Raw genomic sequence first — 57,671 nt, 5'->3', positions numbered from 1 at the left:
CAAAAAACTGTGTTGGCACGGGGGTTGAATAGTATAGGGTCGAACAGGAAAACAAACCCTTTGAACCGTTTGCTTGAGAAAGGGAAGCAATGACACCCTTTGCCACACCACTGCCTGGACTTTCAGGTCCCGGAGCTGCTCCACAGATCAAACAGCCGGAAGTTTCCGAGGCGGATGGGTCGCCGTCGGACTTCCAAAAAATGCTCGATGAGGCGGTCACTTCCGCCAAACCGGTCAGCACTGAAAACAAACCGGAAACCTCTTCGGAAACCGCCCGCGCTGCCAACGAAGAGAGCCGCAGCAACGAGACCCCTGAAGAGGATGTCCAAGGGGGAGTTGCCGCTGAGGCGGAAGGTCAAACCCGTCGCACGGTTACCCGTCGCCATCGGGAAACAAGCTCACGCCATGCCAAAACAGAAGCCCGCTTGAGTTCCGGGACGTTTTTTGCCGGTCAGGCTGAAGGTGGGGGGGAGGGTGCCGTTGAATTGAACGGGGCACCCATGAGCGAAGCCGAGGCCAAGGCTGCGGCCCAAATGGCTGGCAAACAGGCCCAGGGATTTGCCCTGCCTGCCTCTCCCAATGCCACGGCCCAGCAGGCGTCCAAGGGGCCGGTGAATTTTTCCGAACTCATGTCCGCCTCCATCGGTGAGGATGTGGACAACAATCTTCTTTCGGGGTTGCGTCAGGCTTCTACGGGAGCGGCTGCGGCCAAGAGTGGCGTCACCATGAAGGGGGCCCTCTCTGCGGCTTCCCCCTCATTCGGTGAAGAGCTGGCCCAGCGGGTGGGGCGTCCCATTTTGATCAGCCGCCCCGGCGCCCCGGACCAGATGCGCCTCACCCTGGATCCAAAAGATCTGGGTACCCTCAATCTGAAATTTCAGATGGATGAAGAGGGTCGCCTCAACCTGATGATCAATACCGATAATGAAAATGCCAAGGATCTGCTGAACCGCCATATGAATCAGCTGCGGGAGGCCCTGGCCAAGCAAAATATCGCGTTTGGTGATGTGCAGGTCCAGGTGGATGATGGCAGCGGTCAGCCGGAGTGGGAGTGGGCCGGTGGGGAAGGGGGGGACTCTGAGGAGGGCTCCCCGGGGGGAGGTCACGCCAAGAGCGGTTTGGATGAGGTGACCGAGCAGGTGCTGGGGGGGATCCCCCATGTGGTGGATGACGGCTCGGCACTGAATGTTTTTGCCTGACCCCCATCAGGCAACCTTTGCAGGGGGGCAATAGTTGCCACCCTCTGAGGCAAAGAGTTCCGGGTCCTGAAGTGGAAAAAGGGTCCGTTTGACCGGTTTGTGTCCAAAAAGGTCAAAAAAAGCCTGAAAAATGCCCATTTTTTCAGTTTGTAGATGTGGCACGGATGTTGGAATAGAGATAAGCGAACAACAAGCTGACGAAGATGGCAGGGCATGATGGCAGGTGAGGGGATCGTCCCGTTACCAGCAGCCCGGGCCAGCCGGAGAGAATCAATGGACGTATCCCTTTTAGACAGCACCGTTCCTCTGTATGGCACCGACGAGGATCTCTTTTCCACCAGCTCCACCGAGGCTGCAGATCTGCAACTGGACTTTCTCAACATGCTGACCACCCAGCTGCAATATCAGGATCCTCTGGAGCCCATGGAAAACACCGAGTTTACCGCTCAGCTCGCTACCTTCACCGGCTTGGGTGAGCAGCAGACCACCAATGAACTGCTGACGGAACTGCTTTCGACTCTGGGTGTGGATCAGCTGAATCAGGCGGTCTCCTATATCGGTCGGGATGTGGTGGTGGAAGGCAACGTGATGACGGTTGAGGATGGTCATGGCGAAGTGGCCTTCGAGCTGTCGGAAGCGGGATCGGTGACGGTGGGAATATATGATTCCTACGGCAACCTGGCGATGGAGCTGGCCCCTGAAGAGTATGGTGTCGGCGAGTGGACCCTGGCCATCGATGACCCGCTGCTTTCGGACGGCAGCTACACCTTTGCCGCCTGGATGGAAAATGGGGATACCAGCAAGATCACAACACTGCAATCCGGACGGGTGACGGGGGTCATCAATGACGACTCCGGTCCGGTTCTGGATATTGATGGATACGCAGTCGCTTTTGAAGACATTCGCCGGGTAGAAGAGGCAGACGGCTAGATAGAAAAGACGGACGACTGAACCCGGGAAACGGGCGGTCGACTTTTTGGGAGAGCATAAATGTCCATTTTGCAAGCAATGTACGCTGGATCAAGCGCTTTGACGAACCTGAGCGAAGCGATGACCGTCATCGGTAACAACCTGGCCAACGCCAACACCACGGCCTTCAAGGGAAGTCGGACCACCTTTGAGGATGTCTTGATCCAGACCGTGGGTAGATCCGGCGCCAATTCCGCCAACCAGGTGGGAACCGGAGTGGCGCTTGCCGCCGTGGATCAGGATATGACCCAGGGTTCTTTCAGTTCCACCACCAGCGCGACCGATCTGGCCATCGACGGCCAGGGCTTTTTCATGGTCCGGGACGATGCCAGCTCTTCCACTGGATCGGATGGCTATTATTACACCCGGGCTGGTGATTTCATGCTGGACCTGAACGGCAATCTGGTGACCAACAGCGGCATGATTCTCCAGGGCTGGGCTCTGGATGAGAGCGGCTTGGCCACCGGTGGCACCACCGATATCGATCTTTCCGCCTATCAGACCGCCGAACCCCGGCAGACCAACCTGGTAGAGTTGGAATTGAATCTCGATTCCACGGCAGAAATTATTTCCGACACCACCTATCCTTATGATCCCAACGATCCGGAGAGCTACAACTTCCAGACCTCGGTGCCGGTTTATGATGCCCAGGGGGAGCGCCATACCCTGTTGGTTCATTTCCGCAAAATCGACGACAACGAGTGGGAGTGGCACCTGGTTGCCCCCACCGAAGAGCTGGAAGGAGCCACCGGCACCGGTGATTATACCGAAATCGCCCAGCCCACCACGGCAGACGCCACCAGCGCCACCTACACCCCCGGTACCCTGACCTTCGATACGTCCGGTTATCTGCTGACAGAAGGTTCCGTACCCCTCTCCATCACTTTTGATGGATCAGAAGCCCAGGACATTCTCTTTGACTTCGGAGATGCTTTGGACAGCTACGGTGACTCCACCAACGACTATATGAAGGCCGATGTCACCGACATGAGCTTTACGCTGACATCCACCACCGGTAGCGTTGACGATAACACCGGTCGCCTGGGCACCGTGCAGTATGCCACCGATTCCACCACCCTGAGCCTCGACCCGGACGGCTATCCCACGGGTTTCCTGGATTCCATCTCCGTCAATTCGGATGGCTCCATCGTCGGTGTTTACACCAACGGTGAGTCCAAATCCCTTTATCAGATCTCCCTGGTGGACTTTGATAATGAGATGAACCTGGATCAGGTGGGTTCCAATCTTTTTGGCGAAACCAACACTTCCGGGGTTCCCCGGGTGAGCGAGCCTGAGAGTGGTCGTCTGGGGAGCATCATCTCCTATGCCCTGGAGCAATCCAACGTGGACATGGCCGGTGAATTTGTCCAGATGATTGCCACTCAACGGGGCTTCCAGGCCAACTCCCGCATCGTGACCGTCTCCGACGGCATGCTGGAAGAGTTGTTGGCCCTCAAGCGGTAACCCCTGATTTTTTCCCTCCATATCCCTAGCCAGATAGCCGCCCCCGGGTATTATCGAAGGGGGCGTGCACCCGGCTGGTCGGTTTTTCGGTGAATTGAGCCTGAAATCCCTGGCTTGGTGGGGAACGTTGTGAAATGCTGTTTTTTCTTATAACTTGATAAGTTCCAACACTCGCGGTTTATTCCCTAAAGGTGCGTCATGGCGGAAGACGAAGGTCAGGAAGAAGAATCAGAAGGTGGTGGCGGTGGCATGGGCAAGATCATCTTGCCGGTGGTAGCCCTCTTGATCGGAGCGGGGGGTGGTTGGTTCCTTGGCAATTCGACGGCCACCCAAGAGGCTGTCGAGACTGAGGAGGTGGACCCCCAGGAACAGGCGGAGCCCAAGGATCCCGTGGAGCTGGTCGGGGAGATGTTTAAACTCGACCCCTTCGTGGTCAATCTGAACGAATCCCGGGGCAACCGTTATCTGAAAACCACCATCCAGCTGGAGATGGACAACGAAGCTCTGAGGCCGGAGTTGGAACGGCGGCAGCCCCAGTTGCAGGATATCATTCTGGCGCTGCTTACCTCCAAAAACTCCAAGGAGTTGCAGGCCCTGGAAGGCAAATTCCGTCTGCGTGAGGAGCTGTTGTCGAGAATTAACGCCCTTCTGGTGAACGGCACCGTCAAACGGGTCTATTTCACCGAATTCGTTATTCAGTAGCGTGTGAAGGCTGTCGGGTAAAGGCGGTAATCAACCATGTCTCAGATTCTCTCTACCGAAGAGATCGATGCCCTGATGACAGGGCTCGAAGAGGGCTCCATCGACCTGGAAGGGGTCGATGAGGATATGCCAGCTCCCAGCGAGGAGAAGCAGGTTACCTCTTTTTACTTCGGCCAGAAGACCGCCATCCGGGTGGGTGCTCTGCCGGGCTTGGATCTCATCAACGAACATCTGGCCTCTCAGCTCTCCTTTAAACTGAGCCAAAAGGTGGGCCGGGAAGTACATGTTCAGCCCAAGGCCACCATCAATCAAATTTTCGGTCGTTTTCTCCACGGCCTTGATCCGCCGATCTTTATCGATATTCTCCGGGTGGAGCCTTCCCAGTCCATGGCGCTGATTTCCATCGACGGGGAGGTGATGTATCATATTCTCGAAGGTTTTTTCGGTGGCAGCGGCGATTCAGAGCGGCCTTTCCGTAATTTTTCTCCCTTCGAAATGAAGGTGATCGACCGAATCATGGATGTCACCCGGGAGCAGATCGAACTCTCCTGGAAAAAGCTCGATCCCGCTTTTCGGCTGGTTTTGACCCGTTGGGAAAATCAGCCTCAATTCGCGGCGGTGATGCCCCTGGATGAGACGGTCTTTCTGATCACCTTTTCTGTGGAGATCGGAGAGTTTGAAGGGACGTTGACGGTCTGCTTCCCATCGGTAATCCTGGAGCTGTTCAAGCAGCAGCTGAAGGTGGGTTTCCAGCAGCGGGATGCCGTGGAAGGTTCCTCCGCCTGGATGGCCGCCTTGGTGGATGAACTCAACCACGTGGCGGTTAAGCTTTCACCAGTGGTTTCCCGGGCGACGATGACGGTAGGGGATATGTTTAATTTGAAAGTCGGAGATGTGGTGGAGTTTAACAACGACATGTCCGAAGAGATGCCCATCGAAGTAGAGGGCAAGACCAAATTCAAGGGGCTGGCCGGCGTTGTGAACGGGAAGCGGGCGGTACGGGTTACCCAGATCATTACCGATTCCGAGTGAATCGTTAATCCGGGGAGTGCATGGTATGGCGGAAGATCTCGGCGAAGAGATGGATATGGAAGAGGAAGGCTTTGAGGAGGCGGCGAGCCCAATCTCGGCGATGGACCTCAATGGCTTGGACGAAGATGAAGAGGGGGGGGGGATCCCCAAAAACCTCGAACTCCTCATGGATGTCCCCCTGGATGTCTCGGTGCGGTTGGGGCATGTCCGAATGCAGATCAAGGATCTCCTGAAACTCAACAAGGGATCCCTGGTGGAGCTGGAAAAGGAGGCTGACGATCCTTTGGAAATCCACGTCAACAATCGGCTTTTGGCCTTTGGTGAGGTGGTGATGATCAAAGACAAGTTGGGGGTGCGCATCACCGATATCGTCTCCTTGTCTGAACGTCTGGAGAATCTGCGCTGATGGGTTGGGGGCGGGCCATGGGGGTGGTCGGGCTGCTTTGCTTCGGGATGTGGCTGCCTGCCTTGGCATTTGCCGCCGGAGAGGGATCACCCGTGGTGATCGACTATCTGGGGCAGGGGGTTCGGGTTGCCGGCTTCTTGATGCTATTGATTGTGGTGGCGGCCTTGGTGGTTCGCTTTGGTAAACGATTTCAACCGGGGTTGGGTGGCGGCGGTCCCATCCAGGTGATGGATGGCCGAAATCTGGCCCCCGGTGTCGGGGTGCGCCTGGTCAAGGTTGGAGAACAGGCCTGGCTGATCGGCGTCACGCGGGATCGGATATCGATGTTGGCGGAAGTGTCCGGCAAAGAGCTTGCTCCGCCGGAGGAGGTCACCCGGTGAGGCGTTTGACAGCAAGAGTTCCCGTTGTCACGGCAGGGGTGGCGATTGTCGCCATTCTGGCTGTTTTGTTTGGGGCTCCCGTTGTCGCCTGGGCCGCTGAGGTCAATCTCCCGCAACTGAGCTTTAATACCGGCAGTGTCACCGGTCAGGCTGATCCTGAGCAGGTCGGTATCGGCCTGCAGATTCTGGCCCTGCTCACCCTCTTTTCCCTGGCCCCCGGCCTGCTGGTCATGGTCACCTCGTTTACCCGGGTGATTGTGGTGATGTCTTTTGTGCGTCAGGCTTTGGGACTCCAAGGCCAACCCCCCAACCAGGTACTGATTGCCCTGGCTCTTTTCATCACCTTTTTTGTGATGGGGCCGGTATTTGATCGGGTCAACAACGACGCCATTCAGCCCTATCTGGATAAGCAGATCAACGAAGAGACCGCTTGGGATCGGGCTGTGGTGCCGATTCGCTCCTTTATGATGCGCCAGACCCGGGAGAAGGATCTGGAGCTTTTCATGCGGCTTTCCGGCGTGGAAAAGGCGCAAAATCCAGCGGATGTGCCCCTGCGGCTGGTGATTCCCGCCTTCATGATTTCAGAGCTGAAGACCGCCTTTCAGATCGGCTTCATGGTCTATCTCCCCTTTTTGATCATCGATATGGTGGTGGCCAGTGTGGTCATGTCCATGGGTATGATGATGTTGCCACCGTTGGTGATTTCCATGCCGGTCAAGCTGATTTTGTTTGTGTTGGTGGATGGCTGGGCGTTGGTGGTGGGTTCTCTGGTGCAATCCTTCAAATAGTTCGACCCTTCCTTTTTGAACTTTTCCCCGGACTCTTTTTTCTCTCTTTTTATCTTTTTCTACTCAGTTTTCTCTTTTTTTCAGTTTTTCCTCGTCAGATGCTGGAGGGTCGGTTGGTCTGGTCGTTCCAATTGAGAATGGCGCACCGACTTTCCCTCGACCTTTTTTTTACCCCTATCAGCAAAACGATACGTGTCTCCAGTGGATTTCAGGAGCGCCTTTTCCCAATGGAACGACGATAACAGACTGATGCCAATTCCGGTTTAACAGGTGAGTCGAATAAAAAAAACGTTCAGCCACAGAGGAGACAGAGAACACAGAGAAAACCAAAATCGAGCCAAGCTCGTGTCCGGTAGTCGTCGGAAAAATCAGCTGTTTTTCACGCTTTTCCTCTGTGACCTCTGTGTTCTCTGTGGCAGGTTTTTCGGTTTTGAACCAGAATTTGTATGACAGGGTGAAGGTTGAAAAAAATCAAGCAGGGGCAGGGGATTTGGAGCAGAATTTGTTTCTGACAGGAGCAGGGGGGAACTGGGGGCTGGCAGGGTCGGGTCGTAGAGGGGGGGGTGACCTTTGCCTGCCAGCCTAGTGGCGGAGCGGGGAAACTAAAAGTATCCATACCCCACCAAACCGGAACAATTGTTCCGATCTCTATTGTGTGACGAACTGTAACTTTTGTTAGAGGAGGGTGCAACCTATTTTGTCTAAAAATGGGGGTCATTTATTGATATGGGGGGCTTTATATTCAGGCAGTGTAACAGATTACAGCGGAGAAAAGTAGGCGATATCCAGTTGCCTCACCGCCATTAGATCCCGAGCCAGTTGACTTTTCGAAGAAAAATGGCTGGATCCGGGTTTGATATATCGCAATCCCTGGTAATTCAGGTATCATTGTATTTTAATGATAAATGACTGACATTTCGCTGTATTGGGGTTGGAGCTTGTGTTGCAGTTGGAGCATGGATGCGTAAAGATCTTGCCAAATTTGACCTGAACCTGCTGGTCGCCTTCGATACCCTCATGACCGAACGGGGGGTGACCCGGGCTGGGCGTGCCTTGGGCATCACCCAGGCGGCGATGAGCAATACCCTGCGGCGGCTTCGGGAAATTTTTGGAGATCCGCTGTTTGTTAAATCAGGGCACCGTATGGAGCCCACGGCCCGGGCGCTGGAATTGGCTGGGCCGGTTTCCAGGGCTTTGGTTCAGGTGCGTCAGGCTCTGGAGCAGGAGACCTTCGAGCCAGCCCAATCCGAGCATTTTTTTCGGCTGGGCATGGTGGATTATGCCGCTACGGTTCTTCTGCCCCAACTCCTGGAAAGATTGGCCCAGGTCGCACCAGGGGTCACCATCGAACTGGTGGATGTGGGGGGGGATGACGAAGTCTCCATTCTGGAAAATGGCGGGGCGGATCTGGTGTTCAGCCGTTTCCAGTGGGTGCCGACCACGGTTTTGTTGCGGCGTCTTTTTCAGATGCACTATGTCTGCCTCCATCGTCCGGACCACCCTCTCCTCAAGGACGGTTTCAACCTGGAAGGGTTTTTGGCCGCTCGGCATGTCCACTACTATCCCCGGGGGATGAGTTCCACAGTGGTGGACGAGGCCCTGACCCAGATGGGCCGAGAACGGCGTATCGTTGCCCGGACCTACTCCTTGAGTCTGGTGCCTTTCATGGTGGCCGAGAGCGACCTGATCTGCATCGTTCCCGATGGCACGGCCCACTATCTGGCCAAGCCTCTGGGGCTGACTGTTTCGCCCCTGCCATTCAAAACCTCTCCCCTGCGCCTGGCTTTGGCTTGGCACCCCCGTACGGACAAAAGCGCCCCCAACATCTGGCTCCGTGAAGAGGTCACCCGGTTGCTGGCGACCAACATGGATTCGTAGCCCAAAAAAACCTGCCCCCTCGATCACCCTGCCGACTTGCCATCTACACCCGGTTTTTTCTGGGAGCCGCCGCCTGTTTATCGAACAGGAGTCAGTGGTTCTTTAAAAAAAGCCTGGGAATACCGATGTTTTTCTTGAAAATGGCGCGCTCGAAAATTCACTGGAGGCGTGTATTGTCGTTCCAAATTAAAGTGGAATGACACTCTTGATCGATGCGGTTTGTGCGGCTCACCACATTCTACGCGTGGGTTTTCCTGAAGATGGCACCTTTGAAATCAGAGAACGCTTGGTGTTTTTTGGGTCGAAACACATTGATATCGAGATATTTGCACGGGTGACTGCTGGATTTCCACTGGTGCGGGAATGGCGAAGTAGGCGCGTTGCTTGTGCCATTTTTGGATAAAGTGACGATACAAAGTGATGCACGGTATCGAATAAGGCGGGTGATAAAGGGCGAGCAGGGTGGCGAAAAACGGTTAAAATATGGGGGGAGTTAAGCGGGGCCGATAAGGTTGAGGCTCAGAGGGGGGGGAGGCCTTTCCCCCTATCGGCCCTCAGGCAGTTGGAAAACCCTGGGAGGCTTTCCAACGCCTATTCAACAAGAAAAAAAAATCCGTCAGAAAATCTCCTTATATGTATAGTTGGAAAAATCAATATCGACAAATTTTAAATGGAAATTCCGGGTATTTATTTGATGGATGTCAAACCATGGGTCCGATATCTAAAATACGGCTGGAGGTGAAAGCAGAATGGTATTTGGGGGACGAGGAGGGTGGGTCGCTTAGGTGCGGAGTGGGTAGGCCTGTCCCTGTTTGCTGGCTGTCAAGTAACAGCCGGGCTGGGTGGCGAATTGGAAGTTGTTTATATTTCAGGTGGTTGGGTCGCTGAACAGGCGTTCCAACCCTTCCAGGAGGGATTTGGGTTTGATAGGCTTGACGAAGTAGGCATCTGCGCCGAAACGAAAGGCCTGCTCCCGGTCGAATTTATAGGATTTGGCCGAGACCATGACCACCTTGACCTTGGCGAGGCGGGGGGTGGCGCGGATTTTACCGCAGAGCTGGAGCCCGTCCAAGTCAGGCATCATGATATCCAGCAGGACACAATCGGGCTGCTCCTTGAGAATACGGGAGAGGGCTTGGCGGCTGTCGGTTTCTGATGCCACCTCATAACCCGCCTTGGAGAGGATGGTGGCGGCGAGTCTAATGGCATCCACATCGTCATCGACGATAAAGGCTTTGATTGTTTTCATCTTTTGGTTCCTTCCCGGCTGCGGAAGGGGCGCGCCATGATTGGTTATGATTGACAGTGGTCTTTATCGGTCCACAGTGGCTGTTTTCCTTGCCAGGGAATCATACCCTCTTCATTGAGACCGAATGAGGGAAGGCAAAATTTGGTGTTTTTGGAAATGCGACTGATTGTTGTCACTATTATAACGAATACCATCAAACAAGTTAGCAGATTGCCGACAATGTCGCCAAGGGCCTCCCTTTGGGAGGTGCTTCCAGGCCTCCTCCAAGTGGTGAATCCAAGGCTGTTGGTTGTCCAGCCAGGCTTTTCTCATGGCGGCCTTTGGGATTCCGGCGGTATTCCTTTGGGTAAGGGTGAAAGAGAGTAGGGGATGTTTGTAGCGGGGTGCGGTTTTCTTTATGATATCTCAAGGCTGACAGCTCCTTGGAATCTGTCGCAATATGTCAGCTCTTAATCGCCTGACAGGGTGGCCTGAATGGCCGGGAAGGGAATGTTTGATGACCGAAGTGCAGCAAAAGGGGGGTGTTTCCCCATCGGGCCGACCGATCCTGTTCGGCGAAGTATTGTTTGATCAATTTGAGGATGGCATCGAAGTCTTGGGGGGAGCCCCCTTCAATGTGGCCTGGCATCTGGCCGGTTTTGGCCTGGACCCCCTTTTTATCAGTCGGGTGGGGCAGGATTCTCTGGGAGATCGGGTGCTGGAACAGATGGCCCGCCAGGGGATGACCACCGTCGGCATGCAGCAGGATGGCGCCCACCCCACCGGACGGGTAGAGGTGGCTTTGGCCGAGGCACAGCCCTGTTTTTCGATTCTGCCGGAGCAGGCGTATGATTTTATCGATTGGTCGCCACTGGAATCTCTTCTGAAAGAGGAGGGGGCAGGGGGGGGGAGTGGCCTGTTTTATCACGGCTCCCTGATCGCCCGTTCGCCCCTCTCCCGGGAGACTCTGATCAAGGCCCGTGGGGCGGTGGCAGGGCCGGTAATGATGGATCTCAACCTGCGTCCGCCCTGGTGGGATGAGCAGCAGCTTTTGGGGCTTTTGCGTGGTGTGGATGTGGTCAAGATGAATGCCGGAGAGCTGGATACCCTCACCGGCCAGATGGGCAAGAGCCAGGGGGAGCGGGTCTCCCGGGATCGACTGGAGGCTTTGACGGGCCGCTTGTCGGTGGATTTCGGTGCCCAAATGATCACGGTGACCATGGGGGAGCACGGGGCTTTTCTGGCCCAGGGGGATGTGGTGCTGCAGAGTGATGAAAATGGGGGGGGGAAGGGGGCGGATGAAACCCCCTTGATCGATACCGTGGGAGCGGGAGATGCCTTCAGTGCGGTGTTGATTTTGGGGCTCTACCGGGGCTGGCCTCTGCCCCAACTCCTGGAGCGGGCCAACGGCTTTGCCCGGGCGATATGCAGTGTGCGCGGTGCCACCCCGGCAGATCCCACCCTTTATGAAGGATTTATGGCCCAATGGCAGACGTAGACCCAAGCACGCCCCAGCCTTTTTATATTGCACTGATCTCCATTCATGGCCTCATCCGGGGGCGGGAACCGGAGCTGGGCAAGGATGCCGATACCGGGGGGCAGATCACCTACGTCTTGGAGCTGGCCCGGGCTTTGGCCCAACATCCCAAGGTGGGGCGGGTGGATCTTCTCACCCGGCAGGTGTTTGATGCCCGGATCTCTCCGGACTATGCCGCACCTGAGGAGGAGCTTGGTCCCAATTGCCGGATTATTCGCCTCCCCTGTGGCCCCCGGCGCTATCTGCGCAAGGAGAGCCTCTGGCCCCACCTGGATGGCTATGCCGATAACGTCTTGCGCCATTTTCGCGCCATTGGCAGGCTCCCTGACGTGGTACACAGCCACTATGCCGATGCGGGCCTGGTGGGAACCCGGCTTTCTCGTCTGCTGGGGGTGATGCATGCGCATACCGGCCACTCCCTGGGGCGGGTCAAGCGGGAGCGCCTTCTGGAAAAGGGTTTGAGTGAGGAGGTCATCGAATCCCGCTATAACATCAGCCAGCGCATCGAGGCCGAAGAGATCGCCATCGGCAACGCCGCTTTCGTGGTAACCTCCACCCACCAGGAGGTGGATGAGCAGTATGCCGCCTATGATGATTACCAGCCCCGGCGCATGGTGGTGATTCCTCCGGGGGTGGATCTCAGTCGCTTTCATCCTCCGGGCCGCATGGCTTTTCACCCCCCTATCCGGGAAAAATTGAGGCGTTTTTTGCGGGAGCCCAACCGCCCCATGATCCTGGCCCTGGCCCGGGCGGATGAGCGAAAAAATTTGGCCACTCTGGTGCGGGCTTTTGGGGAGAGCCCCCGGCTGCGGGCGTTGGCCAACCTGGTGATTGTGGCCGGGCAGCGGGTGGATATTCAATCCATGGATCGGGGCACCCGGGAGGTGCTCACCCGGTTGCTTCTGCTGATGGACCGCTATGATCTTTATGGCAAGCTGGCCCTGCCCAAGGAGCATGAAGCCGATGATGTGCCGGATCTCTATCAGCTGGCTGCCAAAAGTCGGGGGGTGTTCGTCAACCCCGCTTTGACCGAACCTTTTGGGTTGACCCTGATCGAAGCCGCTGCCAGTGGGGTGCCCCTGGTAGCCACCAACGACGGCGGCCCCAACGAGATTATCGCCAACTGCAAAAATGGCTTGCTCATCGACCCCCTGGATGTGGCGGGCATGCAATCGGCGCTGGTGGATGCCTTGAGCCATCGTCTTCAGTGGCGGCGTTGGTCTCGGAGTGGCGTGCAGGGAGCCCACAAGCACTACTCTTGGCAGGGACATGTGGAAAAATATCTGCGGGTGATGGAGCAGGCCCTGAAACGGGAAGAGAGCCGCAAGTTTCCCTCGCAGATTACCCGTAAATACAGCCTTCCCACCGCTGACAGGCTACTGGTTTGCGATATCGACAACACCCTGATCGGGGATCGCAAGGGGTTGTGTGCCTTGCTCAATATCCTGGTGGAGGGGGGGGATAAGGTGGGGTTTGGAGTAGCCACCGGGCGTAACCTCAAAGGGACTCTGGCGGTTCTCAAAGAGTGGAACGTGCCGGTCCCGGATTTTATGATCACCTCTGTGGGCAGTGTCATTCACTATCGTCAGGGGATGGTCGAGGATACCGGTTGGGCCAAGCATATCGACTATCGTTGGGACCGGGAGGGGGTGCTGGAGGCGATGGCAGAGCTGCCCGGTCTGCGCCCCCAGCCCAAAGAGGAGCAGGGCCCCCACAAAATCAGCTATTTTGTCGATTCGGAGAAAGTCCCCACCAAAAAGAAAATTTTACAATATTTGCGCAAGCGGGATCTCCACGCCCGGGTGATTTTTTCCCACCAGGAATTTTTGGATTTGCTCCCCCTGCGTGCTTCCAAGGGGTTGGCCATCACCCATCTGGCTATCAAATGGGGGCTGCCCCTGGAGCGCATTTTGGTGGCGGGGGATTCGGGGAATGACGAGGAAATGCTCAAGGAAAACATGCTGGGGCTGGTGGTGGGCAACCACCATTCAGAGCTGGATCATCTGCAAGGCCAACCCCGCATCTATTTTGCCGAGGAGCCCCACGCCTGGGGCATCCTGGAAGGGATCAACCACTACCATTTTTTGGGGAACATCCGGATTCCGGAGGAGGAACAGGGACGTGACGACTGAACCCATTTTCGAGCTGATGAAACAGCTCGGTCATCATGATAAGACGGTATTGCTCAGGGATGAACTATTGGCGTGGCAGGAAACCTATCGCAGCAGCCACCAGGAGGTCTCCCCGGATGTCCTCTGTATGGATACCGCTTTTGGTCAGGTGCAGGAGGCTTTGATTCATCCGGAATGGATCGCCTTATCGACCCGTCCCGAGGTGGCCCGGTGGCGTTTTTTCCGCTACGACCTGGGTCGTGGCGGGAGGGAGGAGATTTCGACCCTCGCTTATCTGGAAATCAAGGAAGGTCAGGTGCCGGGTAGCCGGGGAGACGGGGAAGAAGAGATTCTGGAACTCGATTTTTCCCCCTTTACCCGTTTCTATCCCCCTGGTGAGGGACCGGCTGGCATCGGCAACGGTGTGGAGGCGATGGGGCGGATTTTGGCCAATCGGTTTGCGGAAGATCCACACATCTGTGGCCAGGCGCTGTTGGAATTTATCAGCCGCCGCACCGCTACGGGTCATCTACCGATGATCGATCCCAAACTCATCCCGGATCTGGCCACCTTGCAGGAGGCTTTGGCCAAGGCCGAGGCGATCCTGGAAAAGAGTACAGCTGAGGGGGGGGCACCTGGCTTTAACAGCTCTTTGGGCAAGTTTGGTTTTGGGGCCGGTTGGGGGGCGGACACCGCCCGGGTGCGGGAGACCATGGGGCTTCTCTCCCGGTTATTGCGTCAACCTGATGCTGAAACACTACAGACCTTTTTGGAGCGGGCCGTCCCCATCTCCACCATCGTGGTTTTCACCCCCCACGGCTATTTTGGTCAGGATGATGTGCTGGGTTTGCCCGATACCGGAGGGCAGGTGGTCTATATCCTGGATCAGGTCCGGGGTCTGGAAATGGAGATGAAACGCCGCCTTGTGGCCCAGGGACGCAAGGAGGAGCCACGGATTTTGGTGATCACCCGGCTGATTCCCGATGCCCAGGGGACCGGTTGCGATCGGCCCATGGAGACCGTCAGGGGTACGGAGCGGGCGGTGATTTTGCGGATTCCCTTCCGCTATCCTTCCGGCGAGGCGGTGCCCCACTGGATCTCCCGCTTTGATCTGTGGCCCTTTATGGAGCGCTTTGCGAGGGATTCGGAAAAGGAAATTTTGGAGCGCCTGGGGGGGGCTGATCTCATCATCGGCAACTATTCCGACGGCAACCTCACCGCAGCGCTGGTCGCCCGGAGGCTGGGTGCCACCCTCACCACCATCGCCCACGCCTTGGAGAAGACCAAATATTTCAATTCCGCCCTCTATTGGCAGGATCAGGACGACCACTACCACTTTTCATCCCAGTTCAGCGTTGATCTCATCGGCATGAACTCCGCTGACTTTATCATCGCCAGCACCTATCAGGAGATCGCCGGGGATGAGCAGCGGGTGGGGCAGTATGAGAGCCACATGGCGTTCACCATGCCTGGGCTCCAGCGGGTGGTTTCCGGTATCGATGTCCACAATCCCAAGTTCAACATCGTCTCCCCCGGGGTCAACCCGGAGCTGTTTTTCCCCTATGACAACACCGAAGGCCGACTGGGGGAGTTTAGCGACACCATCGAGGATATGATCTACGGCAGCGAGCCCCACCATGGCCGCCGGGGGGTGCTCAAGGATCGCAACAAACCCCTGCTTTTTACCATGGCCCGGTTGGACAAGATTAAAAACCTGACGGGACTGCTGGAGTGGTATGGGGGGAATCCCCGGTTGCAGAAGTTGGCCAATCTGGTGGTGATCGGCGGCTTTGTGGATGTGGAGGCTTCCAGTGATCGGGAGGAGCGGGAGCAGATTTTGACCATGCACCGGCTGATGGATCAGTACGGTCTGGATGATTCGGTGCGCTGGCTCAAGGCCAGCACCGACCGGCGCTTGAATGGGGAGATCTATCGGGTGGTGGCCGATAGCCGGGGGGCTTTCATTCAGCCTGCCTGGTATGAGGCCTTTGGCCTGACGGTGGTGGAAGCGATGAGCACGGGTCTGCCCACTTTTGCCACCTGCAACGGTGGTCCCAAGGAGGTGATTGTAGCCGGGGAGTCGGGCTATCATGTGGATCCGGCTGACGGGGCCGCTTCAGCAGATCTGATCGCTGACTTTTTGGAACGCTGCCAGGGGGATCCATCGGAGTGGCAGCGGATTTCCCAAGGGGCCTTGGAGCGGGTGCAGAGCCGCTACACCTGGGAAATCTATGCCAGCAAGACCTTGACCCTGACCGCCCTGCACGGTTTTGGCAAATGGCTCTATCGATCCGAGCGGGAGGGGCTTGAGCGCTATCTGGAGATGTACCTGCGTCTCCAATATCGCCCCCTGGCTGCCCGGGTTCCCACCTGAATGAGCGACACTTCCTCCCAGGGAAAGTGCGGCGCCTCGGGGGGTGAAACAGCAGATGCCCAGAGCAAAGAGACCGCTTCCCCGGAGAGTGGGGAGCGGGCTTTTTGCGTTCGGGAGGCGGTGTTGGCGGATGGGGAGGCCATTTTGGCCATTCTCCGCCAGGTCGGCTGGTTTGAGCACATGGAGAGCTGGCCTGGGGAAAAAGTTCTCAACCGCTTGCAGACTCATCTGGCCCACGCCATCAGTGGGGAGGACCATACGGTTTGGGTGGCTGAGGGGGATGGGGGGGAGGTGCTTGGCTATCTATCAGTCCATTGGCTCCCCTATCTTTTTTTGGCCGGGTTGGAGGGGTATCTCTCTGAGCTGTTTGTCCGTTCCGACTGCCGGGGGCAGGGGGTGGGCAAGGGGTTGTTGGAAGCGGTTCAAAGAGAGGCGCTTAAGCGGGGAGCGGTGCGTTTGCAGCTGGTCAACGGCAAAGAGTGGGAATCCTTCAAGCGGGGTTTTTATCGCAAGTCCGGCTGGACCGAGCGCACGGGTACGGCCAATTTTATGCGTTGGCTTGAAAATGAGTGACGGATTTTTTTCCCTCAGGTGGGTTCCCGGCAGGAGTTCCTCTCCGCAGGTTGATTCCCATTGTGGTGATGAAACGAAAGCCGCCATCCGGTTACCCAGTTAAAATAGATCCTGGCGGGTCAGGGGGGGGCGTGGAAATCTTTTTACCTCACCACTTTTTTGCGGGCATGGGTTTTTTTAAGCCAATGGGGTTTGTGTCATCCGGTGGTCAAATAATCAAAGAACAGGTCAAGATGATCAGGTGTCTCCGTAGGCTGTTGGAATCGGGTTGGTCATGAATCATCCCGTGACCATTTCTGGATGGATGGGGCGGTTGGCTCTTCTGTTTTGGCTCTCTCTTTCTTTCCAGAATGAAGCCTTGGCCTGGGTCGGAATAGATCTTCGAAGCGGTGTTTATGTGGAGTTGGAGGCGGATGTTTACGTTAAGCCGGGGGATCGGGTTGAATATTACGACTATCGCCTACAGGATTATCGTCTGGGTGAGGTGATTCGGGTGGAATGGCGTCAGGTCGTTGAGGAGGGTCGGCTTGGGGAGCGGGCCTTTATACGGGTCATGGAAGAGTCGGTGGAACGGGTTTTCGAAATGGAGTAGGAAAAAAGCTGTCGGGGAGATCTTCGCTGGGAGAAGGGGATGGGCTTTTTTGGACGGGGGTATCTCTGTTGAGGGTGCCTCGGATTTCATGGCATAACGGTTTTTGGGTGCAACGGTTTCGGGTTTGGAAGCAAGGCACAACGGTTCAAGGGGGGAAGTATGCTGTTTCAGGAGCGACAGCCTGAGTTTTTGGGCAAGGTCTATGAAAACGGCGCAGTGATTCTCCGGCAAGGGGAGGCGGGGGGGGATCTTTTTTTTATTCTCGAAGGTCAGGTGGAGGTGATTACCGGGGCTCAAGGGGAGCCCTCTTCCCGTCTGGCGGTATTGGAAAAGGGGGGGGATGATCTTTTTGGTGAGATGGCCTGTTTTGATGATCTACCCCGTTCAGCCACGGTTCGGGCATTGGGGCGGGCAAGGGTGCTGACCATGGATCGTGAGATTTTTCTGGAGCGGATCGCCCAGGATCCCTCTCTGGCGCTGAAAATTTTGACCTCCATGTCCCAACGGCTCTGGGCGCTCAATCTGGAGGTTATTCAGCTTCGCCGGGACCTGGATGAGAGGTCCCGGCAAGCGTCCTGACGGATTGGTGTTAAAACCCGAAGAGGGAACCAAAGCGCCATTTTCGAGAAACCCGACCGGAGGGGGTGGCCAACTCCATCGGGAAAAATTTTTCAAAATAGTAGTCAACGACAAATTGGAAGCGTGCCAGTTGGTTGCCTTGCAGACTGCCCACATCCGTCATTTTTCCAACGTTGAATTGTGCCAGGATCGTGTCATAGACGTTGGGCAGTGTTTTGAGTTTTTCCAGCTTTTTCAAGGCTGGTTGGGTGTCGTTCTTCATGGGAGACTCCTTCATGGATGAGCAGATCAAGGGTGCTGTTGGAAGAAGCAATAATTATACCAACGCTTTGAAGGGGGACACTGCACCAGGGGCTGGCACCACTCCTTCGATGAGAGAGCGGCCCGCAGCTTTTCTGGATCGGGATGGGGTGCTCAATGTCGATACCGGCTATCTCCACGATCCCCGGGATTTTCGCTGGATCGAAGGGGCCAGGGAGGGGGTGCGGTCATTGAACGAGGCCGGTTTTTGGGTCTTTGTGGTGACCAATCAATCCGGAGTGGCCAGAGGCTATTATGATGAAGCAGCGGTGGAGAGGCTCCATGGCTGGATGAACCGGGAGCTGGCCGGGGAGGGGGCTCGGGTAGATGGTTTTTACTACTGCCCCCATCACCCCACGGCAGGGGAGGGAAAATATCGTCGGTCATGTGATTGCCGTAAACCAGCTCCCGGCATGCTTTTAAGGGCGATCCAGGAGTGGCCGGTCAATCTGGCAGACAGCTTCATGGTGGGGGATAAACCTTCTGACATGCAGGCTGCAGCAGCGGCTGGGGTGGTGGGGCATCTTTTTTCCGGCGGAAACCTGCTGACACGTTTGAGGGGAATCATCGGGCGTTGACCATCGGCTGTTGGGGGCGAGTGGTGGTTGGTTGTCGAGGGGCTGCGCGAGGGAGTGATCTCCCGCTGTTTTGGAGTTGTGTTGTCCATGGGGCGATTTTTTCGTTGGGGCGGCCTTTTTTTTCGTGGGGTCCGGCATTTATGGCCAGGCCGTTGGTTTCGTTGGGGGCGTTATTCCTGGCGGGGACATTTTATCAGGATCGGGAGTTTGTTCGTGACTCTTTTTTGGTTGGTTGGCATCGTGATCAATGTGGTTTTAACCGGGCTTGGAATCTGGTGGCTGGTGCGGATGGTAAAGCCCAAAGAGGAGAAAAAAATCCCCCCTCCATCCTGATGGGAAGGTCGTATGGCGGGGAAAAAACGTTCCGAAGGCCGGAAAAGGGGGTTGATGGCTGAAAAAAAAGCCTCGGAGGGAGAAAATAAAGCCGATTTTGTTTAAATGTGATGTTTTCGTCATAAAATCGTTATAGTTGGCGATTAAGATAGAGTCCCAATGATCAGAGGGAGCCGAATCAGGTTGATCCATTTCGGGGGAGGTCTGTCCAAATCGCTGGAGTGGGTAGGGGCTGAATCATAGAGATCAGCTGTCCCCCTCAACGACGGAAAAAAACAGAAAGGAGATCCAACATGTTTGACTGAACACAACCGCTGGACAAAGCCCCATTTTGGGCTTTGGCAACAGATTCATTTATTTATTTAAAATCAGATCAATTTTTTAAGGGGGATTTTCCCAAAAGAGGAAACCTGCCAGGGCCGTCCTCTTCACTTGTCCATCGGAAATTCCCCCACCAAACATTCCCTCTGGGATCGTTGAGCCTGTCGGGAAGAATCCTTCGATAAACTCCCTTCGGGTTGATAAGCTCGACCTGCCTGTCCCTCAAAGCCACTCCCCTTCTATGGCCTTCCATTAGTATGTGCTGTTCCTCTTTGGCCACCATTCCCACGAAGGCGGGGATCCAGGGAGTGATGATTGTCCTCAAGGAAAAACCAAATCTCACCTTTGGCATTTTCCAGCGACCACCACCTTGGATTTTTTCTTCCCTCTGTTTGTAACGGTTTGTTTCAAAATGGATTATTTGCTTTCGGATCTCTCAGGTGATGGAGGATGTGAATAAGTTTCACATGGTTTGAAACGGTCAAAAAACCATCCAAAATGTTCTTGATTCTCAAAAAGTCCATTCCCTGTCTCAAGTTGCAGAGATTTTCCCCACAACACCCATCCAACTCGACCCCTCGTTTGGCTTCCGGTGTGAACAACATTTCAATATCGATTGTTGACCCTGGAATTTTAGTATGGAGACAAAGGGAAAACACCCAACTTGGAGGAGCCATCCACCCATTTCAGGATGAGCTGACAGGTGACAAAATGTCTATTGAACTCACGGAACGAGACGACAAGGCCATTATTACCATCAACGGTGTCTTCGGATACCAGGACCTCACTTCTTTTAAAAAAATTCATGATCGGGTAAAAAACCACGCCTACGTGGAAATCGATATCAGTGCCTGCAAATCGATTGATCCTTGTGGCCTGGGAATTCTCTATCGGTTGAAAGAGGATGGTAACAAAAAGAGGTTAAAAATCGTCAACAGCCCCACCAGAAGCTGTTCCCATGAAACCATGGCTGTTTTAGGGGTAGTGACGGAGTTGGCAGAAGAGCTTAATGACAACAGAGATAGCTGGGACAGGTGGCAGGTGCTCTCTCAGCTGTTCGAAAAATATCCCCACCTGAGGGATAAGTTTCCTGCAGATCGAGCCCACTGTTCCGCGAGCCCCAAAGGGTGTGCGACATTTTCCAAATATCAACAGGCACGGGGGTCGATCCTGGAGGTGATCTCCGGGAGTGAATTTCATCAAAAATCCCGCAGATCGAGCTGAAGATTGATGGAACTGTTTTTTTAAACTGAAATCCAGTCGTTCAAGCTAGACCTGGCAGTTGGGTGTGTGCGGCAGCTTGTCGCCTATTGGTTCGTATGGTGAATTGGGAAAAGTGACTGTCACCTTGTCAGCTACACGAGCTGCGCCCCAAGATCTCAAGATGGCCAGTTATCTATCCGATACAGCGATCTGAAGTGTTTTCCCCGAGCCGGTCTGGTTTCTGGAGAGGTCATGCCCCCCAGAGGTCAGAGCCTGGGCAAAGTTGTGATACCGTTTTTTTGGGACACTATTTTTGGTCTGCTTGATCAACTGCCTTATCACCCCTTCAAGCCATCTCCCTCAAGTCATCCCCCTCAAGCCTTCCCTCCCATGGTGAGATGACTCTGTTTTCATTCCCCACACTTATCCGAAACCGCTGGGCAATGAATCTCATAGATGGATTCCTGGAGGGTTTCCAGCTGTATTGGTTTGACCCCGGCCAGATCGGTCTGTTCAGATGGATCATTGTCGACGTTGAACAGGAGCCCCTCACCCGAATGGGCATGTTCTATCAGATGCATTTCCGAGCTGTAGAGGGACATTTTGGTGCCGACTGTTTCAATGTAGGAAAAGAGGGGGCGCTCGGCAAAATCGATTGTATCACCCTTGAGCAGGGGATAGAGGGTTTTGCCGTCGATCTCCTTGGTAGTGTTGATGTTGAGATAATCCAGGAGGGTCGGCAAGACATCCACTGAACGAACAGAGGAGAGGACTGTTTCCTGACGATTTTGATTGGGGAATTTGATCATCAGAGGCACCGCCAGCTCAGAGTCGAAAAGGTGGTTCCCGTGGTGGAACGGTTGCTCCTGTTCGCTCATGATTTCGCCGTGATCCGCCATGATGATGACAATGGCGTCGTCATAGAGATCCAGCTCCTTCAGCCTATCCAGGAAAACTCCGATCTGTTCATCGGCATATTTCACTTCGGCATCGTAGGCGGCTACATAGATGCGGGCATCCCGGTAGGCGTCTTCACCATCTGGTGGAAGGGAGAAACCTTCTCGGATGTTTTCCGGAATATCCATGTAGGTCAGTTCCCCCGCAGGGGAGGCAAATGAGGTGGCTTCGATCAGCTTTTCGCCGGTATTCCGGTAGGTTTCATCAATCAAAAACTCTTCAAAATAGTCGGTGTCATCGATGGAAAAGTTATAGGGCCAATGGGGACTGAAGAGCCCTAGAAACATGAAGGTTTTATCCCTGGGAGAGATGCCTTGAGCCCGATTCATCGCTTCTATTACGGCGCTGCCATCGGAGTGGAGATACCAACGGCCATGGGAATAGTGTTCGTCAAAATCACCGATGAGATATTCGATGTTGGAGTTTCTCTGGATGGAGATGGCGTGATAGCCCCCCAAATTTTGAAACTGGGTGATGAGGGTTCCCGTGGCCGGATCTTCCAGAGGACGGGTGTCCGGTTTGGCGTTGATACCGTGGTTTTGAGGGTAGAGTCCGTAGAGGATCGAGGCGGTGGCCGGAATGGTCCAGGAAGCTTGGCTTTTGGCATTTTTGAAGACGTAGGCGGTCTCGGAAAATTCTTCCATGTTGGGCGTGGTATTGCGCACATAACCACCCATGTTGGTGTGGTCGTAGCGCAGGGTGTCCACCAGGATCATGAAAATATTGGGTAAATTTTGAGGGTCGGGTGGAATGAGTTCCGGTGGCAGCTCCGCCCCGGGTCGGGGATTTCCCCCACCCTGATCCGGGTTGCCAGCGGAGCTGTCCAGGCGACCAAATTTATCCGCAACCAAAGTGGCGTCGGTATCTTTCACAGGCGTGTTGGAGGTGACTGTCAGGGGATTGACCTCCCACAGCACAGGGGGGGCTGACTCGGTCTCTGCAAAGCTATTCCCACCCGGCATCAGCAGCAGGGGTAGCGCCAGCAATAGCAGCAGCGGTGTGAGCCGATTGTCAATCTTCATGATTTTTAAGCCTTTATTCAGATGGCTACGCTTGAGAGAAAATCTGTAGATGTTTTTTCAGGGAACTTGTCAATCGTCAATTTGACTGCACAAAGGGTGGTGCAATTGATCTATTCTCCAGCCTGTCACATTCTAACACCAACTTGTTTCCCAATGTGCAACTATTTTTGGCTCTTTGATCGGTTTTTCTTTGGTTTCCGGCTTGATTGGCATCGGGCGGGGTGGTTGTGGGTGGAGGGTGACTGACCGCCTTTGGGTGCTTGGGAAAGGAGGCCCGCCGAACGATTCCCTTGCCTTTTGCTGTTTGTTTGGTTTTTCAAACGCATTTGCCAAAGGTGAGAAGAGTCAGGTGGGAGGCGGGGTTCTCACTTGAAAAGCAAAAACAAGGTGGATATAGCAATTCAAATCAAGAATTGGACATATGCCGCTGTACTTTTTCTGTCATTCCCGCGAATGCGGGAATCCAGGGGGGCTGGCGCGAACCTTTCCAAAATCTTGTATCACTTTCAGCAAAATACCGGCCTTTCTTGAAGATTTGGTTTTTCCTTGAGAGCAATCATCAGCTCCCTGGATCCCCGCCTTCGCGGGGATGACGAGTCAGGGAAGAATGTTCAATTTTGAGATAGAACTGCTATAAGCGTTGGTATAAGGGGAATCTATTGCCCCCCTGTCTCAACGGCTCAGCCAAGTTCTGCCTCAACGTCCCAGTCTGGATGATAAACTATATTCGGGAGTGGATGGCTTTTAATATCTGTTTGATTTTGGCTTGACCAGGAAGTTTGGAGAGCAGTTTCAAGACCAATAATTTGCTGAGTTCCATGGCTGGAATGCTGTCGAACAGCCCGATGGAGCGCATGATGGCGGTTTCGGTCATGACCGTCTCTTTTCCCCAGCGTGCCCACTGACACCCCTTGCAGATCATGGCCATTTTGCGTCCGGTCAATATTCCCTTGCGAAGTTTTTGATATTCTTTGTTATTCCATATTTCCATCAATGAATTGTCGTTCAGGTTGCCCATCACCTTGGAGGAGCAGCAGGGGTAGACCTTGCCGTCGGCATCAATGGAAATGGCAGACCAGGGGAGGCCGCAATAGAGTTTTTGCGGGGCGGTTTCGCTCTGTTGTGTTTCTGAGGGGTCGAGGGTGGCTTCCATCCGGCCCATGGCCAGGGGCTTGGGCATGTTGAGAATGACTTGATGCTTTTCCGCCAGGGCCTGGCTTTCGCGGTACACCTCTTCAAAAAGCGAACGATGGTAGAGCATGGACTGAAAACGCTGAAATTCGTTGCGCGGATAGAAAAGAATGACCGTCACGCCCAAGAAACCCAGTTCGGCTGCCAGCTCAATCACTTTGGGCAGATCCCGGGCGCCGCCGGCAAACATGACAAAGTTAAAGATCAGCTGGGATTTGCTCTTCGGATTATCTTTGAGCAGTTGGGAATAGTATTTGAGCTGCTCGTAGAGTTTGGAAAAACGGGCACCCCGGGTCATGGTGTAGGTTTGTTCAGTGGCCCCTTCCAGAGAAAGCCGAACCTGGATGTCGTTATCCACAATATATTGCGCCCGTTCCCGGGTCAGGGCGGTACCGTTGGTGATGATTTCAGTGAGGGTGTCGGATTGGCCGGTCAGACTTGAAAATTGGAGAAACTTCTTTGAAATCAGCTGTTCACCAAAATTGTTCCCCCCCAAAATGCACCCTTCCAGACCAGGCATGAGTTCCTTCTTGATCTGCTCAAAGAGCGGATCACTCATTTCAATGTCCGGTTTTTCGATATTCAGAAGCTTGTTGGTGTAGCGAACACAGTGGGTGCAAGTCAGGTTGCACTGGGTCGTCAGGGAGAGCCAAGCCATCCGTGGGGGATAATCCAACACCAAGGGCAGGTCCGTATCATCAGGATCCATTCGATCCCAGACGGTCTGGTAGAGGATGGCGTCTGCGTTTTTTGGGTCGACCAAAGTGACCTCTTTGCTTTCGGTGGTTTGCAGTTTATGTGTGTCCGTTTGCTGAGGCATTGATTTGTTCGTTTGGGAAAGGTTGGTACGGGATTGGTTCGGATGATTTGCTGAATTGATTGAGGGAAAATTATATGTATGAATCGTTCAATTGTCTTCTTAATTCGACCAAATAGCGATCAAAATTTAGGTGGCATTGTTTCCAGGGTCAATAATTAGAAAAGTTTGTTGGTCTTGTTGGGTTCATTTCTGGAGTTTGTTTTTCTGTGGTCGTCAGCCATGGGGGGCAGTGGTGTTGGCAGAGAAAGGTTGTGAGTGCCTCCACCCATCGGGGTTGGTCTGCGGCCAAATTATTTTGCTCCAGGGGATCCAGATCTTGCCGGTAAAGTCGGCTCTCCCGGTTCCGGAGGGTATGGATCAGATGATGGCCCTCCCGGTAGAGAGAAATTTTGGGGCCTTCGGCTTCGGTGTAGGAGATGACCGGGCGTTGGTCAAAATCGACCTCTTTGCCCTGGATGAGCGGGAGCAGACTTTGGCCGTCCACCGGGGGATGGGGCAGGGCGAGATAGTCCAGCAAGGTAGGCCAAAGATCCATGGAGCGGATGGTGGGGGTGACCACTTGCTGTTGGGTCTGATGGGGAAATTTGATCATCAGGGGAACGGCCAGTTCGGCGTTATAGAGGTGGGAGCCGTGGTGGAATGGGGTGGTGTCCTGTTCGTTCATCAGCTCTCCGTGGTCGGCCATGACGATGATCAGGGCGTTGTCATAGAGGGCGTTTTTTTTGAGATCATTCAGAAAACGTCCAATCTGTTGATCGGTGTAGCGGATTTCGGCGTCATAGGCGGCAATATAGAGGCGTTCATCCCGATAGCCCCCCTGGTGTTTGATTCGTTGGAAAAAGGGGCTGGGTTTTTGGTAGCCAGGCTGATTTGGATTGTAGAGGGTTTCGGCGGTTGGAAAGCGCTTTCGGAGCTTTTCGGGGAGATGGCTTGGGGTGAGTTCTCCTCCTGGAAAGGGAAATCGCTGGATGTTTCGGGAGGGGCTCTGCTGAAATGTCTGGTCGGTGAGATAGCGTTCAAACCACTCCCCCTCCTGAAGGGACCAGACATAGGGCCAGTGGGGGTTGAAGAGGCCCAGGAAGAGTAGCAGGGGGGAGGCGGGGGTGGGAGCGGGGGAGGGTTTTTCGGTTCCCACATGTTTTTTGACCACCTCCAGGGCCTCTGTCACCGCGTCCCCGTCCGAATTTTTTTGCCAGTCGGTCTGGGGATGGTGTTCGGTAAAATCTCCAGTCAAATGTTCGATCATGTGGTTTCTTTGGATCGATACCCCGTGATATCCCCCCGCCTCTTTTACGGTTTGAATGAGGGTGCCGGTGAGGCGTTGCTGTTCCGGTTGTTGACTGGGACGGGTGAGGATGCCGTGGTTGAAGGGAAACTGCCCGGTGAGCAGGGAAGCCACTGCGGGAATGGTCCAGGAGGCTTGGCTCTTGGCACTTTCAAACAGGGTGGCCTCTTGGGCAAAGGCTTTTATATGGGGGGTGGTGTTTCGCCCATATCCCGGGAGTGAGGTGTGATCCAGGCGCAGGGTGTCCACCAGAATCCAGAAGATGTGGGGGCGTTTCTTAGGGGAGGGGGGATCGTCAGCCGCTTGGGTGGGCAGAGGGGAGAGGGGTAGGGTGAGCAGACCCAGGAGGAGAATCAACCGGTAGGTGTGGGGCATGGCGGTCTCAATGAAAAATGGGGCTTAAAAGAAGCTGAAAGGTGATGGCACCCCGGGGGGCTCATCTTTTGAACAGAACCTCGCCAGCATAACATGGATTTTTCCAAGGCTAGAGGTGGGGATTGTTTCCGGTAGCCCCGATACAGGGGGGGTGCTGAAGTTCATCAGCCTCAAGTGGCCGTTGGGAGGATGCTTTCATTGGTTTGGGAAAAATACCGCCCTTCGTTTTTTGCGCCATTTTCCCGGATCAGGGTATTGCCAACGGCTTCGGTGTGGGCTACAGTTTATCTTCTGGCTGTCGTTATCCACCTCCAACCCCTCGTAAGGTTCCCCCCCCGTGAGCGCCGAAAAACCAAGTAAATCCGGTTCGGCCCTTGAGTCGATTCTCGCGGAGTGCCGGCAATCCATTGATCGGATCGATAACCAGATCCACGACCTGCTCATGGAACGCGCCCACTGGGTAATGAAAGTGGGGGAGGCCAAGGGCAAGTCCGCAGATCCCCTCTTCTATCGACCCGCCCGGGAAGCCCAGATTCACCGCCGCTTGGAAGAGCGCCACCAAGGCCCCTTTCCCACAGAAGGGATGCACCGGATTTTTCGTGAAATCATCTCCGCCTGCCTCAACCTGGAGCAGCAGCTGACCGTGGTCTATCTGGGGCCGGAAGCGACTTTTACCCATCAAGCCGCCAAAAAGCAATTCGGTTCTTCCTGCACCTTTGCTGCGGCCTCTTCCATCGATGAGCTGTTTCTCGAAGTGGAGTCGGCCCGGGCCGATTATGGAGTAGTGCCGGTGGAAAATTCCAGTGAGGGGATGGTGAGCCACACCTTGGATCGTTTTGTGGATTCACCTCTGAAAATATGTGGTGAGGTCTATGTGCCGGTGGCCCCCACACTCCTCTCCCAAGAGACCGATCTCAATGAAATCAAGGTGCTCTATTGTCATCCCCTGGCCCAATCCCAATGCCGCCACTGGTTGGAGCGTCATCTCCCGGATGTTCAGGTAGAGGTGGTCTCCTCCACAGCCAAGGCGGCCCGCAAGGCTCGGGAACATAAGGGTGCGGCGGCCATTGCCGGGGTTTATGCTGCGGATCATTTTGGTTTGAACGTCCTTTCCAGTCAGATTGGCGATCAACCCGACCACGGTAATCGTTTTTTGGTGATTGGTCGCCAGGATACTGAACGCACGGGAGAGGATCGCACCAGCCTGATGCTCTCCTTCCCGGACAAACCCGGTTTTTTGCATCGGGTGTTGGGTATTTTTGCCCAGCGGGAAGTCAATCTCACCACCATCGAATCCCGGCCCGCCCGGAAAAAAGCCTGGGAATATCTTTTCTTTATCGATTTTCAAGGGCACCGGCAGGATCCCCAGGTGGCGGCTGCTCTGGACGAACTTCGGGGCATTCCCGAACTCGACACCAAACTTCTGGGCTCCTATCCCCGTCGGGTACTTTAAAACATGTCTTTTTTTGTCAACCGCCTGACTATTATCGGGGTCGGGCTTATCGGTGGTTCCCTGGCTCAATCCCTGCGGGAGCAGGGTTTGGTGGGGGAGGTGGTCGGGGTTAATCGCTCTGCCGCTTCCCGGGAAATGGCCCTGGAGATGGGGGTGGTGGATCGGGCGACCGATTCCATTACCGACGGGGTCCAGGGGGCCACCATGGTGTTGGTGGCGACCCCGGTGCGCTCCATTGCCCAGGTGGTGGCCCAGATGGCGCCATCTCTGAGTCGCGGGGCGGTAGTGACCGATGTGGGGAGCGTCAAGGGCAGCATTGTCGCCGCTTGCGAACCCCTCATGCCTGAAGGGTGCTGGTTTGTGGGCGGGCACCCCATTGCCGGGCGGGAGCGGGTGGGGGTATCCGCCTCATTTCCCTCTCTTTTTCAGGGCAGCCGCACCATCCTGACCCCGACAGACGAGACCCACCAGCCAGCCCTGGAGCTGGTACGCCTGGTGTGGGAAGCGGCAGGTTCCCGGGTGGAAACCATGGGTGCCGAGTATCACGATCAAGTGCTGGCGGCCACCAGCCATCTGCCCCATCTGATGGCCTATAACGTGGTCAACACCCTGTCGGATCAGGAAGAGCATATTCGTGCCGAGGTGTTTCGTTATGCCGCTGGCGGCTTTCGGGATTTTACCCGCATCGCTTCCTCAGACCCCACCATGTGGCGGGATATCTGTCTGGAAAACAGCGAGGCGATTCTCCTCATTCTGGAGCGGTTTCGGGATAACCTGGATGCCTTGGCCCGGCAGGTGAAAGCCCGGGACGGAGAGGCGCTTTTCGATAGCTTCGACCGCTCCAAAACCACCCGGGATCGGGTGTTGAGCGAAAATAAAATTTTGCATACAAGCCCCCTGGGGGAGGATTGAGATGGTCGCAACAAACTCCGCCGCATCCAGGGATGGGCTGGTGCTACAGGCGCAGGCAGGCTCCCCACTCTCAGGAACCATCCAGCCGCCGGGGGATAAATCCATCTCCCATCGTTCGATTATTTTCGGTAGCCTGGCCGAGGGGGAGACCCGGGTGGAAAACCTCCTGGAGGGGGAGGATGTGCTGCGAACCGTGGCCGCTTTTGAGGCCATGGGTGTGGCGATTGAGCGCACCGGTGAGGGGCGTTATCTCATCGATGGGGTGGGGCTGGATGGTCTGTCAGAGCCGGACAACGTTCTGGATGTGGGCAACTCCGGTACCGCCATGCGGCTTTTGGCTGGCGTACTCGCCAATCGTCCTTTTATGACTATACTCACTGGGGACGACAGCTTAAGATATCGTCCCATGGGGCGAATTGCCAAACCCCTGCGTTCCATGGGAGCGCGGATTTTGGGCCGGGACGGGGGGCGGTTTGCACCGCTGGTGATTGAAGGCACGGAGCTGATTCCCATCGACTATATCAGCCCCGTCGCTTCAGCCCAGGTCAAAACCGCCGTGCTTTTGGCGGGTCTCAACACCGCAGGGGAAACGTCGGTTACCGAGCCCGCGCTCACTCGGGATCACACCGAACGGATGTTGAGTGCCTTTGGCGCTGAGGTAAAACGGGAAGGGCTCAAGGTCACGGTCGAGGGGTGGCCCGATCTCAAAGGACAATCCATTCGGGTGCCGGGAGATTTTTCCGCCGCCGCCTTTCCCATCGTCGCTGCTCTGGTGGTGCCGGGCTCTGATATTCTCCTGGAAGGGGTCGGTTTCAATCCGACCCGGACCGGATTGCTGGATCTGCTCCTGGCCATGGGGGGGGATATCGAGCGCTTGAATGAGCGGGAGGTGGGGGGTGAGCCGGTAGTGGATCTTCGGGTGCGTTATTCCAAATTGAGCGGAATAACGGTCCCTCCGCAGACCGTCCCCCGGGCCATCGACGAATTTCCGATATTTTTTACAGCGGCTGCCCTGGCCCATGGCGAGACTGTGTTGTCCGGGGCTGAGGAGCTTCGGGTCAAGGAGTCCGACCGCATCGCTGCCATGGCCAAGGGGCTTTTGGAGTTGGGGGCCCGGGTGGAAGAGTTGCCTGATGGGGCGCGAATCATGGGGGCCGGGGGAACATTGCCCGGGGGCGTGCGGGTGGATTCCCACACCGACCATCGCATCGCCATGAGCCTGCTCATAGCCGGGCTCTGCTGTCACAAACCGGTCACCGTGACCCGATGTGATAATATCAACACCTCGTTTCCAGGATTCGCAACCGCCATGACCGGTCTGGGTGCGAATTTGGTTGTGGAGGGGCCAGGGTGATGGCGCAGGCTGAAAAGACCTCGGCCAAAATGGATCCGGTCACCTCTCGGCTGGTGGTTGCGGTGGATGGTCCGGCTGGGGCTGGCAAGGGGATGGTGTGCCGGGAGGTATCGGTCAGGTTGGGCTTCCGCTATCTGGATACCGGTTCCATCTATCGGGCGGTGGGGCTGATTTCCCTGCAGGAGGGGTTGGAGGCGCCAGATGAGCTGGCTCGGATTGCCAGGGGAATGGATTTTCAGTTCCGTTCCGTGGAAGGTATCGATTTTCGGGCTTTTTTAAATGGTCGGGATGTGAGTGCCCACCTGCGGGAGGAAAAGGTCGGTCAGGCCGCTTCCCGGGTGGCGGCATTACCCGAAGTACGCGAGGCCCTGCTTGGGTTTCAGCGGGGTTATGGGGGGGTGGAAAATGTCCTGCTGGATGGCCGGGATGTCGGTACTGTGGTGTGGCCGGATGCCCCTTTGAAAATTTTCCTCACCGCTAGCCTCGAAGAGCGTGCAAGACGGCGGGCTTTGGAGTTGCAAGGGCGGGGAGAAACTGTTAATTTCCACGACATCCAGTCCAGAATGCAGGAGCGAGATGCACGGGATGCCCAGCGAGCCCATGCCCCATTGGCTTCTGCTACGGATTCGGTATTGGTGGATACGACCCGTCTTTCCCGAGAAGAAAGTGTCATGCGGGTCCTCCGTTTGGTGGAAGGGTTGATACGGGATTCAGCCCATAACTTTAAAAGGTGAACCTCCAGTGGTAGGCGAAGATCAAACCCAAGACCTCGAAATTGCAGACGAGGATTTTAGCGCCCTTCTCGAAGAGTCATTCAAAAATGGTGTTGGCAAAGAAGGCCAAGTCATTACGGGGACTATCATTCAAAGAGAAGGTGACGAATTCGTCATTGATGTAGGCCTGAAGTCCGAAGGCCGGCTGACCATCCGGGAATTTAACGATCCGGACGGCACGCTCTCTGTGACGGTTGGCGACCAGGTGGATGTCTTCGTGGAACGCTGCGAAGACCAGAACGGCCAGGCCGTTCTTTCCCGGGAAAAAGCCAAGCGCGAAGAGGCGTGGCTGGTTCTGGAAAAGGCCTTCGCTGCCAAGGAGACCGTTACAGGTCGGATTCTGGGCAAGGTCAAGGGGGGGTATACAGTCGATATCAACACCCTGGCCGCCTTCCTGCCCGGCTCCCAGGTGGATGTCCGTCCGGTTCACGACATCTCCCGTCTTCAGGAGGAGGAGCAACCCTTCGACATCCTGAAAATGGATCGTCGCCGGGGCAATATCGTCGTTTCCCGCCGTACCGTCATCGAGCGCCAGCGGGAAACCGCCAGAGCCGCTCTCCTGGAAACCCTCCATGAGGGCATGATCCTGGATGGTGTGGTGAAAAATATCACCGACTACGGTGCCTTTGTTGATCTGGGCGGCTTGGACGGCCTTCTGCACATCACCGACATGTCCTGGAAGCGGGTCAAACACCCCTCCAGTGTCGTTGGCGTGGGCGATACCGTCGCTGTGCAGGTGATCAAATTCAATCCCGAAACCCAGCGCATCTCCTTGGGGATGAAACAGCTCCTCACCGATCCCTGGGAAGGCGTGGGTGCGAAATATCCCCCAGGCACCAAATTTTTCGGCGTGGTCACCAACATCACCGACTACGGTGCCTTTGTGGAGCTGGAATCGGGTGTCGAGGGCTTGGCCCACGTTTCCGAACTCGCCTGGACCAAGAAAAATATCCACCCCTCCAAGATTCTGGAGGTAGGCCAGAAGGTGGAAGTGATGGTTCTGGATGTGGATCCGGACCGTCGGCGCATCTCTCTGGGAGTCAAGCAATGTCAGGAAAACCCCTGGCACGCTTTTGCCTCCAGCAATCCTGTCGGTGCCACCGTTCGGGGGGAGATCAAAAATATCACCGAGTTCGGGCTCTTCATCGGCCTGGAAGGGGATATCGACGGCTTGGTGCATCTCTCCGATGTCACCTGGGAACCCAACTCCGGCCAGGAAGCCCTGAAAAGTTTCCAAAGAGGTCAGGAGGTGGAGACCATTGTTCTCTCCCTGGATCCCGACAAGGAGCGCATCTCCCTGGGACTCAAACAGGCGAGCCCCGATACCTGGAGCCAGTGGGCCGATGCCAACCCCAAAGGCAGTCAGGTCAAGGGTATTGTCAAAGAGGTGGTCAACTCCGGCGTCATCCTGGAACTCGGCGACTCAGTGGACGGTTTGCTGCGTAAGTCCGAGATGTCCATGGATGAGAAGGGTTCAGCAGGGCCTGCCGTTGGTGACGAAATCAATGCCAATATTCTCCAGGTTGACCGTCAAAAGCGTAAAATTCTCTTGTCCATCAAAGCCATGGAAGTCTCCCAGGAGCGCAAGGCCTTGAAAGAGTACACCTCGGACAAGGGTAGTGCTACCAGCAGTCTGGGTGAGGCACTCAGCAAGGCGCTTGAACAGGCCGGCGGGGGAGAGTGACTTTTTTTCATACCGGATCTGAAGAGGTTTCCCATGACCAAATCCGAACTGATTGACGCTGTGGTCCAGCGCAAGGGTCTCTCACGGAAAGAGGCTGAAGTGGCTGTTACAACGGTGCTCAATGAAATCAGCGGAGCTCTGGGGCGACAAGAACGTGTCGAACTGCGGGGCTTCGGGAGTTTCAGTGTTAAAGTACGCTCTGCCTGGGAGGGACGTAATCCTAAAACCGGCGAAAGGGTGCAGGTAGCTGAAAAACGGGTGCCTTTCTTTAAAGCCGGGAAGGAACTTCGTCAACGGGTGGACAGCTGACTCCGTCACCCGGGACACACCTGCCTTCTGGTTGAGCTGGAACGGTTTTTCAGCTGGCCTGGATTGATTGAATGGCCTACTCCCGGCTTTTTGGGGTTCGCCTTATCTGGTTCGCCATCCTGCCTGGATTCAATGGTGGGATCGAAACCAATCGGTACTGTGGCTTTTGTCGGTCGGGGTCTTCCTTCATGACAGGGGAGGCCTCGACTGTCAGTTGCCAAAAGCAGGACCAAAAGGCTGGGTCGCAGTATGGGGCTGGTTACAACGGAACCGATTGTAATAGAATCCGGTTATGCTCTCGATCCCCTTGGGCGTCCCCTTGCAAAGGGGGGGAGATCCACCAAATCCGTTCTCTGGGTGGAACGCCTGCTCCCCAATGGTTTTCAAAATATGTTCGTCTGGCTTAATCTGATCCTGGTCGCGGCCATTGGTTTCTTCTCTCTACAATTTGCCATGGCCAACCAGACCGAGGTGACTGTTCACATCCCTGGGGGGGTGACTTTCGACCACATCCCGCTGTTTGGACTGGTTTTGGTGCCCCTGTTAATCGGTTTGTTGGTGGGGTCTCTCACCGGCTGGCTCAGTAGTTTTAAGCCCCGCCAGCGGGTTGGCCAGCTGCTACAGGAAAATCGTGAACTGGAGGAAGAGTTGGCCAATCTGCGCAACCTGCCTCTTGAGGATGATATCCAGCTCTGATCCAGATCCGAAAAAAGGGGCTGTCCGGGCTGAACAGCCTCTCTGCCCATCAGGGGGCGCATCGCTTAAACAGCCTCCCTGCTCACCAGGGATTGCATTGCCGAACAGCCTCCCTGCTATCGCAGGATCATAAACCACCATCATTGTGTATCGAATTCGGGCTTTGCCCCTGAACTTGACCCCCAAGATGTCTATCCCCCACAGACCGAACCATGGATTTTTCCAGTGACTCCCTCAATGGACTGCTAACCTTCTCACAAGTGGGATGGCTGGTTGTTGCCGTAGCCTGTGGCGGTTTGGTCTATCGGGCCGGGTTTCGCCGGGGCTGGCAGGAGGGTTCCCGGGAGGGACGTCGGGCGCGCCGGGAGGAGGAGTCGGCACTCTATCTTCGGGGGCTCAATTTTCTTCTCGCCGACGAGCCGGACAAAGCCATCGAAGAGTTTATCAAGGTGGTGCGCATCAATTCCGAAACGGTAGAGATCTATCTCTCCCTGGGCAGTCTTTTTCGCGCCCGTGGAGAGGTGGGGCGGGCCATTCGTATCCACCAAAACATCATTGCCAGGCCCAATCTGCCTGTGGATATCCGTAGCGGGGCCATGTTTGGGCTGGCGGAAGATTTTCGTCAGGGCGGGTTTGTGGACCGGGCGGTGGAGGCCTACCGGCAGGTGTTGGAGGTGGCCCCCAACCACCAAAAGGCCTTGGCAGGATTGCAGGCCCTCCACGAAAGTGAGGGGCGCTGGGCCGCCGCCCTGGAAATTCTCCACAAGCTCCACAAGGTGACCGGTCAGAGCGATCCCCGGCGGGAGGCGCACATTCGCCTGAAAATGGGGCAGGAGGCGTTGCGGGAGTCGGAAGCAGACCGGGCCATTTCCCAGTTTCAGGCCGCTCTCAAGGTTTTTCCCGGCTGTGTTGAGGCGTGTCGGTTGTTGGGGGAGTGGCAGTTGGAGGTGGGTAACGTTCGCCAAGCGATCAAAAGTTTCTCCACTCTCAAAAAGACCCGTCCCAGCCACTTTTTTCTGCTGGTGGATCCGCTCAAACGGGCTTACGATCTGCTGGGCGATGCCGAGGGATTCGAAAAGTGTATGAGCGAGGCGGTGGACGCCCCTTCCGCTTCGGCCCGGTTGATCATTCGCTGGAGCCAAATGTTGTCGGAAGCGGGACGCTTGGAGGAAGCCGCCGAGGTGCTGCGCAAAGGTCAGATCAAATATCCCGGCATGGCGGAAGTAGCCCGGCGTTTGATTGCCCTGGAGGCCAAGCAAGGGAATTGGCGGGATGTTTTTTATGTGGCCGAGGGGTGTTTGGACCACCTGACGAGTCAGCACAAAAATTTTCAGTGCTCCCAGTGTGGTTTCAAGTCCAAGGACATTTACTGGAAATGTCCCCAGTGCCACCGTTGGGATACCTCTGAACCCCTTTGATGGGATGTTTGTCCATGGGGGAGCAGAATTGATCACCAAATAGCTGTTTTGGACGGGGTTGTGAGCCTTGACCGAACCGAAAAAAAAGCGCGAACCCAAGGATTTTTTTCGTTACCAGCTGATTCGACTGCACCGTTTACCTGCCGATTCCCACGACATCGCCTTGGGGGTCTCATTTGGGGTGATGGTCTCTTTTACCCCGTTTTTGGGATTTCACCTGCTGTTATCGACGGCACTGTGCCTGATCTTTGGGGGATCGAAGGTGGCTTCCTGGATCGGTACGGTAGTGGGAAATCCGCTGACTTTTCCGATTTTTTTCTGGGCTGATTATAAAATGGGCGCAGGGATGATGGGGATGGAGAGCGGTTCTGACCATTTTGACCCGGCCATCATCGAAAACCTTTCCGAACTTTTTTGGCCTATCACCCTGGGTAGCACCATTCTGGCCCCTCTGGCCGGAGTGTTCAGCTATTACATCGCCCATTGGTTTATCGAGGCCACCCGGGATCGGCGTTCGGAAAAGATGCGCAAGGCCCGTAGGCGTTTTCGCTTTCGCCGGGATAAAAAACAGAAGGAAGAGGCCCAACCCCAGGCTCCAGAAGCCTGTGAGGCGGATCTGAACAGCAAATCGTGAAGGCGGCTCATGACCTGAGCTTGGTGCGCTTTTCCCTCTTCATGAATACCGGATTATTTGAATTTTCAAGGAAAATCAACCAAAATGCGAATACTTGTAGCGTGTGATCACGGCGCCTGGGAGCTGAAGGCAGCCTTGGTGGAGCAGATGCGTGGCCAGGGGGTCGAGGTGGTGGACCTGGGGGTGGATGGTGCCCAGTCGGTGGATTATGGTGACTATGCCAAAAAGCTCTGCCAGGCCCTTTTGAATGGGGAAGGGGAGCGGGGGCTTTTGCTCTGTGGCACTGGCCTGGGCATGTCCATGGCGGCCAACCGTTTTTCCGGCATCCGTGCTGCTCTCTGTCATGACGACTATACCGCCCGCATGTCCCGACGGCACAACGACGCCAATGTTTTGGTGTTGGGGGGGCGGGTGACGGGACCGGCGGTAGCGGAAGAAATTCTCAAGGTGTGGCTGGCCGAACCCTTTGACGGGGGCCGTCACCAACGGCGTATCGATAAACTGGAACCTGCGGAGTAGACCTGAATGAGCACCCTTTTGCAAAGCCAAGATCCGGAAATCTACAACGCCATCCAGGCTGAACTGGGGCGGCAGCGGGATCAGATCGAATTGATCGCCTCGGAAAATATTGTCAGCCCGGCCGTGCTGGAGGCCCAGGGCTCCATCATGACCAACAAATATGCCGAAGGCTATCCCCACAAGCGCTATTATGGCGGCTGTGAATATGTGGATCAGGCGGAAGATTTGGCGATTGCGCGAGCCAAGGAACTCTTCGGCTGTGAATTCGCCAATGTTCAGCCCCATTCGGGCTCCCAGGCGAATATGGCGGCTTATCTGGCTGTGGCGGCTCCGGGGGATACCATCCTGGGGATGTCTCTGGCTGATGGGGGACATCTGACCCACGGCTCCAAGGTGAGCTTTTCCGGGCAGGTCTTCAAGGCAGTCCAGTATGGATTGGAATCCACCACCGAGCGGATCGATTACGACCAGGTGGCGGCGTTGGCCCGGGAGCACAAGCCCAAAATTATCGTGGCGGGCGCTTCCGCCTATAGCCGGATCATCGATTTTCCCAAGTTTCGGGAAATCTGTGACGAGGTGGGGGCGGCGATGGTGGTGGATATGGCCCACTTTGCGGGATTGGTTGCGACCGGTGAGCATCCAAACCCCTTTCCCCATGCGGATATCGTCACCACCACCACCCACAAAACCTTGAGAGGCCCCCGGGGGGGGATGATCCTTACCAACCGGGAGGATCTGGCGAAAAAGATCAACTCGAAGATTTTTCCCGGTACCCAGGGGGGGCCTTTGATGCATGTGATCGCCGCCAAGGCGGTAGCCTTCAAAGAGGCGCTCTCGCCTGAATTTACCCGCTATTGCCAAGCCGTTCGTGCCAACGCCCACGCCCTGGCCGAAACCTTGGTGGCCGGAGGGTTGCGGATTGTTTCCGGAGGCACCGACAATCACCTGATGCTGGTGGATCTGACGAGCTTGAACATCACCGGCAAGGAAGCGGAAAAGGCTCTGGAGCGCTCGGGCCTGACCTGCAACAAAAATGCGATCCCCAATGATCCAAGAAGCCCTTTCATCACCTCAGGCATTCGCCTGGGCACCCCCGCCGCCACCAGTCGTGGGTTTGGTGTGGCTGAATTTACCGCTATCGGTGAGATGATTGTGCAGGTGTTGAACGCTCTGGATAAAAATCCAGAGGGGGATCCGGAGGTAGAGGCTGGTGTGAGAGAGCGGGTTGGGGAGATGTGCAGCCGTTTTCCGGTCTATCCTTAAGAGGGAGAGTGTCTCGGAAGGGCAGACGTGTTGCTGTTGAATCGATAGGGGGGGTTCCATGGACTGGCGTCAATATATTTCCAACGATCCCAACATTTGTCACGGCCAAACCTGTATCCGGGGTACCCGCATTCCGGTATCGGTCGTGCTGGATAATCTGGCAGCCGGGCTCTCAGTTGAGGAGATTTTGGAGAGCTATCCCACCCTCAAACCGGAAGCCATCCGGGCAGCCATTTTCTATGCGGCCCAACTGGCCCGGGAGCGGGTGATCGGTTTGGAAAACAGCCGAGTGGCATGAAATTCAAAATCGACGAAAATCTGCCTCGGGAGATTGCCCCCCTGCTTCGGGACGTCGGCCATGATGCGGTCGATGTTCAGGATCAGGGGCTTGCCGGTGCCGGGGATCCAGATATTTTTGCGGTTTGTGCCCTGGAATCCCGTATTCTGGTCACCCTGGATGTGGATTTTGCCAATATCAAGATCTATCCCCCTGCCAAAGGTGCCGGGATTATCGTGCTTCGGTTACAGCAGCAGGATAAGCCCCATGTCTTGAAGGCCGTCCGTCGGATTGTGCCCTTTATCGAATCTGATCCTCCAGAAAAAAAGCTTTGGATTTTGGAAGAGCATAGGCTGCGCATCTATGAATAGGTTGATGTCATGCCGTCCAGCATCATGCCATTATCATTCGTTTAAACAGCTCTGGTAGCTCAAGCGTTTAGTAGTCGTCATCTTTGACCGGCAAGCTTGCTACAATTCCCTTATGCTATCTTCTTCCCCCTGATTCACCCTCCTCATGAGGATGTTTTTTCAGCAAGCCTTCCCCAAAAAACAATTCATATGCCCATTCAATTTTTTGGAACTTGTTCAGGGTGTCGTTGTCCAAGTATTTGGGTTTCCCCATCTATCAAAAAAAGGCCTGACAGGCCCTCTCATATTATTTGGATCCCAGCCGCGAGGAGTGAGGGGTAGCAGGACCCCTTGCGTGGGTGTGTGGCTGGTTTTGCTGACGGAGGAGAGCGGATCATGAGAGTGGAAAAAAGGGCGGAACCACTGAGTGGACCAGAAGCGTTGGTTGAGCGTCGCAGGGAGTGGTTGGAAAAAAATCCCTACCTTGCAGAATTGACCCCGGAGGAGTGCCAGAGGCTGAACGATTTTGTCCATCTGATGCATGTGAAGGAGGGGCAGGTGCTTTTCCACGAGGGAGAGCACGACGATGCCATTTTCATCATCCGCAAGGGGCGGGTGGCGGTGGGCCACAAGATGCACAAGCATGAGTGGATGGATTTCGGCGCTTACGGCTATTGCGACTTGGCCGACGGGGATGATTCCGAGGAGTGGCAGGATCGCCGGGAGTTCAGTGAGGGGCGCTGTGTGGGGGAGGTGTGTACTGTCTCCAGACATGGCCGCCACACCCTGACGGCTCAGGTGATGGAAGAGGGGGACTTGCTGGTGATGGATGGGGACCACCTGCGGGATCTGTGTGAACGCTTCCCCAGCTTTGCCGAGCACCTGACGCTGGCGATCAAGCGGATGGAAAATGACTCCTGGGCAGGGGGGCGGGCTACCCTGAGATAGCCCTTGGTTGGAAGGCTTGGGTGGGTCGCTTATGTAGGATGCGGTGAGCCGCGCGAACCGCATCGTTCGGGAGCTTTCACAGGTGTTTGAACCAGAGAGTTTTGATTGATGCGGTTCGCGTTGCTCACCGCATCCTATGGGTTCCCCGAGGATTTTTGGTTGGAGTCGGAGGCTTTGGGGAAGGTTGTCAGCCATCCTTTACGGCAGTTATACCCCTTTGGTGAGGGTGGTTCGAGCCCTGGCCAGAGGGGTTTTTGTTTGAGCGAGCCTATTCCCGATCAAACACCATTGTGGCCTCTTTTTTTCGTCCCGCTTCCAATAGAAAAATGGAATAGTCGTTGCGGATTTTGCGGGTGACGGGCAGGTCGGGATAGTTGGCTTCCAGGGTGGTGAGAGCCTGCTGATAGAGCTGCTCGGCTTTTTCGGGCTGGCCTTTTCGGTTGAAAAATCCTGCCAGGTTGCCCAGAGCCTCCATGACGAACAGGCTGTTTTCCCCCGTGGCCAGCTTTTTGATTTTCAGGGAGAGCTCCAAAAACAGCTCGGCTTCCTGATGGTGGGGGCGATCTGTTTGGGAGAGGGCGAGCTTATCCAGGCTGAAGGAGGAGGTCAGGGGCTTGGGGGGGTGGGCGATTTTGTCCATCAGCGCGGCTGTTTCAAAGTGAGCTTCCGCGAGATCAAAGCGCCCGGACCGCATCAGGGCCGCTCCCATCAAATCTTGATAGGTAACCATCTCCTTGATGGCGGTGTTGGGGGTGAGGTCGATGGCTTCCTGAAAGGATTCAATGGCTTTGAGCGTGTCGAACAGGGCGATTTGCAGCTGGCCGTTGGCGGCGGCGAGGGCGGCGGCCTGGAGGCTGTAGTGTTCGGTCTCTTCATGAAACGCGATGGTTTTTTCGATCTGGGTTTGCCGGGCTTCGGGGATCAGCTTTTTGGCTTTGCGGAACTGGTTTTCTTTGAGCAGAGCACGGGCTTGCTGAATGAGTCGGGAGGCCCCCTTGCCACCGGATTGGAAGCGGGCGAGGGTGGTTTTGAGGTTTTGATGTTGGCTGGCAAAGGCTTCCAGCTGTTGATCGATGTTGGGCTGGGTGATCCCCTGTTTTCCCAGGGTGGAGCCCAGGGATTTTTTCAGGGCGGGTTGGAGCTTTTCACCCCTTTCCAGCAGGTGCTGCGCTTTTTTGATGAGTCGGGTGACGTTGTGATCTTCCTCATTTAGAGCGTCGATTTCAGTCGCCAGGTGGTGAAACTGCTGGGCCATTTTTTCCAGCCGGGCTTCCACCTTATCCTGGGGAACGCCTCTTTTCTTGAGATGTTTCAGAGATTTTTCCAGCCTCTGCCGAGTCATTCCCAGCTTTTTTTCCAGCTGGGTCATCTTTTCAGCGGGGAGATCATACCCCGGGCTGGGGGGCGGCAGGGTGATGACGGTGACCTTGGTTCCAGCTGTGAGGGGGGCGGGTATTTTTTCAGCCACTGGTTTTGTTTGGCTGACATTTTTATTCTGATCTGTTTTTTCGGCGGGATTTTTTATCTTTCCAGCTTGGCGGCTGCCGGGATCCTTTTCAATCTTTTTGGCTTTATCAAGTGCCTGCTCAACTTGGGCCTTATCCTTTAATGCGCCCGCCTTGTCATCGTTCTTGGCTTGGAGCGTGGTTTCCATGGGGGGGGGAGTGGCTGGGGAAGAAAAGAGGGCATAGGTTCCGGCTACCAGCACTCCGGCCACCACCACAACACCAGCCCACAGCCCGGCCCGGGGGAGGGAAGCGGTTTTGGCGCGTACTTTTTCCCCCAAGCCCCCCATTTCCATCTGGGAGAGGGCTTCTTTGAGGGGAGCCACTTTATCGGTCACAGCCCCCAGATTGATTTGGGAGAGGGTCTCTTTTTTTGGCGTGAGCGCCGCAGCCAAAGTCCAAAACCCACTGGGGGTGGTGCTCTCTTCTTCCGGATGTTTGGTCTCTGAATCCGCCACACAACCCTCCCATACCCCAATGAAATGCCCTTTGAATGAGGGACAACCTAGCGTGTTGCTTGGCTGGGTTCAATCTGTTTTTGCTGATTCGGGGCTGGTTGGGGGGCAACGGCTTGGGAAAGGGGGGGATTTGATCCCGAGCGGGGGAAGACGGGAACCCAATCAAGGAGCGCCAGGAATCCTTCCTCTGGCTTGTTGGATGCCAGGCTCTTCTCCCTGTGAAGCGCATGGTGAAAGGGAAAGAACAGGGATATTTTCCGTAGGGTGGGCACGTCTTATGTGTCCACCACCAGCTTGAGAATGCTGTATGATGCTGAATTTTTGAGATTTTGTTTTTTCTGAAGGGTGTGGTGGGCACAAAAGCAGTCTCCACCCTACATTGCTACGCTTCTTTGCTCGTTGCCACAATCCCAGTCAAAGCCGCTGATCTTTTTAAAATCAATCATGCCTGTATATTACCATCATATACATTTCAATCCCAAAACGACTTTTGTGCCTCCCCGTTTGTTTGGTGTCTTTCAGGTTTCTGATGAAGGGGGGTCATCCTCTGTGCTAGGGTGAGGGGGATGGAAAGTGGTGGGGATTGAATATTTGATTTTTATCCCGAAGTGGCTGACCAACGTTGGCTCTCCCTGAAGGCTGGATAGGCTCGGGGGGTGATGGAGATAGGTGGGTTGGTATGGTGCGGGTTTTGATCGTGATGGTCTCGCTGTTGGTGAGCCTCTCTGCCGGGTCGGTGGAAGGGAAGGGGGGCGCTTGGGATCGGGGTGGGCCGGGGTCAAAGCTTTCCGGTCACTATCTCATCGTGCTGGAGGGCACCCCCCTGGATCGCTATGCCGGGGATTTGCCGGGATTGGCCCCAACCCGGATGGCGCGGGGGAAGAAAATTGATCCTACGGATCAAAAAGTCCGGGCCTATCGCCAGCATCTCAACAACACCCGCAACCGGGTGGTGGGGGAGATCGGTAAAAAGGTGGGGCGCTCCCTGGAGGTGCGGTTTGCCTATGACCTGATCTTTTTTGGCCTGAGCGCCAAAATGGATCCCGCCCAAGCCCGGGAGGTGGCCAAGATTCCCGGAGTCGTTTCCGTGCGGCCCGCCCCCCTGCGCAAGCTCCATACGGACACTTCCCCCGCCTGGATCCGTGCCACCGATCTTTGGAGCCGGGGGGCGGGGATTTCCAGCCAGGGGGAGGGGATGGTGGTCGGTATCATCGACTCCGGCATCAACCCCGAAAACCCCGCCTTCCTCGCCACCGGTGACGACGGTTATACCCACACCAACCCCAAAGGCCGCTACTATGGGGTGTGCGACGGGGACGACGCCAATTATGAACCGGGCTTTCCCTGTAACAGTAAATTAATCGGCGCCTATGATTTGATTGATGGCAATGATCCCCTGGATGTGCAGGGCCACGGCTCCCACACCGCCTCCATCGCCGCTGGCAACAAAGTGGACTTGAGCGACTCTCAAGTCCCGGATGGCGAAGCGCGGCGCATCTCCGGGGTCGCCCCCCACGCCAACATCATCTCCTATCGGGTCTGCAACAGCTCCTACTGCCCGGAAGATGCTGTTCTCGCCGCCATCGAGCAGGCGATTCTCGATGGTGTGGATGTGATCAACTATTCCATCGGTCAGGATAATGAAGCCGACCCCTGGAGCGATGCCTCCGGCGAGGCGATTCCCTTTTTGCGAGCCATCGCCGCAGGCATCTCCGTGGCTGTCTCTGCTGGCAATAATGGCTCCGACAGCACCACCATCAGCTCTCCCGCCAACACCCCCTGGCTCACCGCCGTCGGTAACACCACCATCAACGCCGGCAGCGACGACTTCGATTCCGTCAAAACATCCAGCTCCCGAGGCCCCGCCACCCTGGCTCCCGGCGTGATCAAACCCGACCTCTCAGCCCCCGGAACCGATATTCTCGCAGCTGTGGGGGAGGGGGGGGAGATCGCGTGGGATTTTCAGTCCGGCACCTCCATGGCAAGCCCCCACGTCGCCGGAGCCATGCTGCTGCTGAAAGCCCTCCGTCCCCACTGGAGCCCCCTGGAGATTCACTCAGCCCTCATGACCACCGCCATCAACGGGGTATTGCGGGAAGAGGATTCCCAGGCGGCGACCCCTTTTGATATCGGTGCCGGGCGGATTGACGTCTCCCAGGCAGTGCGGGCCGGCTTTGTGCTGGACGAAACCGATGAAACTTTTTTTGCCGCCAATCCAGCCCTGGGAGGAGAGCCCCACACCCTGAACCTGGCGAGCCTGGGTCAGGACTTTTGCTTCCTGGATCAATGCCGCTGGATCCGGACCTTGAAGGGGGAGTCCCAGGGGGCGGTGACCTGGAGCGTTAACATCGATTCCCCCCCGGGGGTGATCGTCTCGGTGGAGCCCCACACCTTTACCCTGGCGCCGGGAACGACCCGGGAGATTGAATTTTTTGGCCTCGTGACCGATCAGGCCACCCCCGACGAATGGGCCTTTGGCCAGGCGGTTTTTTCTCCTGATATCAATGTCCCCCCCGCCCATCTGCCCATCGCCCTCAAACCCGCCTTCTCTTCCCTGCCCGATAGCGTCTCTGTCGGCAGCGAGCAGGCCACGGGGCGCTATGTGATCGAAGGGATCAACACCGGCATCGATGTGGCGGCGTTGAACATCCAGGTGCAGGGGCTTTCAGAAGGGGAGCTGATGGCGCTGGAGCTGTATCAGGATCCCACACCGGATTCCCCCCAGGATGGAGATGGTTCGGCGGAATCGGGAACCTTCCTCTCCATCGTGCAGGTCATGGAGGGGGATCTGCGTTTGCTGGTGCATATCGGGGAGAGCAGTGCCCCGGATCTGGATCTCTATATCTATGATTTTTCCAGTCGTGCCCTGGTCTGCTCCTCCACCTCTCCCACCTCGGAGGAAGCCTGCGAGATTGAAAATCCCGATCCCGGTTTTTATCAAGTGGTGGTCCACAACTGGGCTGCTACCGATACCAGCGGGAACACGCCGGATAGCGGTGAGTTGATCATTGCCCGGGTATCGGGGAGTGATGCTGAAAATCTCACTGTGAGCAGCCAGGTGGGGAGCCCTGTGCGGGGTGAGCCCTTTGATCTGCTCTTGGAGTGGACCATCCCCACCCCCGAAAACCGCTATTGGTTTGGGCGGGTAAGTGTGGGGTCGGATGCCGAAACCGAAGGGGATCTGGGTTTTTTTGAGATCGACCTGACCCTGGATGCCGCCGCTCTGGATGGGGAACTGCCCCAAGCCGAGTGTGACCTGAATGGTGATCGTCGCTGGGATTGGTTTGATGCCCTGCTTTTCAAGGATATTTGCCAAGGGGGAGAGGGGGCGTTTGCCTGTGATCTCAACGAGGACGGCACTTTTGATGGGGCGGATGTGGAGCGCTTTGGCCAATATTGCAGCAGCTCCTGATGGGGCCTGATGCTTGAGAGGGGCGGATGTGCTTCCATTCTCTCCGGCGGCGGGAGGGAATCCACCATCATGGCTTCGAAGATGCAAGGCTGGTGACCCATCCGGGGCGTTGCATCACCAGCTGTCGTGGTTTTGTCGGTTTGGCCCTGATTCGGTATCGATTCCCACCACATTAAAGGCTTCTGAGATGCCCGGCAGATGACCCCTTTGCGGATTCTCGTCACCGGCGGTAGCGGATTTATCGGCTCTGCCCTGATTCGACAGCTGATCGCCACCACACCCCACCAGGTGCTCAACCTGGACGTTTTGACCTATGCGGCGGTTCCGGGGGGGCTTGATGGGGTGGTGGGGGATGGCCGCTACGCGTTTGAAAAAACCGATATTCGGGATGGGGAAGGGGTCGCCCGGGTGGTTCGGGGGTTTCAGCCGGATGGGGTGATCCATCTGGCTGCTGAGAGCCATGTGGACCGCTCCATCGACAACCCCCCGGCCTTCATTGAAACCAATATCGTCGGTACCGGTCATCTCCTGGAAGCCTGCCTCGGTTATTGGCGGGGGCTTGGGGAGAGTGAGCAAAAGCGGTTTCGATTTTTACACGTTTCCACCGATGAGGTGTTTGGCTCCCTGGGCGCTGAAGGGCGCTTCAGTGAGACCAGCCCATATGATCCCCGCTCCCCCTATTCCGCCAGCAAGGCCAGCGCCGACCACCTGGTGCGGGCCTGGCATCACACCTACGGGCTGCCGATTCTCATCTCCAACTGCTCCAACAACTACGGCCCCTTCCAGTTTCCGGAAAAACTGATCCCCCTCATCATCTCCCGGGCGGTGGATGGCCAACTCTTGCCGGTTTATGGGGATGGCGGGCAGGTGCGGGATTGGCTTCATGTGGATGATCACGCCCGGGCGCTCTTGACCATCCTGCAACGGGGGCGGGTGGGGGAGAGCTGGCTTGTGGGGGGCTTTGGGGAAAAAACCAATTTGGAGGTGGTCACCCGGGTGTGTCGGATTCTCGATCAGCTGCGCCCTGACTCTCCCCATCGGCCCCATGAAGATCTCATTTCCTTTGTGGCGGATCGCCCGGGCCATGACCGGCGCTATGCGGTGGCCAGCGATAAATTGCAAAATGAACTCGGCTGGCAGCCCCAACACGCTTTCGAGACGGGCCTGGAAGAGACCGTGGTTTGGTATCTGGAGCGTGAAGCCTGGTGGCGGGAGATTCTTGGTCGGCGCTATCGTGGGCAGCGTTTGGGGTTGGGCAGGGAGAGTCATCCATAAAATCTGGAGGGTAGATGCAGTCGTCAGTCCTTCCCCGCAGGAGATGAGTGGATCATGAAAGGCATTCTATTGGCAGGTGGGCGGGGCTCTCGGCTTCATCCCATGACCATCGGTATCAGCAAACATCTGCTCCCCATCTACGACAAGCCCATGATCTACTACTCCCTGTCGATCCTGATGCTGGCCGGGATTCGGGAAATCATGCTCATCACCACCCCGGAGCATCAGGAACTCTATCGGCGTCTATTGGGGGATGGCAGCCAGTGGGGGTTGGATCTGCGCTATGCCGAGCAACCCTCTCCGGATGGCATCTCCCAGGCCTTTTTGATCGCCCGGGAGTTTATCGCCGGGGGGCCGTGTGCCTTGGTGTTGGGGGATAATTTGCTCTTTGGCAACGGCATGCAGGAGATGCTGCAACGCTGTACCCAAAAAAGCCGGTCGGGCGCTGCGATATTGGGCTATGTGGTGGAGCGTCCCGAGCGCTATGGGGTGGTGGAGGTGGATGAAAAAGGGGTGGCCTGCTCCCTGGCGGAAAAACCCACCGCTCCCCGCTCCAATCTGGCGGTGCCGGGGATCTATTTTTATGATCATCGGGTGGTGGATTTTGTTGAAGAGGTGAAGCCTTCTACCCGGGGAGAGTTGGAAATCACCGATCTCAACCGTCGCTACCTGGATCGGGGAGAGCTGTATGTGGAAATTTTGGGGCGGGGGTGGGCTTGGATGGATGCGGGTACCCCGGAATCGTTGATCGAAGCTTCGGAATTTATCCGTTCAGTGGAAAAACGCCAGCTCTTTAAAATTGCCTGTCCTGAAGAGATCGCCTTCAACAAGGGCTATATCACACTGGAAGATTTGGCTGCGTTGGCCAAGCCCATCCATGAGAGCGATTATGGTCGCTACCTGATGCGCATTGTGGATGCCTTGTCCAAAAAGTGATGGAGGGCTTTCCGGATTTGTCCCCGGTTGACCTTGCCTTTGATTTTACGATTAGGGGTGAAGGGGGATTATCTCCCTTCCGGGTGTGGGCAGAGCCCACGGTTTGTCTTTTGATCTTATCTTTTGACTTTGCCTTACCAACTCCAGGGGGTTTGGGGCGCAGCCCCAAGGTCTTGATTTTTTTTGTAAAGATGGCATATCCGTCTTGATTGATGCGGTTCGCGCGGCTCACCACATCCTACGCGTATTCCCCCCGGAAATGGCATGTCAGGGCAAAGCGTAGGTGCCTTTTTGAATTGGAATGGCTATAAAAAAATGCCAAGGTATCGGTAGACAGGGTGGGCTGATTTGGTGGGAACGACCCAATCGGGGGGCGTTATTGTGGGTGTTGAACTACAGCACTTCCTCCAGGGAACGCATGGCCTGATTCAGCCACACCTTGCTCTTGCGCAGGGCTTTGGACTCCTTGCGGCTGGCTGCGCGCAATTTTTCCAGCTGATCCCGATAGAAGGTGATCACCTCTTTGCGGGCTTTTCGAGCATCTCCCCCCTCGTTGCGGGCTTTTTCCACCGCCACCCGTACTTGCTCCCGGCGCTCCCGAAGCAGGGTCAGGTAGACGGCATTTTTGGCTTTGAAAGCCTCCCGGTCGGCGTTGACCCGTTCCGACATCTGGGCCACCTTGCCATACCAATAATGGCTCGGACGCAGATAGCGGTTGAGGGTGTCGATGGTGCCATCTCCGGCAAAAACCATCGGATCCACCTCTGTTTCGGGTTGGGTGCAGCCGCTGATCAAAAGTGTCGTGGTGAGTAGCAGGGCAGCCAAAAACCTCAGGCTGGGAGCATGAACCCGGGAGGTGACGAGGTTAGCGTCCGGCATATTCGTTCAATTTATTGCGTAGCGTACGGATGGAGATCCCCAAAAGTTCGGCAGCTCGGGTGCGGTTGCCGTTGACCTCATCCAGCGTGCGGCGGATTAAAATTTCTTCCATCTCCCGGACGGTGGTGCCCACGGGGAGGTGAATCCGGTCCTCCTCCGTTTCAGCGGCTGGTGCTGTTTCTCCCATGCCGCCACCAGCGCTCACCGCTTCTCCACCGTCATATTCCAGCATCAGATCGTCAGCGCCAATCTGATCCCCTTCTGCCATGAGCAGTGCTCGATGGATGGCATTTTCCAGCTCCCGGACGTTGCCGGGCCAGGTATAGCTGTTGAGAATGGCGATGGTGTCCGGAGCAAAGGTGATATCGTTGCGATCCAGATCCTGGATAAAACGCTTGCGAAAATGGTTGGCCAGCAGCACTACATCCTTGGTGCGCTGCCGCAAGGGGGGCAGCATGACCGGAAAGACGTTCAGACGATAAAAAAGATCTTCCCTGAAGTGACCCTCAGCGACCCAATCCTTCAGTTCGCGGTTGGTGGAGGCGACCACGCGGACATCCAGGGAGATCGCTCCCCGTCCTCCTACCGGATCGACCTCTTTTTCTTGAAGTACCCGCAGGAGCTTGGATTGGAGGTTCAGGGACATCTCGGAAATTTCATCGAGAAAAATCGTGCCGCCGTTGGCCTGCTGAAATTTACCTTTGCGATCAGCCAAGGCCCCGGTAAAAGCCCCCTTGGCATGGCCAAAGAGTTCTGACTCCAGGAGATTTTCCGGAAGAGCGGCGCAGTTGATGGCGATGAACGGACCCGCTGCACGATCAGAAACCTGATGGACAAAACGGGCGATCAATTCTTTGCCCGTGCCGCTCTCCCCCTGCACCAGGACATTGGCCTTGGAGCGGGCCACCCGGCGGGTTTTGTTGAGGAGTCTCAGCATGGAAGGATCGGCGGTGATGAGATGACGACCCCGGCCCAACTCCGGATCAAAGGGGCTGGAGGCATGCCGCCTGAGGAGGGTGACCACCACGGCATCTTCCACCGGCAGCATCAGATAATCCGCAGCACCCGCCGCAATCGTTTGCTGGGCTTCCCCCACAGCACCCTTTTCGGTGGCCAGGAGGATGGGTAATCCTTGAAATAAAAAGTTGAACTCCCGGATGGGGTCCAGGGGATCAGGGATGCCGTCGATCAACAGCACCACCAGGGAGGCCATTTGGCTGGAAAGGCGTGCCTTGGCCTGAGCCATGTCCGCGACCATGACAGCCTCAGCCCCTGCCTTGAAAATTTGTCGGGAGAGGTCCGACAAGGCGGGGTTGTTGCTGCCGATTAGAAGAATTTCCTTACGCTCTTTCATGACGCGTTAGTTGGCCATTCCCATGTTCATGTCAAGTTGCGCGGCATTTTCACCGGAGACCTGCCCCAATAGTTTTTCGGGCTCCGATTCGGCCACCTGGCGGTATTGATCCCGGGCTTCTTTCAGATCCCCTGATCTTTGCAGGATATCTCCGATTCGCACCCGCGCCAATGCCTGAAGTTCCTTATTCTCCGCTTCTGTTGCCACTTTCCGGTAGATCGGCAACGCCTTGGCATCCCCTTTCCACATTTGCAGGACGTCAGCATACTCGAAATGATCCATCCCTTCACCCATCGGTCGCTGATAGAGCAGCTCCTCAAAGGATTGTACTGCCTGGGGAAAACGTCCCCGTTCCGCCTGGGCCCGGGCGAGGAGGCGCAGGCGTTCGGCCTTGCCAGCGTCATTGAGCAGTTCATCCGGCAGATCTTCCAGCAAAATCAAAATGCCTTCCCAATCTTTTTGCTGAACCAGGCGGCGCCCTTCATCCAGCCGTACCCGGGCGCTCTCCGGGGTGGCGTGTACCCGTCCGTCGGCATCCCGGGATATCCCCAGGTGAATGCCCTTTTGGGCGGCCTCGCCGAAGCGGGTGAGTTCTCGCGCTCCCGGTTGGTTCGAGCCTTTCAGCAGGGGGAGGGAGTGCTCATAGAGCCCCAGGCGCTGCAGTCCTTCGGCCAGTTGGGTTTTGGCCTCTACATAGTCGGGATGATTGCGCCAATCCTCCCCATGGGCTTCGGCCAGGTGTATCGCTGCCTCGGGTCGGTTGTTTTGAAGGGCGTCAGCCATACCGGCGACCAGATATTTTTGTTTGAGCTTGCCGGTGCGGGCGACCGGTTCTTGCCGGGAGGTCAGGGTCAAAAGCTGATTGAGGGCGTTGATCGCCTCCAGATGTCGGTCCGCCTCCCCCAGAAGCGCCCCCTTGGTCAGGTAGGCCTCGGCCAGAGCGGAGGGGATGCTGGTTTTGGCAATGATCTTTTCGAGTGCCGCCAGAAGCTCTTCCACACCACGGGTGTTTTTGCAAAATTTGTCAATAAACTCGGTCTGACCCACTTTTCGGTAGTAAGGCCCTTTGGTTTCACAAAATGCCTTGAGCTGGGGCTCCATCTGCAAGCGACGGATTCGTCCCCAACTAGCGCTTTCAGAGTCGGGATATTCGATTTCCAGCTTATCGTAGAGCAGCAGGGCCGCCTCTACCTCCCCCTGATGGGTGCGCGCGTTGGCTACCCGGAGGATGGCCCGGGGGGCCAGGCTCTCAAGATGGGGATAATAGTTGAGGAAGCGGGCATAATATTCCAGGGCTTCATTGTAGCGCTCCTGGTCGTAATAGAGATCGGCGATCTCCATCAGTTGATCAGGCCGCTCGGAAATCCGCGACATGTGCTGGCTGGAGGTCTCTTCCAGAATGGCGATGGCCCCTTTGGGATCCCCCCGCTCTTTTTGCAGGCGAGCCAATAAAAACCGCGCTTGAGCACCGACGGGGCCGTTGAGGGAGTCCAACTCCTGGGCCTTTTGCAGATAGCTGCGCGCTGCATCCACCACCGCATCCTGATAGTTAATCCAGGTATCCGAAGGGGCTGGCAGGAAAGGTGACAGACAGGGAGCTTTATCCAACTGAGCGCGCCCGGTATGGGTCATGCGTGTGAGCCCCATGGCAGTTCGACCCCGCTCCAGCCAGACAGCCGGTTCGTTTCGGGGCAGGTTGGCATCACACATCAGCCCAGCTGCGTTTTCAAAGAGGCTGGAATCGTTATAAAGTCCCAGTTGCATCAGGCGATAGCGGGGATAGTTGAAATGGTTGGGATAGCGGGCCAGAGTGGTCTCCAGCTCCGCCAGCCGCCAACCCGGTTTCCAATCCATTAATGCCGAAATATCGAGCTGGTAAAAATCGACAATCTCCCGGTTGACCGTATCGGGGAAAAGCTTCAGCAGCATGTCCAGATAGGCTTTGGCCTTGGGGTAGCGGTGATCTCGCACGGCTTGGCGAGCGTTGTCCATATAATAGGACTCATCCACCTCCTGGCCATTTTTTTCCAGGGGTTCGGAGCCGTTGATGAAAATCGGTGTGAGGCGATTCAGAGGGCGGGGATGGCCCTTTTCGGCAGCGGATTTACGCAGGCGGATGATCTCCCGGGCTTCGGCGCTGCGGGTGGGGGCATATTGATCCCGGGCAGCCACTTCTGAAAGCTCCATGATGAAGGTGCCTGCCTCGGAGCTGCGGAAAAACCGCACCGCTTCGGTGGATGGATGCATTTTTACTTCCATCTCCACCTGGCCGGGGGAAAATTCATAGACCGAAATGCCCTCCACCAATCCAGCTGGAATCACATCCCGCCAGCGACTATCCAGGCTGGTGCCCTGCCAGCTGAGACGGACCACCTTGGGGCCGGCATCCATGGATTCTTCGACAAAACCGCTGCCGGTGTGGGAGATGATCAGCAGTGTTCCGTGTCGGCCAGGCAGCACCAGTCCTTCCATCAACCGGGCCGGGCCTGCCGCTTGGGGTTTGGGGGCGGGTTCTATTTCAAGACGGAACGGGGCTCCTTTATCTGCCGCCGCCTGGCCCAGACTGCCCCGAAAATCGAGGAAGGGCTCCTTCAGGTGGATGCTCATATGGACGCCCATATGCTCCCCGGACATCTCCTCTATGAGGATTCGATCCACCCAGCGGCTCTGTTCGGGATCGAAATCCCCCAGAGGCAGAGAGAGAATGCCCCGGATATCCACTTGAAGGGTGGTGGGGTCCAGCAGGAAAACTTCGGGTTTCACCGCGCCGGAGGGCACATTGAAAGTAAAAATTTCCCGTTTGCCCTGATTTTCGGTTTCATACTGGAGGGAGGAAAAAAACGCCTGAGCCTGACCCGGGATGATCAGGATGATCAGGGCGATGACTAAACCGATCAGAGGCTTGCCTAGGCGACAAAACACGTTACCCCTCCACCCGTTCCATGGGTTCCAGACCTTTTTTCTTGATTTTTTCCACCAGCGTGGTGCGATTCAGATTGAGCAGGCGAGCGGCTTTGTTTTTGTTCCAGCCGGTGGAGTTGAGGGCTGAAAGGATCAGCTGATTTTCGAAGGAGGCCACTTCGCGATTAAAATCGATGGACTCTCCAGAGGGGCGTTTGACCAAAAAATCGGTGGCAGGGATGGCGGCATTTTTGGATTGGATGTTGGTCGCCCCATCCAGCATTTTGACGGGAAGATCATCCGGAAGCACCTCGTCATCGGCCAGGATGGTCAGACGCTCCATCAGGTTTTCCAGCTCCCGGACGTTACCCGGCCAGCGATAGTTGATGAAAATGTTTTGGATCTCCGAACCCACCTTTACTGGGGAGCGTCCTTGGATTTTGGCATATTTTCCCAGAAAATGATCCACCAGAAGAAGGATATCGTTGCCCCTCTCCCGCAGTGGCGGCACATGGAGGGGAACGACGTTCAGGCGATAAAAAAGATCTTCCCGAAAACGCTCCTCCAAGACCTCTTTTTCCAGATTTTTATGGGTGGCGGCGATCACCCGTACATCCACCTTGACCGATTTGGTGCTGCCCACCGGCTCCACGACTTTTTCCTGGAGCACCCGCAGCATTTTGACCTGGAGTTTGGCGCTCATGTCGCCAATTTCGTCGAGGAACAAAATGCCGCCGTTGGCCAGCTCAAAGCGGCCCATTCGGGTGTTGGCAGCCCCGGTAAAGGCTCCCCGCACATGGCCGAAGAGTTCTGATTCCAGCAGGTCTTCAGGGATGGCCCCGCAGTTGACGGGGATCAACGCGTTGTCATGACGGGGTGAATTGGTGTGAATGGCCCGGGCAATGAGCTCCTTGCCGGTTCCGCTTTCACCCAGGACGAGCACCGTGGAGTTGGCGGCGGCCACCCTTTCGACCAGCTTGAAAAGCTGTTTCATGCATGCTGATTCGCCAATTATTTCACGCATTTTCCCGGATACTCATTCTTTTTGGTTGGTGGTTGCCAACGTCAAAACAGACACCCTGGTAGATCCCGATGTGTCAAAAATCTAACGCAAAAGTACGACAATTGCCTTTTCACGACAAGAGCAACCGAACTGAAATCGGAAAAAAGATCCCGAATCCCCCTGGAGGAGGTGGCCGGTGCCCCTGGAATGTGCCTGCTTGCTTGGTTAAAACATGATGCTTATCAATGCAATACAAATTCAAGCCAAAAAACCGATAGCCTGCTTGAGCAAACCAAAAAAAACCGCTTTCGGCCCCTTCATCACAGGAAAACAGTCTGCTTTACACGCCCATGACATTTTTGACAGTTTTTTGGCTGGCACCTGGAAGGTGTCCTCAGCTCCAGCGCCATTTTCGGCTCTTTTTTTCCTGTTATTGTCGGGATTTGTCCCCATCAGGAAAGATTTTGAAAGAGCTGCTTGCTGCGCTTCACCAGCTAATGCACTTTTCATGCCACAACCTTGAATCTCCTTGTCACTGCATGTTTTAATCAGGAATTATCCCCAATGGGGGCGAGGACTGTTCTTTACGGTGGAAAAGCGCGCTATACTTAAAGCCGTTATGTCTATTTTCAATCACATTCCAGGCAAGCTGAAGCAGGACTTCAACTATTGCCGAACGATCGTTCACAACCATTCGGAAAATTTTCCGGTGGGCTCCCTGCTGGCTCCCAGTCGCATTCGACCCCATCTCTACGCCATCTATGCCTTTGCCCGAACCGCTGATGATTTTGCCGACCTTCCCGGACGTAGCGATCAGGTGCGATTGCAGCTTTTGGACGACTGGTCCCGGCGTCTGCAAAAAGCCGCCTCGGGGGAGCCAAACCACCCTATTTTCAACGCCTTGACCTACACCTTCGAAGCCACCGGACTCCCCCCCACACCGCTCTTCGATCTTTTGACCGCCTTCCGCATGGATGTCACCATCAAAACCTACGACACCACCCGGGAGCTTTTGGACTATTGCCGTTATTCCGCCAACCCCGTGGGGCGGATGATGCTCCATCTGGCGGATGTGGAACCCTACCTGCCCCACAGCCAATCCGTGGAGCGACAGCTTTGGTCCGATGCTATCTGCACCGCCCTGCAACTGGCCAACCATTGGCAGGATTTGGGGCAGGATGCCTGGAGCGGTCGCCCCCTCTATCTCCCCAAGGAGGAGATGGATCGCTATGAAGTGACGGCGGAGATGATCAAATCCCGACGTTTTTCACCGATGCTGGGGGGGTTGATGCTCCATCTGGTGGCGGAAACCCGGGCGCTGTTTGAGGAGGGTGAGCCCCTTCTTACGGCGGTGAAGTGGCCTCTCAATCTGGAGCTGGGGGTGATCTGGGAATCGGGCATGGCCCTGTTGGAGCAGATCGAAGAGTTGGGGGGCAACACCCTGCGTTCCCGCCCCAGCCTCTCCAACTGGGATCGGCTGGGCTGTTTTCGACACGCCTTGACCCGGACCTGGTCATGACAGCCTCACCGCTTCCCATCCCTTCGGGTATCCCCCCGCCACGCTATTGTTTGGACCGAACCCGACAGGCCAACACCTCTTTTTTTTATCCCATGCTGTTTTTGCCCAAGGCCCGGCGCCAGGCCATGTATGCCCTCTACGCCTACTGTCGGGAGGTGGACGATGTGGTGGATAGCGGCCACGACGAAACCCACGCCCGGGAGCGCCTCTCCTGGTGGCAGAAGGAATTAACCTCTGCTTTTGACGGGGAGTCCCACCATCCGGTCACCCAGGAAGTGGCCCGAATCAGCAGCCTCTTTCGCCTCCCCCGGGAGCCCTTTTTCATTATTCTTGAGGGCATGGCGATGGATCTGGAAAAAACGCGCTATGAGAGCCTGGATGAACTCATCGCCTACTGTCAAAAAGTCGCCGTGGCCGTGGGGGTGGTGGCCATGCGGATCTTTACCTGGGAAGAGCAGAGCCAATCCCCTTCTCCGGAACAGCAAGACCGACTGGCCTATCATTTGGGGACCGCCTTTCAGCTCACCAATATCCTGCGGGATGTTGCCGAGGATGCCGAGCTTGGGCGGATCTATCTGCCCCGGGAAATTTTGGCCCAACACGGGGTGAGCGACGAGCAAATCCTCAACCGCGCCTGGAGTCCGGCGCTGGGCTCAGCCATGGCCTCTGTAGGGCAGGTGGCCGCAAGCCATTATGAACAGGCCGAACGAATGATCCCCCTCTTTTCCAAACGCAACCATCTTCTCCCGGCGCTGGTGATGAGCGGTATCTACCGGACCTACCTTACCAAACTGGAAAAGAGCGGTTTCAACCCCTTCACCACCCCGGTCACGTTGACGATTCCAGCCCGGCTGTGGATCGCCTGGCGCATCTGGCGTAGCGAAAAAAAACGTCTCCATGCCCCCCTCGGCTGAAAGAATTCTTCCAGCTGAGAAGGCCCGTTCCAGCCAACATTTTCCCGCGTTCGATGTTCTGATTTTGGGCGCGGGGGTCGCAGGGCTGGCGGCTGGGGTGGCTCTGGTGGAGGCGGGGAGGAAGCCATTAATCCTGGAGGCGGCCCCAACATCCGGGGGGCGGGCACGCTCTTTTTATGATCCCACCTTTGGCGAAACCCTGGATAACGGCCCCCATCTGCTTGTCGGGGCCTATCACCACACCCTGGCCTATCTGGATAAGCTCGGCACCCGCGCAAAGCTGCACCGCTCAGAGGGGGTGTCGGTGAGCTATTGGACCCGGGAGCAGGGATTTCATCAACTGAGCTGCCCCAACCTGCCCGCTCCGATTCATCTGTTTGCCGGTCTCACCCGCTTTGGCCCCTTGCCCAAGAGGGATCTCTTGGCTGCACTCAGAATCGGGCCAGCTTTGTGGGGTGATCCAAACCGCTGGGAGGCGATTTCCGTCAGCCAGTGGCTCAGTCGCCACGGCCAAACCAGCGAAACCCTCAACCACTGGCTCTGGTATCCTCTCTGCCTGGCCACCCTCAACGAGCCCCCCGAAACAGCCAATGCCGCTCTTTTTGCCCGGGTTTTGAAAGATCTTTTTTACGGCAGCCGCCACCATGCCCAAACCCTGATCCCTACCGCCCCCCTGTCGGAGATATTGATTGATCCGGCTGTTCGCTTTATTTCCCAACGAGGGGGGCATGTGATCAACCGCTGCCGGGTCAAAGGGGTGGTCAGTGAGGGGCAGGGGATCGATCAGGTTTTGACCCAACGGGGGGTGATTGCCACCCGGGGAAGTGTACCCATCATCAGCACGCTCCCCCCTCATGCCCTCAGTCGCTTGCTTCCCCAATGGGCTGCCCACTCCGGTTGGCAGGGGTTGCAAACCGCCCCCATCGTCTCCCTCCACCTGCGCTATCCCGAGCCCGTTTCCTTGCCTGCTCCTCTGGTGGGGCTACCCTTCATGCAGAGCCAATGGCTCTTTTCGGGAAGTGGTGTGGACGGGGCATCGATGAGCCAGGGGGTGAGCGTTGTCATGAGTGGCGCTTATGAGGAGGCCCGCTGGTCATCGGCCAGGCTCTCCCGGATGGTTCAGGGGGAGATCGCCCAGGTGTTGCCGGAACTGGCAGGGGTTCCAGCCCAAAAACTTCGGGTGATCAAAGAGCATCGGGCCACCTTTGCCGCCAGACCCGGCACCACCCCACTGCGACCAGGGATTGTTACCCCCTGGAAAAATCTATGGATCGCTGGAGATTGGACCGATACGGGATTGCCCGCCACCCTGGAGGGGAGTGTGGCGAGCGCCACCCTGGCGGCTAAAAAAACCTTCAACGCATTGGCCACCGGCGCTAAAATTGTGTAAGTTTCCCTGAAAGCTCGGCAATGGACTCGGGGTATCCCCCCAAAGCCCGGAATGTGGCCGTGGCCCAAGAGCAGGAAAATCCCTTTATAAAGAGGTTTTTAGCCCATGATTCTTGATTCGGCCGCCCGGCGCACCCCATCGGTGAATCCGTCTGATTGGTCAGGGCTGAAGGTGATCCAGCACTTTTTGGTGATCGGCCTTCTGCTGGTTTTTACCGGATGCAGCGGCACCCAGGAAAATCGGGAGGAGTCCACCGATCCACCGGAAGTGCTCTATCAGCAGGGGGTGGAGGCGATCAAAGCGGATAAATACAAAACCGCTGTGGCGCGCTTTGAGGAGTTGGATCGCAAACATCCCTTTTCCCCCTGGGCCACCCGCGCCCAGCTCAATCTCATCTATGCCAACTATCAGCTGGGGGAGTATGAAGAGGCCCTGGCTGCGACCCGGCGATATATTCGCCTGCATCCCCGCAATCGCCACGTCACCTATGCCTATTATATGCGTGGGCTGGCCTTTTATCAGCAAATTTCCACCGCCCATCGGGATCAAGGCCGCACCCGGGAGGCGATTGTCGCCTTCAAGGAGCTGATCACCCGTTTTCCGGACAGCGACTATGCCTGGGAAGCCAATCGGATGTTGGTGCTCTGCCGCTTTCGTCTGGCGGAGCAGGAGATGGTGGTGGGGCGGTATTATTTGGACCGGTCGGAATATATCGCCGCCATCAAGCGTTTTTCCGGGGTGGTGGATGATGACGAATATAACGGCACCCCCTTTGTGGAGGAGGCGCTCTTCAGCCTGGCGTTGGGCTCCTTCAAGCTGGGGCTTAAGGAAGAAGCCCGCAACTATGCGGTGGTGCTGGGACACAACTTTCCCAACGGCATGTTCTATAAGTGGGCCATAGGCATGATGCAGGGGGGAGAGCTGATCTCCAAATCCCAGCTACGCGCTCTGCGCCGGGAGGTGCAGGAGGGTTCACTCTTCAAGCAGTTCTTCCAAGGCATCACCCCCGGCCCACCAAGCGGCATGATACCCGGATCCTGATTCCAGTTTGCCCCCCTCTCCTGAAGATCGATTTCGGGAGGGGGGGCTTCGATGTTCAGGATGATTTCAGGTTTTTTGATAGCTCCCCGCCCTTTTGGCCTGAGGGGCTGCTGACCATCTCTCCCTTGCAGCCCCTGGCAGCTTCATCCCCAATAAATCAGGAAACCCTTGTAAATGATCAAGGATGCCTGGTTCAGTCAGGTTCAGGCAGGCTGCCATTAACCTAAATCCGGCAGTTGGGCGTGTGTGGCTGGTGCAGGATATTGGTTCGCATAGTGAATTGGGAGAAATCGCCGT

At 56.1% G+C, this 57,671-nt stretch carries 48 protein-coding genes and 1 pseudogene; 38 read left to right on the top strand and 11 right to left on the bottom strand.

Translation table 11 applies throughout. From position 1 onward, the window contains the following. Positions 1-89: 89 nt before the first annotated feature. From HQL52_09065 to HQL52_09025, 9 genes are all read left to right on the top strand, one after another. Positions 90-1,199 (top strand): flagellar hook-length control protein FliK, encoded by a 1,110-nt coding sequence (locus HQL52_09065; GenBank protein ID MBF0369590.1) that lies wholly within the window; start codon positions 90-92, stop codon positions 1,197-1,199. A gap of 273 nt (positions 1,200-1,472) precedes the next feature. Then, positions 1,473-2,129 carry a hypothetical protein gene (locus HQL52_09060; protein MBF0369589.1) on the top strand — a complete coding sequence of 219 codons (657 nt, stop codon included), beginning with the start codon at positions 1,473-1,475 and terminating at the stop codon, positions 2,127-2,129. A gap of 60 nt (positions 2,130-2,189) precedes the next feature. Continuing rightward, on the top strand, positions 2,190-3,632 hold the full coding sequence (locus HQL52_09055; protein ID MBF0369588.1) for a flagellar hook protein FlgE: 1,443 nt from the start codon (positions 2,190-2,192) through the stop codon (positions 3,630-3,632). Positions 3,633-3,830: 198 nt separating this feature from the next. After that, positions 3,831-4,334 (top strand): flagellar basal body-associated FliL family protein, encoded by a 504-nt coding sequence (locus HQL52_09050; GenBank protein ID MBF0369587.1) that lies wholly within the window; start codon positions 3,831-3,833, stop codon positions 4,332-4,334. Between the two features lie 36 nt (positions 4,335-4,370). Beyond that, positions 4,371-5,366, top strand: a complete 996-nt coding sequence (gene fliM / locus HQL52_09045; GenBank protein ID MBF0369586.1) for a flagellar motor switch protein FliM — start codon at positions 4,371-4,373, stop codon at positions 5,364-5,366. A 55-nt stretch (positions 5,367-5,421) separates the two neighbouring features. Then, a complete protein-coding gene (gene fliN / locus HQL52_09040) occupies positions 5,422-5,772 on the top strand; it encodes a flagellar motor switch protein FliN (GenBank protein MBF0369585.1) in 351 nt (116 codons plus the stop codon). Then, positions 5,772-6,152, top strand: coding sequence for a flagellar biosynthetic protein FliO (locus tag HQL52_09035; GenBank protein ID MBF0369584.1), 381 nt, complete (start codon positions 5,772-5,774; stop codon positions 6,150-6,152). The genes fliN and HQL52_09035 overlap by 1 nt, the downstream gene beginning before the upstream one ends. Positions 6,153-6,157: 5 nt before the next feature. Next, the gene (gene fliP / locus HQL52_09030; GenBank protein ID MBF0369583.1) at positions 6,158-6,940 is read left to right on the top strand and encodes a flagellar type III secretion system pore protein FliP; all 783 of its coding nucleotides are present in this window, start codon (positions 6,158-6,160) and stop codon (positions 6,938-6,940) included. 960 nt (positions 6,941-7,900) lie between these two features. Further along, entirely contained in the window at positions 7,901-8,818 is a 918-nt protein-coding gene (locus HQL52_09025; protein ID MBF0369582.1) for a LysR family transcriptional regulator, read from the top strand. 868 nt (positions 8,819-9,686) lie between these two features. On the opposite strand, the gene HQL52_09020 is transcribed toward HQL52_09025, so the two are convergent. Continuing rightward, positions 9,687-10,067, bottom strand: coding sequence for a response regulator (locus tag HQL52_09020; GenBank protein MBF0369581.1), 381 nt, complete (start codon positions 10,065-10,067; stop codon positions 9,687-9,689). A gap of 496 nt (positions 10,068-10,563) precedes the next feature. Between HQL52_09020 and HQL52_09015 the strand changes: the two genes are divergently transcribed. The 6 genes from HQL52_09015 to HQL52_08990 all read left to right on the top strand — a co-directional run bounded on the left by HQL52_09015 (position 10,564) and on the right by HQL52_08990 (position 17,812). After that, the gene (locus tag HQL52_09015) at positions 10,564-11,544 is read left to right on the top strand and encodes a carbohydrate kinase (protein MBF0369580.1); all 981 of its coding nucleotides are present in this window, start codon (positions 10,564-10,566) and stop codon (positions 11,542-11,544) included. Then, the gene (locus HQL52_09010) at positions 11,532-13,715 is read left to right on the top strand and encodes an HAD-IIB family hydrolase (GenBank protein MBF0369579.1); all 2,184 of its coding nucleotides are present in this window, start codon (positions 11,532-11,534) and stop codon (positions 13,713-13,715) included. The genes HQL52_09015 and HQL52_09010 overlap by 13 nt, the downstream gene beginning before the upstream one ends. Then, positions 13,705-16,068 carry a sucrose synthase gene (locus HQL52_09005; GenBank protein ID MBF0369578.1) on the top strand — a complete coding sequence of 788 codons (2,364 nt, stop codon included), beginning with the start codon at positions 13,705-13,707 and terminating at the stop codon, positions 16,066-16,068. Before HQL52_09010 ends, HQL52_09005 begins: the two co-directional genes overlap by 11 nt. Beyond that, positions 16,069-16,641, top strand: coding sequence for a GNAT family N-acetyltransferase (locus HQL52_09000; GenBank protein MBF0369577.1), 573 nt, complete (start codon positions 16,069-16,071; stop codon positions 16,639-16,641). 274 nt (positions 16,642-16,915) lie between these two features. After that, complete coding sequence (locus tag HQL52_08995) at positions 16,916-17,233, top strand: hypothetical protein (GenBank protein ID MBF0369576.1); 318 nt, start codon at positions 16,916-16,918, stop codon at positions 17,231-17,233. Positions 17,234-17,392: 159 nt separating this feature from the next. Further along, on the top strand, positions 17,393-17,812 hold the full coding sequence (locus HQL52_08990; GenBank protein MBF0369575.1) for a cyclic nucleotide-binding domain-containing protein: 420 nt from the start codon (positions 17,393-17,395) through the stop codon (positions 17,810-17,812). Positions 17,813-17,822: 10 nt separating this feature from the next. On the opposite strand, the gene HQL52_08985 is transcribed toward HQL52_08990, so the two are convergent. After that, on the bottom strand, positions 17,823-18,074 hold the full coding sequence (locus tag HQL52_08985) for a hypothetical protein (protein MBF0369574.1): 252 nt from the start codon (positions 18,072-18,074) through the stop codon (positions 17,823-17,825). Positions 18,075-18,183: 109 nt separating this feature from the next. Between HQL52_08985 and gmhB the strand changes: the two genes are divergently transcribed. Together gmhB and HQL52_08975 are read left to right on the top strand one after the other, a co-directional pair. Next, positions 18,184-18,690, top strand: coding sequence for a D-glycero-beta-D-manno-heptose 1,7-bisphosphate 7-phosphatase (gene gmhB / locus HQL52_08980; protein MBF0369573.1), 507 nt, complete (start codon positions 18,184-18,186; stop codon positions 18,688-18,690). Positions 18,691-20,055: 1,365 nt separating this feature from the next. Continuing rightward, the gene (locus HQL52_08975) at positions 20,056-20,568 is read left to right on the top strand and encodes a hypothetical protein (GenBank protein ID MBF0369572.1); all 513 of its coding nucleotides are present in this window, start codon (positions 20,056-20,058) and stop codon (positions 20,566-20,568) included. Positions 20,569-20,957: 389 nt separating this feature from the next. On the opposite strand, the gene HQL52_08970 is transcribed toward HQL52_08975, so the two are convergent. From HQL52_08970 to HQL52_08960, 3 genes are all read right to left on the bottom strand, one after another. Beyond that, the gene (locus HQL52_08970; protein MBF0369571.1) at positions 20,958-22,526 is read right to left on the bottom strand and encodes a sulfatase; all 1,569 of its coding nucleotides are present in this window, start codon (positions 22,524-22,526) and stop codon (positions 20,958-20,960) included. A 721-nt stretch (positions 22,527-23,247) separates the two neighbouring features. Then, positions 23,248-24,480 carry an SPASM domain-containing protein gene (locus HQL52_08965; protein MBF0369570.1) on the bottom strand — a complete coding sequence of 411 codons (1,233 nt, stop codon included), beginning with the start codon at positions 24,478-24,480 and terminating at the stop codon, positions 23,248-23,250. A gap of 205 nt (positions 24,481-24,685) precedes the next feature. Beyond that, positions 24,686-26,197, bottom strand: a complete 1,512-nt coding sequence (locus tag HQL52_08960) for a sulfatase (GenBank protein MBF0369569.1) — start codon at positions 26,195-26,197, stop codon at positions 24,686-24,688. 397 nt (positions 26,198-26,594) lie between these two features. On the opposite strand from HQL52_08960, the pseudogene pheA reads away from it, so the two are divergent. The 14 genes and pseudogenes from pheA to HQL52_08890 all read left to right on the top strand — a co-directional run bounded on the left by pheA (position 26,595) and on the right by HQL52_08890 (position 38,787). Beyond that, positions 26,595-27,650: pseudogene (gene pheA, locus HQL52_08955) on the top strand (prephenate dehydratase). Between the two features lie 3 nt (positions 27,651-27,653). Beyond that, positions 27,654-28,562, top strand: coding sequence for a prephenate dehydrogenase/arogenate dehydrogenase family protein (locus HQL52_08950; protein MBF0369568.1), 909 nt, complete (start codon positions 27,654-27,656; stop codon positions 28,560-28,562). Position 28,563: 1 nt separating this feature from the next. Then, positions 28,564-29,916, top strand: coding sequence for a 3-phosphoshikimate 1-carboxyvinyltransferase (aroA, locus tag HQL52_08945; protein MBF0369567.1), 1,353 nt, complete (start codon positions 28,564-28,566; stop codon positions 29,914-29,916). After that, positions 29,916-30,650: a (d)CMP kinase gene (locus HQL52_08940; GenBank protein MBF0369566.1), complete on the top strand. Its 735-nt coding sequence runs from the start codon at positions 29,916-29,918 to the stop codon at positions 30,648-30,650. The genes aroA and HQL52_08940 overlap by 1 nt, the downstream gene beginning before the upstream one ends. 7 nt (positions 30,651-30,657) lie before the next feature. Continuing rightward, positions 30,658-32,373 carry a 30S ribosomal protein S1 gene (rpsA, locus tag HQL52_08935; protein MBF0369565.1) on the top strand — a complete coding sequence of 572 codons (1,716 nt, stop codon included), beginning with the start codon at positions 30,658-30,660 and terminating at the stop codon, positions 32,371-32,373. Between the two features lie 33 nt (positions 32,374-32,406). Beyond that, positions 32,407-32,682 (top strand): integration host factor subunit beta, encoded by a 276-nt coding sequence (locus HQL52_08930; GenBank protein MBF0369564.1) that lies wholly within the window; start codon positions 32,407-32,409, stop codon positions 32,680-32,682. Positions 32,683-33,072: 390 nt separating this feature from the next. Then, a complete protein-coding gene (locus HQL52_08925; protein ID MBF0369563.1) occupies positions 33,073-33,378 on the top strand; it encodes a LapA family protein in 306 nt (101 codons plus the stop codon). A gap of 212 nt (positions 33,379-33,590) precedes the next feature. After that, the gene (locus HQL52_08920; protein ID MBF0369562.1) at positions 33,591-34,796 is read left to right on the top strand and encodes a tetratricopeptide repeat protein; all 1,206 of its coding nucleotides are present in this window, start codon (positions 33,591-33,593) and stop codon (positions 34,794-34,796) included. Positions 34,797-34,863: 67 nt separating this feature from the next. Further along, positions 34,864-35,430: a DUF2062 domain-containing protein gene (locus HQL52_08915; GenBank protein ID MBF0369561.1), complete on the top strand. Its 567-nt coding sequence runs from the start codon at positions 34,864-34,866 to the stop codon at positions 35,428-35,430. Between the two features lie 84 nt (positions 35,431-35,514). Beyond that, positions 35,515-35,949, top strand: a complete 435-nt coding sequence (gene rpiB, locus HQL52_08910; protein MBF0369560.1) for a ribose 5-phosphate isomerase B — start codon at positions 35,515-35,517, stop codon at positions 35,947-35,949. A gap of 6 nt (positions 35,950-35,955) precedes the next feature. Beyond that, positions 35,956-37,212 carry a serine hydroxymethyltransferase gene (locus HQL52_08905; protein MBF0369559.1) on the top strand — a complete coding sequence of 419 codons (1,257 nt, stop codon included), beginning with the start codon at positions 35,956-35,958 and terminating at the stop codon, positions 37,210-37,212. Between the two features lie 58 nt (positions 37,213-37,270). Then, positions 37,271-37,510 carry a DUF433 domain-containing protein gene (locus tag HQL52_08900; GenBank protein MBF0369558.1) on the top strand — a complete coding sequence of 80 codons (240 nt, stop codon included), beginning with the start codon at positions 37,271-37,273 and terminating at the stop codon, positions 37,508-37,510. Continuing rightward, entirely contained in the window at positions 37,507-37,860 is a 354-nt protein-coding gene (locus tag HQL52_08895; GenBank protein ID MBF0369557.1) for a DUF5615 family PIN-like protein, read from the top strand. The genes HQL52_08900 and HQL52_08895 overlap by 4 nt, the downstream gene beginning before the upstream one ends. Positions 37,861-38,235: 375 nt before the next feature. Beyond that, complete coding sequence (locus tag HQL52_08890) at positions 38,236-38,787, top strand: Crp/Fnr family transcriptional regulator (protein MBF0369556.1); 552 nt, start codon at positions 38,236-38,238, stop codon at positions 38,785-38,787. 268 nt (positions 38,788-39,055) lie between these two features. Here the strand turns inward: HQL52_08890 and HQL52_08885 are convergent, their stop codons facing one another. Further along, the gene (locus HQL52_08885; GenBank protein MBF0369555.1) at positions 39,056-40,750 is read right to left on the bottom strand and encodes a tetratricopeptide repeat protein; all 1,695 of its coding nucleotides are present in this window, start codon (positions 40,748-40,750) and stop codon (positions 39,056-39,058) included. A 679-nt stretch (positions 40,751-41,429) separates the two neighbouring features. On the opposite strand from HQL52_08885, the gene HQL52_08880 reads away from it, so the two are divergent. The 3 genes from HQL52_08880 (at position 41,430) to rfbA (ending at position 46,373) form a co-directional block, all read left to right on the top strand. After that, positions 41,430-44,162, top strand: a complete 2,733-nt coding sequence (locus HQL52_08880; GenBank protein MBF0369554.1) for a S8 family serine peptidase — start codon at positions 41,430-41,432, stop codon at positions 44,160-44,162. A 198-nt stretch (positions 44,163-44,360) separates the two neighbouring features. Beyond that, complete coding sequence (gene rfbB / locus HQL52_08875; protein MBF0369553.1) at positions 44,361-45,437, top strand: dTDP-glucose 4,6-dehydratase; 1,077 nt, start codon at positions 44,361-44,363, stop codon at positions 45,435-45,437. Positions 45,438-45,491: 54 nt separating this feature from the next. Further along, positions 45,492-46,373, top strand: a complete 882-nt coding sequence (rfbA, locus tag HQL52_08870; GenBank protein MBF0369552.1) for a glucose-1-phosphate thymidylyltransferase RfbA — start codon at positions 45,492-45,494, stop codon at positions 46,371-46,373. Between the two features lie 393 nt (positions 46,374-46,766). Here rfbA and HQL52_08865 read toward each other — a convergent pair whose 3' ends face one another. The 5 genes from HQL52_08865 to HQL52_08845 all read right to left on the bottom strand — a co-directional run bounded on the left by HQL52_08865 (position 46,767) and on the right by HQL52_08845 (position 53,020). Continuing rightward, positions 46,767-47,252: a hypothetical protein gene (locus tag HQL52_08865; protein ID MBF0369551.1), complete on the bottom strand. Its 486-nt coding sequence runs from the start codon at positions 47,250-47,252 to the stop codon at positions 46,767-46,769. Next, positions 47,239-48,606: a sigma-54-dependent Fis family transcriptional regulator gene (locus HQL52_08860; protein MBF0369550.1), complete on the bottom strand. Its 1,368-nt coding sequence runs from the start codon at positions 48,604-48,606 to the stop codon at positions 47,239-47,241. The genes HQL52_08865 and HQL52_08860 overlap by 14 nt, the downstream gene beginning before the upstream one ends. Positions 48,607-48,612: 6 nt before the next feature. Beyond that, entirely contained in the window at positions 48,613-51,528 is a 2,916-nt protein-coding gene (locus HQL52_08855) for a tetratricopeptide repeat protein (protein MBF0369549.1), read from the bottom strand. 1 nt (position 51,529) lies between these two features. Next, positions 51,530-52,531 (bottom strand): sigma 54-interacting transcriptional regulator, encoded by a 1,002-nt coding sequence (locus HQL52_08850; protein MBF0369548.1) that lies wholly within the window; start codon positions 52,529-52,531, stop codon positions 51,530-51,532. A gap of 237 nt (positions 52,532-52,768) precedes the next feature. Continuing rightward, positions 52,769-53,020 (bottom strand): hypothetical protein, encoded by a 252-nt coding sequence (locus HQL52_08845; protein ID MBF0369547.1) that lies wholly within the window; start codon positions 53,018-53,020, stop codon positions 52,769-52,771. A gap of 109 nt (positions 53,021-53,129) precedes the next feature. Between HQL52_08845 and hpnC the strand changes: the two genes are divergently transcribed. From hpnC to HQL52_08825, 4 genes are all read left to right on the top strand, one after another. Further along, entirely contained in the window at positions 53,130-54,029 is a 900-nt protein-coding gene (gene hpnC / locus HQL52_08840; GenBank protein ID MBF0369546.1) for a squalene synthase HpnC, read from the top strand. Continuing rightward, complete coding sequence (gene hpnD / locus HQL52_08835; protein MBF0369545.1) at positions 54,026-54,943, top strand: presqualene diphosphate synthase HpnD; 918 nt, start codon at positions 54,026-54,028, stop codon at positions 54,941-54,943. Before hpnC ends, hpnD begins: the two co-directional genes overlap by 4 nt. After that, positions 54,927-56,333, top strand: coding sequence for an FAD-dependent oxidoreductase (locus HQL52_08830; GenBank protein MBF0369544.1), 1,407 nt, complete (start codon positions 54,927-54,929; stop codon positions 56,331-56,333). The genes hpnD and HQL52_08830 overlap by 17 nt, the downstream gene beginning before the upstream one ends. Positions 56,334-56,438: 105 nt before the next feature. Beyond that, the gene (locus tag HQL52_08825; protein MBF0369543.1) at positions 56,439-57,374 is read left to right on the top strand and encodes an outer membrane protein assembly factor BamD; all 936 of its coding nucleotides are present in this window, start codon (positions 56,439-56,441) and stop codon (positions 57,372-57,374) included. The last annotated feature ends 297 nt before the right edge of the window (positions 57,375-57,671 follow it).

This window comes from Magnetococcales bacterium, assembly GCA_015232395.1.
In the GTDB taxonomy this organism is placed as follows: Bacteria; Pseudomonadota; Magnetococcia; order Magnetococcales; family JADFZT01; genus JADFZT01.
Note: the sequence above shows the minus strand (reverse complement) of the source record. Positions and strands in the feature narration are given on the sequence as shown.

Bases quoted from the DNA above. Each gene is read 5' to 3' on its own strand.
- HQL52_08890 (MBF0369556.1), top strand. From the start codon at position 38,236: ATGAGAGTGGAAAAAAGGGCGGAACCACTGAGTGGACCAGAAGCGTTG.
- aroA (MBF0369567.1), top strand. From the start codon at position 28,564: ATGGTCGCAACAAACTCCGCCGCATCCAGGGATGGGCTGGTGCTACAG.
- HQL52_09065 (MBF0369590.1), top strand. From the start codon at position 90: ATGACACCCTTTGCCACACCACTGCCTGGACTTTCAGGTCCCGGAGCT.
- HQL52_09025 (MBF0369582.1), top strand. From the start codon at position 7,901: ATGCGTAAAGATCTTGCCAAATTTGACCTGAACCTGCTGGTCGCCTTC.
- HQL52_08845 (MBF0369547.1), bottom strand. From the start codon at position 53,020: ATGAAAAGTGCATTAGCTGGTGAAGCGCAGCAAGCAGCTCTTTCAAAA.
- rpiB (MBF0369560.1), top strand. From the start codon at position 35,515: ATGCGAATACTTGTAGCGTGTGATCACGGCGCCTGGGAGCTGAAGGCA.
- HQL52_08995 (MBF0369576.1), top strand. From the start codon at position 16,916: ATGAATCATCCCGTGACCATTTCTGGATGGATGGGGCGGTTGGCTCTT.
- HQL52_09050 (MBF0369587.1), top strand. From the start codon at position 3,831: ATGGCGGAAGACGAAGGTCAGGAAGAAGAATCAGAAGGTGGTGGCGGT.
- HQL52_08895 (MBF0369557.1), top strand. From the start codon at position 37,507: ATGAAATTCAAAATCGACGAAAATCTGCCTCGGGAGATTGCCCCCCTG.
- HQL52_08860 (MBF0369550.1), bottom strand. From the start codon at position 48,606: ATGAAAGAGCGTAAGGAAATTCTTCTAATCGGCAGCAACAACCCCGCC.
- HQL52_09015 (MBF0369580.1), top strand. From the start codon at position 10,564: ATGACCGAAGTGCAGCAAAAGGGGGGTGTTTCCCCATCGGGCCGACCG.
- fliM (MBF0369586.1), top strand. From the start codon at position 4,371: ATGTCTCAGATTCTCTCTACCGAAGAGATCGATGCCCTGATGACAGGG.
- hpnD (MBF0369545.1), top strand. From the start codon at position 54,026: ATGACAGCCTCACCGCTTCCCATCCCTTCGGGTATCCCCCCGCCACGC.
- HQL52_08925 (MBF0369563.1), top strand. From the start codon at position 33,073: ATGTTCGTCTGGCTTAATCTGATCCTGGTCGCGGCCATTGGTTTCTTC.
- HQL52_09055 (MBF0369588.1), top strand. From the start codon at position 2,190: ATGTCCATTTTGCAAGCAATGTACGCTGGATCAAGCGCTTTGACGAAC.
- HQL52_08950 (MBF0369568.1), top strand. From the start codon at position 27,654: ATGTCTTTTTTTGTCAACCGCCTGACTATTATCGGGGTCGGGCTTATC.
- HQL52_08830 (MBF0369544.1), top strand. From the start codon at position 54,927: ATGCCCCCCTCGGCTGAAAGAATTCTTCCAGCTGAGAAGGCCCGTTCC.
- HQL52_08975 (MBF0369572.1), top strand. From the start codon at position 20,056: ATGTCTATTGAACTCACGGAACGAGACGACAAGGCCATTATTACCATC.
- HQL52_08990 (MBF0369575.1), top strand. From the start codon at position 17,393: ATGCTGTTTCAGGAGCGACAGCCTGAGTTTTTGGGCAAGGTCTATGAA.
- HQL52_08880 (MBF0369554.1), top strand. From the start codon at position 41,430: ATGGTGCGGGTTTTGATCGTGATGGTCTCGCTGTTGGTGAGCCTCTCT.
- HQL52_09060 (MBF0369589.1), top strand. From the start codon at position 1,473: ATGGACGTATCCCTTTTAGACAGCACCGTTCCTCTGTATGGCACCGAC.
- HQL52_08940 (MBF0369566.1), top strand. From the start codon at position 29,916: ATGGCGCAGGCTGAAAAGACCTCGGCCAAAATGGATCCGGTCACCTCT.
- HQL52_09000 (MBF0369577.1), top strand. From the start codon at position 16,069: ATGAGCGACACTTCCTCCCAGGGAAAGTGCGGCGCCTCGGGGGGTGAA.
- HQL52_08985 (MBF0369574.1), bottom strand. From the start codon at position 18,074: ATGAAGAACGACACCCAACCAGCCTTGAAAAAGCTGGAAAAACTCAAA.
- HQL52_09035 (MBF0369584.1), top strand. From the start codon at position 5,772: ATGGGTTGGGGGCGGGCCATGGGGGTGGTCGGGCTGCTTTGCTTCGGG.
- HQL52_08960 (MBF0369569.1), bottom strand. From the start codon at position 26,197: ATGCCCCACACCTACCGGTTGATTCTCCTCCTGGGTCTGCTCACCCTA.
- hpnC (MBF0369546.1), top strand. From the start codon at position 53,130: ATGTCTATTTTCAATCACATTCCAGGCAAGCTGAAGCAGGACTTCAAC.
- HQL52_09010 (MBF0369579.1), top strand. From the start codon at position 11,532: ATGGCAGACGTAGACCCAAGCACGCCCCAGCCTTTTTATATTGCACTG.
- fliN (MBF0369585.1), top strand. From the start codon at position 5,422: ATGGAAGAGGAAGGCTTTGAGGAGGCGGCGAGCCCAATCTCGGCGATG.
- HQL52_08920 (MBF0369562.1), top strand. From the start codon at position 33,591: ATGGATTTTTCCAGTGACTCCCTCAATGGACTGCTAACCTTCTCACAA.
- HQL52_08825 (MBF0369543.1), top strand. From the start codon at position 56,439: ATGATTCTTGATTCGGCCGCCCGGCGCACCCCATCGGTGAATCCGTCT.
- rfbA (MBF0369552.1), top strand. From the start codon at position 45,492: ATGAAAGGCATTCTATTGGCAGGTGGGCGGGGCTCTCGGCTTCATCCC.
- HQL52_08905 (MBF0369559.1), top strand. From the start codon at position 35,956: ATGAGCACCCTTTTGCAAAGCCAAGATCCGGAAATCTACAACGCCATC.
- HQL52_08865 (MBF0369551.1), bottom strand. From the start codon at position 47,252: ATGCCGGACGCTAACCTCGTCACCTCCCGGGTTCATGCTCCCAGCCTG.
- HQL52_08970 (MBF0369571.1), bottom strand. From the start codon at position 22,526: ATGAAGATTGACAATCGGCTCACACCGCTGCTGCTATTGCTGGCGCTA.
- gmhB (MBF0369573.1), top strand. From the start codon at position 18,184: ATGAGAGAGCGGCCCGCAGCTTTTCTGGATCGGGATGGGGTGCTCAAT.
- HQL52_08930 (MBF0369564.1), top strand. From the start codon at position 32,407: ATGACCAAATCCGAACTGATTGACGCTGTGGTCCAGCGCAAGGGTCTC.
- HQL52_08900 (MBF0369558.1), top strand. From the start codon at position 37,271: ATGGACTGGCGTCAATATATTTCCAACGATCCCAACATTTGTCACGGC.
- HQL52_09020 (MBF0369581.1), bottom strand. From the start codon at position 10,067: ATGAAAACAATCAAAGCCTTTATCGTCGATGACGATGTGGATGCCATT.
- HQL52_08850 (MBF0369548.1), bottom strand. From the start codon at position 52,531: ATGCGTGAAATAATTGGCGAATCAGCATGCATGAAACAGCTTTTCAAG.
- rfbB (MBF0369553.1), top strand. From the start codon at position 44,361: ATGACCCCTTTGCGGATTCTCGTCACCGGCGGTAGCGGATTTATCGGC.